The following is a 56,675-nucleotide window of genomic DNA, read 5'->3' as shown; positions in this document are numbered from 1 at the left end:
TCGGACGACCTTGTCGGAAAGGCAATGGCGACCGCCGAGGAATGCGAACTGCTTTCACTTTTGTGGCCCGCGGCCCTCGTCGCGGTCGATCTGCGCCCAGGACACGCCGAGGAGTATCGATTCAGAGCCGCCCAGGTGTTGCACGCAGTGTTACGAAGCGCAGATCCTTGCGGGAGGAGGATCGCGGGGGAATCCCCATGGGTGCCCGCCCCGGGTGGTTGAGCCGTCGGAATGGGGTGTTCCGGCATCCGGGCTAAGAAGTTTCAAAAAAAGCCACCGGATCGTGTCAAGGTTCGGGCTAAAGCGTCCGATAGGGGAAGTGGAATGTCACCCGGCTGCAGGAAGGAAACCCCGTGACGACGGTCTTGATCTGCGATGACCGACGCAGTGTCCGTGAAGGGCTCACCCGAGTGATGTCCGCGGTCCCTGGGGTCAGTCGCATCGACTGCGTAGCGCACGGTGACGAGCTGCTGGCCCGGTACTCCCGTCAGCCCGTCGACGTCGTGCTGGTCGGGACGCAACGCGCGGTCCCGACAGGTGTCGAAGCCACTCGACGGCTCGTCTCCGCGAACCCCCAGGCGAACGTCATCGTCTTCGGCGCCCCCGACGACGCCGGCAGCATCGCCGCCGCCATCGCCGGCGGCGCCCGTGGCTACCTCCGCTGGGACGCGTCCCGGCCGGAGCTGGTCGCCGCGCTGGCCCACACCCTCGCGAGCACCTCGGTGCCCGCGCCCCGTCAGCCGTCCGACCCGGGCGTCCAGCTGACCGAGCGCGAGCTTCAGGTGCTCCGCGGGATGAGCCAGGGCAAGAGCAACGGCCAGATCGGCCGCGAGCTGTACCTGTCCGAGGACACGGTCAAGACCCACGCCCGGCGGCTGTTCCGCAAGCTCGGCGTGCGCGACCGCGCGCAGGCCGTGGCGCACGGCTTCCGCCGCGGCCTGGTCAGCTGACCGGTTCCACGGCACTCTCCTCGATCCTGACACGGCCGGAATACAGGTGACACGGGCCAGGGCGCACCGCCCTGGCCCGTACCTGTGTGGTCCCCATCACACTCCGGCGCCCTTCGGGGCAGCCTCACGGCGGTTCTCAGCCCCGGCACCCGGCGGATCTCGTACCCGCGACGCCGCTCGCTCGTTGAACGACGAAGTCGACCGCGGGTCCGCAGGACAACCCGCATTTTTGTGGCTCCGGCAGCCGCGGCGCGCCGGGGAACACCGCGCGCGTCGCTCCGTTGCCGGCCGCAGGTACGGTAGCGGTCACCGGCGCGCGGTGCAGGGCAACCACGAACCGGACTCTTTGCACGCCTACACGTAACACTGGGACTGTTGTCTGCGATGGCCAATGTGGGGGATGGACTGGATGAACCGGTCGCCGCTGCTGTCGAGGGAGATCCCCAGGCAGTGGAGCGGCTGCTGGCTGCTATCCGTCCACTGGTAGTGCGGTATTGCCGCGCCCGGGTTGGCAGGCAGGAGCGATCCTTCGCTTCGGCGGACGACGTTGCGCAGGAGGTGTGTCTCGCGGTGCTAACGGCATTGCCCTCGTACCGCGACCAAGGCCGCCCGTTCCTGGCGTTCGTCTACGGGATCGCCCAGCACAAGGTGGCCGACGCGCATCGCGCGGCGGCGCGCAACCGAGCCGAACCGGTGGCCGAGATCCCCGACGAGGTCGAAGGCGGGGTCGGTCCCGAGCAGCGGGCGCTGCAAGGTGAGCTCAACGAGCGGATGTCCCAGTTGTTGCAGGTGCTGCCGGACAAGCAGCGGGAGATCGTGGTGTTGCGCGTGGTGGTCGGCCTGTCGGCGGAGGAGACCGCGGACGCGGTCGGCTCGACGCCCGGCGCGGTCCGCGTCGCCCAGCACCGTGCCCTCGCGCGGCTGAGAAAGGTCCTGGCCGCGGAGGAGGTGATCTGAGTGACCGGTCCTGAGAAGAGCTACGAGCCGGACGACATTTTCGGTAGTGGCTTGTCGTCGTCGGAGGCGGAGTTCGCCGCCGATCTGTCGGCGGTGCAAGCCGACGACGCCTTGCTCGACGCGCTCGGCGGGTCCGACCCGGCGCTGGCCGACGGTCTCGGAGACCAGGAGCTCAACGCGTTGCTGGTCGCGTGGCGAAGAGACATCGACAGTGAGCCCTTGGCCGAACTCGTCGACGTCGACACCGCCGTGCGGACCGTCAACACCGCCGCTCTCGCGAGGCGGCATTCTTCGAGCGGACGCCGCCGCAGGCTGCTCGTCCCCGTCGCCGTCGCCGCCGCCGTGCTGGCGATCGCGTTCACCGGGACCGGGCTGGCCGCGCGCTCCGCGCAACCCGGCGACACCCTCTGGGGTCTCGCGAAGGTCCTCTACTCCGATCACACGCGCTCGGTCGAAGCGGCCGCGAACGCGAAGCTCGACCTCGAGAAGGCCAACCTGGCCATCGCCGGCGGCAACCTTGACGCCGCCCGCGAAGCCCTCGACGCCGCGCAGGCCGCGCTGTCGCAGGTCAGCGACGAAGACAACCGCGACCAGCTGATGGAGCAGCACCGGCAGCTCGCCGCCCAGCTCCAGAACCCGGAAGCGCCGGTCCAGGGGCCGATCCAGACTTCTTCGCCGCAGGTGCCACCGAGCGGCGCCACGTCGACGCAGGTGCCGCCGGCCGGCTCGGCGACGTCCATCCCCGGCAGTGGCAGCGGCACGACCAGCCTGCCGGGCAGCGGGACGCCGACCCCGACGCCTCCGCCGCCGACCACCACGCTGCCGCCGCCGACCACCGAGCCGCCGCCGACCAGCACGGCCGCGAGTGGCAACGACCCCGGCACGAACACCGGCCGCAGCGAGTCCTCGGTCGGTGGCCAGAGCGTCGGCGAAGGCCAGTAAGAACCCACGAAAAAGCCCTGGTGAGCAAGCTCACCAGGGCTTTTTTGGTGGAGTCAGTAGGCGCTCTCGTTGGCCGTGACGCCGTCGGCGAAGCCGCGACAGTAGTCCCAGCTCACGTAGTCGCCGGGGTTCGGGTCGAAGGCCGGCTCGTGCGGCCGCATCCGCCCGTCGGCCAGCAGCTGCTCCAGGCTGGAACGCAGCAGGTGCCAGTCGTGGTAGTGCGGTTCGTCGCACTCACCGCAGTCGACGACGATCCCGCGGACCCCGCGGGGCTCGAGGAGCGCCTGGTAGACGGCCAGATCCGAGAGGTCGGCCAGCAGCTCGGTGCGTTCTTGGTCGCTGATCGGCTCGTCCAGCCGGTCCTCGTCGTCACCGAAGGCGCGGGCCGGGTCGTCCGGGTCGTCCGCGAACGGGTCTGGAGGCAATACATCATGCGCCACGGCCTGCACGGTACCGGGCGCTCCCGGCGCCTCGCCCACCGCCCGGGGCTGGGCGTGACGGCGGATATCATGAGGGGAAGGCTCCGAGTCGCCAGTTGATCTTGATCAGACACAGCGACCCCGCTCATCCCGCGCCAGGAAGGCCCTTCACCCGCTATGACCAGCGACGGCATCACCGCCCCCGTGCCGGCCAAGTTCGCCATGCTCGGCCTGACCTTCGACGACGTGCTGCTGCTGCCGGCCGAATCGGACGTCGTGCCCAGCGCGGTGGACACCGGCACGCGGCTGACCCGGAACATCACCCTCGGCATCCCGCTGGTCTCCGCCGCGATGGACACTGTCACCGAGGCGCGGATGGCCATCGCCATGGCCCGCCAGGGCGGCATCGGCGTGCTCCAGCGCAACCTCCCGATCGACGAGCAGGCCGCCGCGGTCGAGGTGGTGAAGCGGTCCGAGGCGGGCATGGTCACCGACCCGGTCACCTGCTCGCCCGACGCCACGCTGGCCGAGGTCGACGCCCTGTGCGCGAAGTTCCGCATCTCCGGCGTCCCGGTGGCCGACGCGTCCGGCGCGCTGGTGGGCATCATCACCAACCGCGACATGCGGTTCGAGGTCGACCACAGCCGCCCGGTGTCCGAGGTCATGACGAAGGCGCCGCTGGTCACCGCACAGGTCGGGGTGTCCGCGGACGCCGCGCTCGGCCTGCTGCGCCGGCACAAGATCGAGAAGCTGCCGATCGTCGACGGCGCGGGCAAGCTGCGCGGGCTGATCACGGTCAAGGACTTCGTGAAGACCGAGCAGTACCCGAAGGCGACGAAGGACCCGGACGGCCGCCTGATCGTCGGCGCCGCGGTCGGCGTCGGCCCGGACGGCCACAAGCGCGCGATGGCGCTGGCCGACGCGGGTGTCGACGTCCTGATGGTCGACACCGCGCACGGGCACTCCCGCGCGGTCGTCGAGACCGTCTCGCTGCTGAAGAAGGAGCTGGGCGACGCGGTCGACATCGTCGGTGGCAACGTCGCGACCCGGGCGGGCGCGCAGGCGCTGGTCGACGCGGGCGCGGACGGCGTCAAGGTCGGCGTGGGCCCGGGCTCGATCTGCACCACCCGGATCGTCGCGGGGGTCGGCGTCCCGCAGATCTCCGCGATCTTCGAGGCCGACCAGGCGTGCCGCCCGGCGGGTGTCCCGGTGATCGGCGACGGCGGCATCCAGTACTCCGGCGACATCGCGAAGGCGATCGCGTCCGGCGCGTCCACCGTGATGCTGGGCAGCCTGCTGGCCGGCACCGCGGAGTCGCCTGGTGACCTGATCCTGGTCAACGGCAAGCAGTTCAAGGTCTACCGCGGCATGGGCTCGCTCGGCGCGATGCAGTCGCGGGGCCAGGCGAAGTCGTACTCGAAGGACCGCTACGCCCAGGACGACGTGCTGAGCGAGGACAAGCTGGTTCCCGAAGGCATCGAAGGCCGGATCCCGTTCCGCGGGCCGCTGGCCAACGTCGTGCACCAGCTCGTCGGCGGCCTGCGCTCGGGCATGGGTTACGCGGGCGCGAACACGATCGCCGAGCTGCAGGACGCGCAGCTGGTCCGGATCACCGCGGCCGGGCTCAAGGAGAGCCACCCGCACGACATCACGATGACGGTCGAGGCCCCGAACTACACGACCCGCTAGGCCGCCCTTTCGGTCGTTCCGCCCCTGGTCATGGGTCGTGAGACTCGGCCCATGACCAGGATTTCACGACGGACACTGGTGGCCACGGCCGCCTCGGCGGCGCTGCTGGGAGTCGGCGGCGGGGCCGCGGCCTCGGCGTCGGACACCCCGGCGGCCCCGCAGGTCCAGCAGTCGCCGGGCGAGATCTGGAAGCGCACCGACCTCTACTTCGGCACCGGCAAGCCGGACGGCACCGAGGTGACCGACCGCGAGTTCGCCGCCTTCTCCGACCGGGAGATCACCCCGGCGTTCCCGGACGGCTTCACCCGCCTCGACGGCAGCGGCCAGTGGCGCGGCGGGTCCGGGACGATCGTCCGGGAACACACCCATGTGGTCGTACTGCTCTACCCGTTCGCCGACCGCGACGCCGAGCGGGAGATCGAAGGGCTGCGCGCCGACTACAAAAAGCAGTTCCAGCAGGAGTCCGTACTGCGTTCGGACTCAGTGGAGAAGGTCTCTTTCTGAGTTTTCGTGACCTAGAGTGCTTACGGTAATCGGCCTATCGCCTTGCGTGGCCACTTTGGTGTGCACTGAACGGCATGACGGTCAGCCGCTTCACGCGCGTGCTGCGCACGGTGTTCTTCACGGCCGTCGCGATCATTTCGCTCTTCCTCGGCGGCATCGTCTGCCTGATGTGCCAGGTGCTCGCCGGCCGTGACGCGCCCACCTACCGCGTCGAGGGGCACATCGTGTCCCACGAGCAGGGCGCGCTCCCGGTCGGCGGCGACGAGGACGCGGTCAGCCACACGATCGCGGTCGACGCCGGCAACCACCTCTACCGCGTCACGGCGGTCGGCCCCGACCTCGACCTGCCCACGGGGCAGCCGGTCGCGCTCGACGTCTCGACGGCCGACGGCAGCATCGCGTACCTCCGCGCCGGCGGCGGCGTGATCGACCTCCGGCCGGGAGTGATCCGGCCGGTGCTGCTGATCGTCGCGTCCCTGTTCGCGCTGGGCGCGGTGTACTTCGGCGCGGTCCGGCTGAACGTGTACCCACCCCTGGCCACCTGGCTGGCGCTCGCCCTCGGCGCGCTGCTGGCGCCCGTGGTCGTCTTCGTGCGGGTGTGAGGTGCCCGGCAGCCTGGTCGCACCCGCGGTGTGGGGCGTCGCCGCTGGCGCGGGGCTGGCCTTCGCCGTCTACGGGATCCTCGAGTCGGCCGGGCCGGTCGAGCACGCCGAAGCCACCGTCGAGGCGTACGAGGACTACCGGTCGGAGACGGGGACCTCCAGCTACGAACTCGTCGTGCGCACCGCGTCCGGCGAGCGCCTGGAGACGTCGGGAAGTGAGAAGCGCCTCGGCGTGCGACCCGGCGAGGCGGTCCAGGTCGAGATCTCCGACGTGGGCCGCGAGGTGCAGGCCGTGGTGGTCTATCAGCGCCGCGTCGCCACCGACGCCGGGGAAGGCCTGGCGTTCTGGGGCGTGGTCGTCGGCGGCGGATCGCTGTTCGGCGCGCTGGCGAGCGCGGCCGAGGCCCGGCGTCCGCTGCCGGCCGCGCTGAGCACGGCGGCCGGGCTCGGCGTGGGTGTGGCGCCCGTGTTGCTGCTGTTCTACTGAGCCGCTGGTTGCCAATCCGACCGCAGTGACGGCCGATGGCTTTGTGGCGACGGTTTCGTGCCGCTCGGAGGCCCGGCCTGCTTTTCGGTCGCATTGGCAACCCCCGTGCGCGGGTCACCCACGCGGACTAGCGACAATGGGGCACGGCAGATTGTCGTCGTCGGAGGAGGCTTCACGTGCGGGACCTGGTCGAGATCGGGATGGGCCGCACCGCGCGGCGGGCGTATGACCTCGACGACGTCGAGATCGTGCCGTCGCGGCGGACCCGGTCGTCTTCGGTGGTGTCCACCTCCTGGCAGATCGACGCCTACCGCTTCGACCTGCCGCTCGTCACGCACCCGACCGACGCGATCGTTTCGCCCGGCACCGCGGTCGCCGTCGGTGAGCTGGGCGGGCTGGGCGTGCTCAACGCCGAAGGGCTCTGGGCGCGGCACCCCAACGTCGAGGACGCCATCTTCCAGCTGGTCCGCGCGGCCGAGGACCTCGAGGACCCGACGGCGGTCGGGCGTGTGCTGCAGGAGCTGCACGCCGCGCCGATCCGGCTCGACCTGCTGACCGAAGCGATCAAGACCGTCCGCGAGTCCGGCGTCACGGTCGCCGCGCGCGTCAGCCCGCAGCACGCCGCCGAGCTGACCCCGGACCTGATCGCGGCCGGCGTCGAGATCCTGGTCGTGCAGGGCACGATCATCTCCGCCGAACACGTGGTGCGCGACGCCGAGCCGCTCAACCTCAAGGACTTCATCGGCCGCCTCGACGTCCCGGTGATCGCCGGCGGTGTGAGCGACTACCGCACGGCGATGCACCTGATGCGCACGGGCGCGGCCGGCGTCATCGTCGGCCACGGCTACACGCCGGGCGTGACGAGCACCGACCGCGTGCTCGGCATCGGCGTCCCGATGGCCACGGCGATCATCGACGCCGCGGCCGCCCGCCGCGACTACCTCGACGAGACCGGCGGCCGCTACGTGCACGTGCTGGCCGACGGCGGCATGACGACCTCGGGTGACATCGCGAAGGCCATCGCGTGCGGCGCGGACGCCGTGATGCTGGGCTCCCCGCTGGCCGCCGCGTCGGACGCGCCCGGCCAGGGCCTCTACTGGACGGCGGCGGCCGCGCACCCGTCCCTGCCGCGCTCGCGCGTGGCGGCCGGGCCGGACTACGCCGTCGACCTCAAGACCCTGCTGTTCGGGCCGTCGTCGGACGCGGAAGGCGTGGTGAACCTCTTCGGGGCGCTCCGCCGTGCGATGGCGAAGACGGGTTACTCGGACCTCAAGGAGTTCCAGCGAGTGGGGCTCACCGTCCGCCGCTAGTGTTCTACGACACAGAGTGTCTGACATAGAGCGCTGCGTGGCCGGGGAGGGCGACGATGGGTTCCGTGTACGACCCGAACGCGGATTGGTCGTTGCCGGGGCCGAACGGTGTTCCGGTGGCGGGTTCGTACGGTGCCGGGCCCGGCGGCGCCGGCTTCGCCTACGACGAAGCGACGCTCCGGGAGCTGGCCAAGGACTGGGACGACCTGGCCGACGAGTTCAGGGAAGACCGTAAGAAGGCCAACTACATCGCCAGCGCTCAGGGCCCGGGCCTTGAGTACGCCAGCCAGGGCAACGCCAAGCAGATCCGAGCTTCCGGTGAGACTCTGCTGAAAACATTGACTGCGCGTGAGGAGTACTGCCGGGCGATGGCGGAACGATTCCGGGCGGCGTTGGGTAAGTACGCTGCTGCCGAGGACGCTCATCGGACCGAGATCGATCAGGCCGGAGGCAGTCTGTGATGCGCCGCGTGATGGTTCCGCTGAGTGCCGCATTGCTGGTGCTCGGTGCTTGTGGCACCACAAACGGGGGCACGGCTGTTCCGGTTCCGTCGGCGCCCTCCTCTGGGACTGCAGACGAGGTTCCTGGGCCGGGCGTGCCGAAGGTGGCGAACCCGATCGACCTCACGAGGCTTGAACAGGCACCGTGTGACGCGTTGACGCCAGCTCAGGTCGCCGGATTGCTCGGCTCGGAAGTGGAGACAAAACCTGAGCCTGACGCGGACGTAGGGCCCGTGTGCAACTGGGAAGCGCCCGGCAGGGCCGGCGTCGGCATCATTTTCGGCAAGCTGGACAAGCGTGGCCTGACCAGGGTCTATGCCGCGAAGGGGAACGCCTATCCCTTTGTCGAGCCGCTGGAGCCGGTTGACGGGTACCCGCTCGCCGCTTATGACGGCGTCGGGGATCAGCGGGCCAGGGGAGAGTGCACCGTCGCCGTGGGGACCAGTGACACCCAGGCCATCGACATCAGCGTTGATCAGTCGGAGAAGAACGTCGGCAAGAGTGATCCCTGCGAGGCCGCGCGTCAGGTCACGGCGATGGTGCTGGGCAACGCGAAGGCCGGGAGCTGACGGGTCAACTCCCGGCCGAGTGGACTACTGCCCGGTGACGTGCGCGAGGAACGCGCCGAAGGCCGCTTCCGAATAGACGAGGATCGGGCGGGGCGCCGGCTGCTTGGTGTCCCGCACCCCGACCACGCCGGGGGCGGCGCCGATCTCGACGCAGGCGTTCTCCTCGAAGTGGCTGTGGCTCGACTTGCGCCAACCGGTGAGCTGCTGCTGCGGGCTCATCGTGGTGCCTCCTGGATTCGTGTCCCGCTCAGCGGTGAATCGCCGACGTGGACATCGAGCACTTCGATAGATACCCACTTCCGGGCGCCGTGAAAGCGTCCAGAAGGGTGACTGGCCAGTAACTTACCTCTGGTCAGGACGGGAACCCCGGGTTACGCTCAAGGTGTGACTGCCAGTAACACCACCACCGGCGCAGGCGAACCCGACTACGACGTCGTCGTGGTGGGGTCGGGGTTCGGCGGCAGCGTCGCGGCGCTGCGGCTCACGGAGAAGGGCTACCGGGTAGCCGTCGTCGAGGCCGGGCGGAGGTTCGCCGACGACGAGTTCGCGAAGACGTCCTGGGACCTCAAGCGCTACCTCTGGGCGCCGCAGGTCGGCTGTTACGGCATCCAGCGCATCCACATGCTCAACGACGTCATGGTGCTGGCGGGCGCGGGCGTCGGCGGCGGGTCGCTCGTCTACGCGAACACGCTGTACCGGCCGCTGAAGCCGTTCTACGCCGACCGGCAGTGGTCGCACATCACGGACTGGGAGTCCGAGCTCGCGCCGCACTACGACCAGGCCAGCCGGATGCTCGGCGTCGTCACGAACCCGACCATCACGCCGTCCGACGTCGTGATGCGCGACGTCGCGAAGGACATGGGCGTCGCCGACTCCTTCCACGCGACGCCCGTCGGCGTTTACTTCGGCAAGCCCGGCGAGCGAGAGAAAGACCCGTACTTCGGCGGCGCGGGCCCCGCGCGGACCGGCTGCACCGAGTGCGGCTCGTGCATGACCGGCTGCCGCGTCGGCGCGAAGAACACGCTGGTCAAGAACTACCTCTACCTCGCGGAGCAGGACGGCGCGAAGGTCATCCCGCTGACGACGGTCACCTCGGTCCGGCCGGTCGAGGGCGGGTACGAAGTCGACCTGAAGAAGACGGGGACGACGTCCCGGCGCTTCCGGACGACGATCACCGCCGGGAAGGTCGTCTTCGCCGCCGGCACCTGGGGCACCCAGAACCTGCTGCACAAGCTGAAGGACACCGGCACGCTGCCGAAGCTGTCGCGCCGGCTCGGCGAGCTGACCCGCACGAACTCCGAGGCGATCATCGGCGCGGCCAGGACCGACGTCGACGAGAGCCGGAACTTCAGCCGCGGGGTCGCGATCACGTCGTCGATCCACCCGGACGAGAACACCCACATCGAGCCGGTCCGCTACGGCAAGGGCAGCAACGCGATGAGCCTGCTGCAGACGATCGCCACGGACGGCGCGTCGCCGGTGCCGCGCTGGCGGCAAGCGGTCAGCTTCATGGTCAAGCACCCGGTCCAGACGGCGAAGCTGCTCAACGGCTACCGCTGGAGCGAGCGCACGGTGATCCTGCTGGTGATGCAGAGCCTGGACAACTCGATCACGACGTACACGCGGCGCGGGCTGTTCGGCCGGCGCAAGTACACGTCGAAGCAGGGCCACGGCGAGCCGAACCCGAGCTTCATCCCGGCGGGCCACGAGGCCAACGAGCGCACGGCCGAGCGCATCGGCGGCCTCGCGGGCGGCACGTGGGGCGAGATCTTCGACATCCCCCTGACGGCCCACTTCATCGGCGGCGTCCCGATCGGCGCGACGGCCGAGGAGGGCGTGATCGACCCGTACCACCGGGTGTTCGGCTACCCGGGCCTGTCGGTGGTCGACGGCGCGGCGATCACGGCCAACCTGGGCGTGAACCCGTCGTTGACGATCACGGCCCAGGCCGAGCGGGCGTTCTCGTTCTGGCCGAACAAGGGCGAGGCGGACGCGCGGCCGGCGCAGGACGCGTCGTATGTCCGGTTGGCGTCGATCGCCCCGAAGAACCCGGCGGTTCCGGCCGACGCGCCCGCCGCCCTGCGCCGGACTTCGTGACGCCGCGCGGTACCGCATCGGACGACACGCGTGCCTGGACGGACGACACGGCACCCGGCTCGGCCGCGGAAGTGTCGTCCACCTGCGTGCGCGTGTCGTCCGGCTGGGTACGCGTGTCGTCCGAAGCGGGTCGCGTGGGCGGCCCGGCGGAGCCCCGGACCTCCTAGACTCGAGGTCGTGACGGCATTCGAGAAGGCGCAGGCGCTGCTCGGCGGGGTACGGAAGCTCGACGACGAATGGGCCCGGGCCATCGGTGGCCTCGGGGAACCCGAGCTGCGCGCGCCCTGTGCGTTGCCGGACTGGACGCGGGCGCATGTTCTCGCCCACGTCGCCCGGAACGCCGATGGCCTGCGGAACCTGCTCGTTTGGGCGAACACCGGGGTCGAGACGCAGATGTACGCCAGCGCCGAAGCGCGCGAAACCGACATCGAGGCCTCCTCCCGGCATGGGGCCGCCGATCTTCTCGCCGACTTCGTCTCCTCGGCCGCGCGGTTCGAGAAGTACGCCGCCGCGATGCCGGACGACGGCTGGGCGCGGGAGGCCCGCAACCGGCAGGGTGCGCCCGTCACCGGGGCCGTCGTCGCGCGGATGCGGCTGTCCGAGCTGACCATCCACCTCGCCGACCTCGATCGCGGGTACGACCTCGACCGCGTGCTCGGCCTGCTCGGCCCGCTCGCCGAGGACGTCGTCCAGCACGCCATCACCTCCCGGAGCGCGCACCTGCCCGCGCTTCGCCTGGTCGCCGAGGGCACCGGGGAGTGGACGATGGGCGCCGCGCCGGGGGCGACCGTCTCCGGGACCGCCGGCCAGCTGCTGGCCTGGCTCAGCGGCCGCACCGACGGGTCCGCGTTGGACGGTGCCGTGCCGCGGATCCCCGCCTGGTCCTGAACGCCGCGCGCGCCGCCGCCGTGTAGGTCGTAGGGTCGGTCGAGATGGTGACGGCGGCCCGCCGACCTAGACTGGGCGTCCCCGGCAGCGAGGAGTCCGATGTGGACAACCTGAGCAGGCCGGCCCGATGACCGGGCAACCCGCCGGACGGCCGCGCGTCCCCCACCGTATGGACCTGGACCGGAGGACGTTCCTGCGTGTCGCGGGGGTGTCGGCCGCCGGCGCCGTCGCGGCCGCGTGCGGGCCGGGTGGCCCCACCTCGCCCGTGGCCTCGAGCGCGACGTCCGCGCCGACCACGTCCGCGCCGCCCTCGACGCGGCTGCCCACCGGCCCGCCGAACTGGGACGACCTGCGCGGCAAGCTGACCGGCAACCTGCTGCGGCCGGGCGACGACACCTACGACACGGCCAAGCGCGCGTTCAACCCGCTCTTCGACGGCAACAACCCGGTCGCCGTGGTGACGGCGTCGACACCGCAGGACGTCCAGGCGGCCGTCCAGGCCGCCGCGGGCCGCGTGACCATCGCCGCGCGCAGCGGCGGCCACAGCTACGCCGGTTACTCGGCGCCCGAGGGCGGGCTGGTCGTCGACCTGGCCGCGCTGAACAAAGTGGACATCCAGGGCACCAAGGCCGTGATCGGCGCCGGCGCGAAGCTCAAGGACGTCTACGCCGCGCTCGGCGGGGCCGGGCGCGCGCTGCCCGCCGGCTCCTGCCCGACGGTCGGCATCGCCGGGCTGACCCTCGGCGGCGGCATCGGCGTGCTCGCCCGCAAGTACGGCCTGACCTGCGACCACCTGAGCTCGGCGCAGGTCGTCACGGCCGACGGCAAGCTGCTGACGGCGTCCGCGACGTCCGAGCCGGACCTGTTCTGGGCGCTGCGCGGCGGGGGCGGCGGCAACTTCGGCATCGTCACCGAGTTCACCTTCGACACCGATCCGGCGCCGAACCTCACGGTGTTCTCGCTGCGCTTCCCGGCCGGCTCCGCGGCCGACGTGCTCGCCGCGTGGCAGCAGTGGCTCCCGGCGATGCCGCCGGAGCTCTGGGCGAACCTGGTGCTGTCGGGCGGCTCGCCGGTGCAGTGCCGCGTCGGCGGCTGTTACGTCGGCAACGCATCCGGGCTGAACACGCTGTTGAACAACCTGACCACCAACTCCGGCGCGCGCCCGACCCAGCGCACGGTGAAGAGCCTCGACTACCTCGGCGCGATGAAGTACTTCGAGGGCAGCTCGGCCCGCCAGACCTTCCTCGGGTCGTCGCGGATCATCACGGCCCCGGTCGACGCCGCGAAGATCGTCGCGGTCGCCGACGGGCGCGCCGGCACCGACCTGCTCATCGACGGCCTCGGCGGGAAGGTCGGCGAACCGGCGAAGGACGCGACGGCGTTCTGGCACCGCGACGCCCTCGCGAGCGTGCAGGTCTACACGCAGGCGACGGCGCAGACGCGGGCGAAGGCGGCCCAGTCGGTCGCCGACGTCGTCGCGGGCCTCGACGCGGCCGGCGCGGGCGGCGGGTACGTCAACTACATCGACCCGGCTCTGCCCGACTGGAAGACCGCCTACTACGGCGACAACGTGAAGCGGCTCGGGGACGTCGGCAAGAAGTACGACCCCCTGAACGTCTTCCGGTTCGGGCAGAGCGTCCAGATCTAGAGGTCGATGCCGGTGAACACCGTGACGCGCTCCTCGGTGAGGTCGTGCATCGCGGCGAGCACCCCTTCGCGGCCGACGCCGGAACCCTTGACGCCGCCGTAGGGCATCTGGTCGGCGCGGTAGGACGGGACGTCGCCGATGATCACGCCGCCGACCTCCAGCTCGGCCGAGGCGTGGAACGCCAGCTGGACGTCGGCGGTGAACACGCCGGCCTGCAGCCCGTACGCGGATTCGTTGACCGACCGGAAGGCCGCGTCCACACCGTCCACAACGGACACCGCGAGCACCGGCCCGAAGATCTCTTCGTCCCAGGCCTTCGTGCCCGCCGGGACGTCGGTGAGCAGGGTCGGCGCGACGGTCGCGCCGTCGCGGGTGCCGCCGGTGAGCACCTTCGCGCCCGCCTCGACGGCTTCGTCGACCCACGCGATGATCCGCTCGGCGGCGGCTTCGTCGACCACCGGGCCGACGTCGGTGGCGCGGTCGTACGGGTCACCGGTCCGCTGCGCCTCCACGGCTTCCAGCAGCGCGGGCACGAACTCGTCCGCGACGGCGGCGTCGACGATCACCCGCTGCACGGCGATGCAGGACTGCCCGGCCTGGTAGTTGCCGAAGGTCGCGATGCGGTGCGCGGCGCCCTCGGGGTCCGGCCAGTCCCGCAGGACGACGGCGGCCGCGTTGCCGCCGAGCTCGAGCACGACGTGCTTGCGCGGCGCGGCGTCCTTCAGCGACCAGCCGACCGGGCCGGACCCGGTGAAGGACACCACCGGCAGCCGCGGGTCGGCGACGAGCGCCTGCGTCTCCTCGTTTCCCAGCGGCAGCACGGAGAACGCGCCTTCCGGCAGGTCCGTCTCGGCCAGGATCTCGCCGAGGATCAGCGCCGAGAGCGGGGTCCGCGGCGCCGGCTTGACGATGATCGGCGCGCCGATCGCCAGTGACGGCGCGACCTTGTGCGCCACCAGGTTGAGCGGGAAGTTGAACGGCGCGATGCCGAGCACCGGCCCGCGCGGGACCCGCCGGGTCAGCGCCAGCCGCGCCTCGCCCGCGGGGTCGGTGTCCAGCCGCTGGACGTCGCCAGTGAACCGTCGGGCCTCCTCGGCGGCGATGCGGAACACCGACACCGCGCGGCTGACCTCGGCCTCGGCCCACTTGAGCGGCTTGCCGTTCTCCGCCGTGATCACCTCGGCGATCTCCTCGGCCCGCGCGGCGAGCGTGCGCGAGACGTGGTCGAGCGCGCCCGCGCGGACGTGCGCGGGAGTGCCGCGGAGCTCACGGGCGACGGCGACCGCGGCGGCCACCGCGCGCTCGACCTGCTCCGGCCCGGGCACGGCGACCGTGGCGACCTCGCTGCCGTCGTACGGGTGGTGCACAACGAGGGTGGTGGCGCCCGGCTCGGGGCGGCCGGCGATCCAGGCGGGGCGCGGCTCGGGGGTGATCATGTCCATGTGTACCAACGTAATCCGGGTGGTGGTCTCGCCGCCGGACCCCCACCCGGACGGGTCACGGCTTGATGAGCACCTTCAGCGCCTCGCGGTCCGCCATCGCGCGGTAGCCGTCCGGCACGCCTTCGACGTCGATGGTCCGGTCGAACACCCGGCCGGGCTGGAACTTGCCCTCCAGGACGTCCGGCAGCAGCTCGGGGATGTAGTGCCGCGCGGGCGCGACCCCACCGGTGACGGTGACGTTGCGCCGGAACACGGACACGCCGATCGGGCCCTCTTCGTACTGCGGCAGCCCGACCCGGCTGACCGCGCCGCCCGGGCGCACGACCCCGACGCCCATCTCGAAGGCGCCCTTCGTGCCGACACATTCGAGGACGGCGTGCGTGCCCTGGCCGCCGGTCAGCTCGCGGACCTTCTCGATGCCTTCGTCCCCGCGCTCGGCGACGACGTCGGTCGCGCCGAACTCGCGGCCGAGGTCGGTGCGCGCCTGGTGGCGTCCCATCAGGACGATCCGGTCGGCGCCGAGGCGCTTCGCGGCGAGCACGGCGGAGAGGCCGACGGCGCCATCGCCGATGACCGTGACGTTCTGGCCCTCGCTCACCCGCGCCTTCGTGGCGGCGTGGTGCCCGGTCGAGAAGACGTCCGACAGCGTGAGCATCGACGCGAGCAGGTCGTCGTCCTCGGTGTGCGGGAGCTTGACGAGGGTGCCGTCGGCCTGCGGGACGCGCACGGCCTCACCCTGGCCGCCGTCGACGCCCTTCGCGCCCCAGCCGCCGCCGTGCAGGCACGACGTCTGGAGGCCTTCGCGGCAGAACTCGCAGGTGTTGTCGGACCAGACGAACGGCGCGACGGCGAGGTCGCCCTTCTTCACCGTGGTGACGTCGGCGCCGGTCTCCTCGACGATCCCGAGGAACTCGTGTCCGATGCGGCGGCCGTGCTCGCGGGGCGGCATGTCGGCGTACGGCCAGAGGTCGCTGCCGCAGATGCAGGACCGCACGACCCGCAGGACGACGTCGGTCGGCTCCGCCAGCTTCGGGTCCGGGACGGTCTCGACCCGTACGTCGCCGGCGCCGTAGATGACTGTCGCTCGCATGGCTGGGCCTTTCTTCGTGACAAACGTCGGGGGTGCGACGCCGGTGGCGCGCCTAGATTTTCGTCCATGACGACGCGCACCGCACCCCGCGACCTGTTCACCGGGACCCGGGCCCCGCTCCTGACGGCGGTGGTTTTCGCGGTCACGCTGGCGTGCGGCATCGCGCAGCTGGTCCACCGGCCGCTCTACGACGCCGTTGTCCGTGACGCGGCCCGCATCAACGACGGCCAGTGGTACCGCCTGGTCACGGGCATGTTCTTCCAGGACGGCCGGGCGTCCGGCCTGGTCTTCAACCTGGTCGCGCTCGCGGTGGCCGGCTTCTTCGCGGAGCGCGTCTTCGGCCGGGTCGCATGGCTGGCGCTCTACTTCGGCTGCGGCCTGTTCGGCCAGGTCATGAGCTACGTCTGGCTCAACCCGGTCGGCGCGGGCAACTCGATGTGCGTGGCCGGGCTCGTCGGCGGCCTGACGACGGTGCTCCTGACCGCGGGCCGCCGCGGGATCGTGCTGCCGACGCGGCTGCGGGTGTGGGCGTGGGCCGTGCCGGTGCTGGCCGTCGTCGACACGGTGCTGCACGACAACCACGGCCTGCCCTGCCTGCTCGGCATGGCCCTCGGCTTCCTGTTCCTGCCGCGGCCGGTCGTGAGTGGCGATTAGGGTTCTAACCCGAATTGCCACTCACGACGGCGTCAGCCCGCCGAGGCGGTGCCAGTGCTCGACCAGGTGGGTCTGCACCGGCACCGCGAGCAGCTCGGCGAGGTCCTCCTCGGCCGCGCGGGCCGCCGCCTCGGTGCGTTCCCAGGCCCGGAGGTCCGCCTCGACGGCCACCCGCGCGCCGGCGCCCGTCCGGGCGTGGCCGGCCGCGATCAGGTCGCAGCGCAGCTCGTCGGCGCGGCCCAGGTCCACGGTGTGCCGGGCGTCGAGGACGATCCCGCGGTCCGACCGCACGCCGTAGCGCACGGCGATCCGCAGCAGGTCGTTGCTGAACGCACGCGCTTCGGCGGGCAGCCAGGACAGCCGTTCCCAGTCCGGCAGCGGCTGGTCGTCGGCGCGGCAGACCGCGTACCCGGGCACGTCGCACCAGGTCACGCGGCCGGGAGGGCAGAGTCGGTAGAGCATCCACGGTCCCCTCGGCGGCAGTCGGCCTCGGTCAGGCCTCACCCGGTGAGTCGGACCGATCGTGACTCGGTGTTACACCGCCTTGGCGCGGTAGAGGTCGCGCAGCAGGAGCAGCTCGGCGCAGTGGTGGATCATCTCGCGGGTGATGTGCAGGACCAGCGTCGCCATCGGCTCCTTCGCGTACGGGCCCTCCGCCGGTCCGCACGCCCGCGCGAGGCTTTCGTCGTCCAGTGAGCGCACGCCTTCGAGCCATCGGGCGTAGTACTCGTCCAGCAGGGCCATCGCCTCCGCCGCCGTGCCCGGGTACGGGTAGTCGTCGTAGCTCATCGGCGGGCCGCCGAAGTGCGACGCCGTCCGCATGCCGAGGACGCCGACCAGGATGTGGCTGAGCCGCCACGCGATCGTCGTGACCGGCGGCGGGACCGGCTCCGGGAAGGCGAAGTCGATGGTGAACGGGCCGGTGCCGAACTCGTCGTCCGACTTCCGGGGCCGCACGGTCCAGCAGTCCGGGACCGGCTCCCAGAAGTACTCGTCGTCGGTGAGCCCCTCGAGCTTCGGGCGCGTGTGCACCGTCCAGTGGAAGTCGAGCTGGTCGGTCAGTTCCTTCGTCCAGTTCACAGCCATACCGGGACCGTAGGACTCGTCGCGGACACCCGCTGTCCTCGTTCGCAACCGGGGCCGGGACCCGGGTGACCCGGCCCACCTGGGACGATGGAGCGGAATCCCGCCGCTGCCAGGAGGTCCTCAGGTGCCCAACCCCACCGGTCCGGTTCTCGTCGTGGACTTCGGGGCGCAGTACGCGCAGCTGATCGCCCGGCGCGTCCGGGAGGCGCAGATCTACTCGGAGGTCGTCCCGCACAGCGCGTCCGTCGAGGAGCTGCTCGCGAAGAACCCCGCGGCGATCATCCTTTCCGGCGGCCCCTCGAGCGTGTACGCCGAAGGCGCCCCGGGCATGGACCCGAAGCTCACCGAAGCGGGTGTCCCGATCTTCGGCATCTGCTACGGCCACCAGCTGCTCGCCAGCGCGCTCGGCGGAGTCGTCGAGCCGACCGGTGTCCGCGAGTTCGGCCGCACCGAGGTCCGCGTGACCGGTGACGGCGGCGTCCTGCACGCCGGCCTGCCCGCGCACCAGCCCGCGTGGATGAGCCACAACGACAGCGTCACCAAGGCCCCGGAGGGTTCGGTCGTCACCGCGTCCTCCGACGGCGCCGAGGTCGCCGGTTTCGAAGACGTCGAGCGCCGCTTCGCCGGTGTCCAGTACCACCCGGAGGTCGCGCACTCGCCGCACGGCCAGGAGGTGCTGCGCCGGTTCCTGCACGACATCGCGGGCATCAAGCCGCAGTGGACGACGTCGTCGATCGTCGAGGAGCAGGTCCGGCGGATCAGCGACCAGATCGGCGACGGCCGCGCGATCTGCGGCCTCTCCGGCGGCGTCGACTCCGCCGTCGCGGCCGCGCTCGTCCAGCGCGCCATCGGCGACCGGCTGACCTGCGTGTTCGTCGACCACGGCCTGCTGCGGGCGGGGGAGCGCACCCAGGTCGAGCGCGACTTCGTCGCCGCCACCGGGGTCAACCTCGTCACGATCGACGCGCGCGAGCGGTTCCTCGACGCGCTCGCCGGCGTCACCGACCCGGAGCAGAAGCGCAAGATCATCGGCCGCGAGTTCATCCGCGTCTTCGAGCAGGCCGAGCGCGACCTCAAGGCGAAGGGCGACTACCGCTTCCTCGTCCAGGGCACGCTGTACCCGGACGTCGTCGAGTCCGGCGGCGGCGAGGGCACGGCCAACATCAAGAGCCACCACAACGTCGGCGGCCTGCCGGACGACCTGCAGTTCGAGCTGGTCGAGCCGCTGCGGCTGCTGTTCAAGGACGAGGTCCGGCGCGTCGGCCTGGAGCTGGGGCTGCCGGAGACGATCGTGCAGCGCCAGCCGTTCCCCGGCCCCGGCCTGGGCATCCGCATCATCGGCGCGGTCGACCAGGAGCGCCTCGACACCCTGCGCGCGGCCGACCTGATCGCCCGCGAGGAGCTGACCGCGGCGGGGCTGGACCGCAGCATCTGGCAGTGCCCGGTGGTCCTGCTCGCCGACGTCCGCAGTGTCGGCGTCCAGGGCGACGGCCGCACGTACGGCCACCCGGTCGTGCTGCGCCCGGTGTCGTCGGAAGACGCGATGACCGCGGACTGGACGCGCTTGCCCTACGACGTCCTCGAGCGGATCTCCACCCGCATCACCAACGAGGTGGCGGAGGTCAACCGGGTGGTCCTGGACGTGACGTCCAAGCCGCCGGGCACCATCGAGTGGGAGTAAGGGCTCAGACAGGACTCGAGGCCCTGGCGTGGGATCCAGGGCCTCGAGAGAGTGGTGGTTTTCGGTTCTAGCGCCGGCGTTTGCCGAACGACGCGCCGAGGAGCAGCAGCCCCACGAACACCGCGCCGCCCGCGATCACCCAGCGGAAGTCGAAGTGCGGCAGCCAGCTCGCGCCGTCCGAGAGGACGTAGGCGGAGATCAGCAGCGTCGCGACCCCGACGATCAGGGTGAAGACGTCCAGGCCGCCGCGCTTGGCGGGCCGGCTCTCGGCCGGGTTGTCGTAGGCGTAAGGGCTCTGGTCAGTCACGCCGCACCTCCACGTTGCCCACACTGTTCGACACGTGCAGGGTGATCTTCTGGCCGCCGACGCCGTCGGTGCCGTTGTCGGTCCCGGACAGCGTCTCCTGGCTGATGCCGTCGGTCGAGCGGCCGAAGCACTCGGTCTTGCCCGCGCCGGTGTGGCAGTCGTAGGTGACGTCCGCCGTCGCCGGCACGGTGATCGTGGTGTCGCCCGCGCCGTTGACCACGTTGGTGGTGATCGGCAGCCCGGCCGGCAGCTTGGTCAGGTCGAGGTCGATGTCGCCCGCCGCGTGCTGGTAGAGCGGCTTCAGCTCGGTCACCGCGCGCGGCGTCTCGTTGAGGTCGCCGACCCCGCCGCGGACGTCGAAGTTCTGGAACGGCGCGGTCGTCAGGATCATCCCGGCGATCGCCAGCGGCACCGCGAGCCCGATCAGGCCGCGGCCGCCCCGGACGAAGGCCCCGGTGACCAGGCCGATCCCGACCACCCCGAGGACCAGGCCGATGACGTGCTGCGCGGAGAACCAGCTCGCGCCGTTGAGGTTCGCCAGCACGCCGCCGCCGGCGGTCAACACGGCGAGCGCGAAGGTCACCGAGCCCACCTTCGAGTTCCGGCGCCGCTCCGGGCGCTGGTAGGACGACGGCGGTACGGGCGGCGGCGGTTCGTGCGCCGCCGGCGCCTCGGGCAGGTCCCAGCCGGCCGGGTCGGCGGCGAGGGGGTCCCAGCCCTGCGCCGGCGACTTCGCCTCGGCGGTCGAAGTGTCGGACATGGTGAAGGCTCCGTTCCCGGTGAAGGCCCCGGACCGCGACCGCGCGACGACCGGCGCGGGCCGGTTCAGGTGGCCGCGGTTGCGGTGCAGCAGATAGAGAGCGGTGGCGATGAGCGCGAACCCGATCAGCCCGCCGCCGTCGAACCAGGTGGAGCTGAACGTGCCCCCGGCGCTGGCGACGGTGAGGATCGCCAGCACCACGGCGAACGCCGGCGACACCGACGAGCGGCCCCGGCCGATCAGGCCTTCGAAGCCGGACACGTCGTCGCTCTCGCCCGGCAGGAACAGCCAGGCCAGCAGGTAGAAGGTCAGCCCGAAACCGCCGAAGATCGTCGCGACCACCAGCGCGATCCGCACCACGACCGGGTCGATGCCGTACCGGTGGCCGATCCCCGCGGCGACACCGGCGACCTTGCGCCCGGCGTGCGGCCGCCGCGGCCGGCTGGCCCAGAAGTCCTTGACGGTCTCTTCGAAGCCGTTCAAGGCGTTCGACGACCGCGTTTCGCTCGCACCACTCATGCCGAAAAGTCTGCTGGACGGCGTCCGCGGGGACATCCGGGATGGTCCCTGAGGTTTCCCGGAGCCGGGTTACCGGGGTCGGTGGCGGTTCAGGGGTTTCCCCGATGGAACCCCTCGTGCCCGCGTGTGACGATGGGTCACGTGCAGGAGTCCCTCGAGAAGGTCACCGCCGAACAGCCGGTGGTCCCGGCCGACCAGGCCGCGCCCAAGATGTTCCGGCGCCGGTCCGGCCGCGCGATCGCCGGGGTCGCCGGTGGTCTCGCCGACCACCTCGGCGTGCCGGTCCTCTGGGTGCGCACGGCGTTCGCGCTGCTGGCCGCGCTCAACGGCGCCGGCCTACTCGCCTACGGCCTGCTCTGGGTGTTCGTCCAGCAGCAGTCCGAAGAAGCCGCGGAAGAGCCCAAGCCGAAGGAGCGCCAGCAGGCGTTCGGCCTGATCGCGCTGGGCGTCGGTCTCGCCGTCGCCAGCGGGACGCTCACCGGGTTCATCAGCGGCTGGGTCGCCGTGCCGCTGGCCGTCGCGATGCTCGGTCTCGCCGTCGTCTGGCGGGAGGCCGACGAATCGCAGCGCCGCCGCTGGCGGGTCGGCGCGAAGGACGGCTTCGCGGGCGCGTTCCTCGGGGGCGGCGGCTGGTCGGCGGCGATCCGGATCGTCGCCGGGGTCGCGCTGGTGATCACCGGCATCACCGTCGTCGTGCTGCGCAGCGGCACCCTCGACCAGGTCCAGTTCGCGCTCATCGCCGTCATCGCGACGCTCATCGGGGTCGCCGTGCTGACCGTGCCGTTCTGGCTGCGGCTGGTCCGGGACCTCTCCGACGAGCGCAAGGCCCGCATCCGCACCGACGAACGCGCCGAGATCGCCGCCCACCTGCACGACTCCGTGCTGCAGACGCTCGCGCTGATCCAGAAGCAGAGCGAGCAGCCGCGCGAGGTCGCGCGGCTGGCCCGCAGCCAGGAACGCGAGCTGCGCGGCTGGCTCTACGGCCCCAACGGCTACGGCAAGCCCGTCGAGAAGGCCGAGGAGACCCAGGCCGCCGGGCAGCTGTCCGAAGCGCTCGCGACGGCGTGCGGCGAGGTCGAAGACACCTTCGCGATCTCGGTCGGCCAGGTGGTCGTCGGCGACGCCGAGCTGGACGAGTCCCTGGTCGCGCTGGTCCAGGCCGCGCGGGAGGCGATCGTCAACGCCGCCAAGCACGCCGGGGTCGAGGAGGTCAGCGTCTTCGCCGAGGTCGAGCCGACGTCGGTCACGGTGTTCGTCCGCGACCGCGGCAAGGGCTTCGACCCCGACCTGGTCCCGGACGACCGCCACGGCCTCGCCGACTCGATCCGCGGCCGGATGACCCGCCACGGCGGCACGTGCAAGGTGCGCACCGCGCCGGGGGAGGGCACCGAAGTGCAGCTCGCCATGCCGGTGAAAGCGGGCAAGGGGGCAGCGTGAGGCGGCTATGCTCGAAGTCGTGACTGACACCCAGCGCGAACCGGTGAAGGTGTTCCTCGTCGACGACCACGCGCTGTTCCGCGCCGGGGTCCGCACCGAGCTCGACTCGATCACCGACGAGGTCCGCGTGGTCGGCGAGGCCGGTTCGGTCGCCGAGGCGGTCGCCGGGATCGCGCGCACGAAGCCCCAGGTGGTGCTGCTCGACGTCCACATGCCCGACGGCGGCGGCGCCGAGGTGCTGCGCCGCGTCCGCCCCGAGCTGCCGGACGTCGTGTTCCTGGCGCTCTCGGTGTCCGACGCGGCGGAGGACGTCATCGCGGTCATCCGCGCCGGCGCGCGCGGCTACGTGACGAAGACGATCTCGTCGAAGGAGCTGGTCCGCGCGGTGGTCCGCGTCTCGGACGGCGACGCGGTGTTCTCCCCGCGGCTGGCCGGGTTCGTGCTGGACGCGTTCGCCGACCGCCCGGGCTCGGCCCCGATCAACGACCCGGAGCTCGACCTGCTGACACCCCGCGAGCGCGACGTCCTGCGCCTGCTGGCGCGCGGGTACGCGTACAAGGAGATCGCGTCGGAGCTGTTCATCTCGGTGAAGACGGTCGAGACGCACGTGTCGAGCGTGCTGCGGAAGACCCAGCTTTCGAACCGCTACGAGCTCTCCCGCTGGGCCTCCGACCGCCGTCTCGTCTAGACGCGTTCCAGCACCGGCTCCACCGGTGCTCGTTTGGGCAGCCGGGTCAGCGCGACCCCGCCGAGCACGACCACCATGCCCGCGATCACCCGCGCGTTCAGCTGCTCACCGAGGAACACCGCGCCCAGCAGCACCGAGACCACCGGCAGCAGGTACCCGACGACCGAAGCCGCGACCGCGCCTTCGCTTGCCAGCAGCTGGTAGTTCAGCGCGAACGCGATGCCCGTCGAGCCGATGCCGAGCACCAGGATCGCCAGCAGCGGCCCGAGCTGGAAGTGCACCGGCGTGAACCCGCCCGCCGGCAGCGCCAGCAGCAGGAACCCGCTGGCCAGCAGCATCTGGCCGGCCGAGAGCGCGTAGGGCGACGTCGACGTCCCCGACAGGTACTTGCCTTCGTAGACGAACGCGAAGCCGTAGCTCGCCGCCGCCGCGAGGCACGCCAGCGCGCCCCAGCTCAGCAGGCCCGACGCCTGCCACGGTGCGAAGATCAGCAGGATCCCGCCGAGGCCCACCAGGAGCCCCGCCAGCCGCGTCCCGGTCATCCGCGACGACGTCCCCATCATCGGCGCCGCGAGCAGCACCCACAGCGGGGTGGTCGAGTTCAGCACGCCGGTGATCCCGGAGTCGACCGTCGTCTCGCCGATCGCGAACAGCAGGAACGGCAGCGCGTTGTGGAAGAACGCCGCGACCGTCAGGTGCCCCCACAACCGCCGGTCACGCGGGAGGCGCGCCCGCTGCAGGCGGCACAGCACCAGCAGCATCGCCGCGCCGAGCACGAGCCGCGCCAGCACGAGCTGCACCGGCGAGAACATCCCCAGCCCCAGCTTGATCCAAAAGAAGCTCGAACCCCACATCAGCGCCAGCGCGGCGATCCTGAGCAGGGTCTTCGTCTCGCCCACCCCATGTCCTCCTTCGACGATCGACCCGAGCTTCGTCGCGGAAAGACGTAAGGACAAGCGAAAATAACTGCAGGAACCCTTAAGCTCAGCTGTACGATCTGGGCATGCTCGACGTCCGCCGCATGCAGGTCCTCCGCGCCGTGATCACCAGCGGGTCGATCACCGCCGCGGCCCGCAACCTGGGGTACACGCCGTCCGCGATCAGCCAGCAGCTTTCCGCGCTGGAACGCGAAGCGGGCACCGAACTGCTCGAACGGGTCGGCCGCGGCGTCCGGCCGACCCCGGCGGGCGCCCTGCTGTCCGAACACGCCGAGACGCTGAGCGCCGAGCTGGCCAAGGCCGAAGCCGCGCTGACCGAGCTCAAGGAGGGCCGCATCGGCCGCGTCGCCGTCCGCTACTTCGCGACGGCGGGCGCGTCGCTGGTCCCGCCCGCCATCGCCGCGGTCCGCCGCGAACACCCCGGCATCCACCTCGACCTCAAGCTCGTCGAGCCGCTCGACCCGCTGGCCGACGTCGAATCGGGGGACGCGGACGTCGCGATCACCGTGTTCCCGCGCCGGACGCCGCCCAGCAAGGGTGTCGAGCTGGTGCACCTGCTCGACGACCCGTACCGCGCGGTGCTGCCGCGGGCGCACCCGCTGGCCCGCAAGCGGGTGCTCGACCTGACCGAGTTCGCCGACGAGCCGTGGGTCGGCGTCGACGGCCTGCCCGGCATCTGCCGCGACATCCTGCTCGGCGCCTGCGCGCAGGCCGGCTTCGCGCCGAACGTCGTCGTCGAGTCCGAGGACTACCAGACGGCGCAGGGGTTCGTGGCCGCCGGCATCGGCGTCGCCCTGATCCCCGAGCTGGGCCTCGGCTCGCAGAACTCCGGGATCGTCGTGCGCCGGATCCGCAACCCGGAGCCGATCCGGTCGATCCACGCCGCCGTCGCGTCACGCGCGTGGGGGCAGCCGGCCGTCCGCACCCTGCTCGAAGCAATGCGTGAGGCGACGGCGAAGGTCGCTTAGACGAAGAACAGCTCCGAGACGAGTATGCCGACCAGCACCGCCGCCAGGATCGCGGCCACGGTGATCAGCGTCTTCTTCGACACCGGCAGGTTCCACTCGTCCCCGCCCGCCTGCTGCGGCTGGGGGACCGGCGGCGGCGCGTACTGCGTCGCCTGCGGCCGCGCCACCGGCTGCATCCGCTGCGTCTCCTCCGCCGCGGAAACCCCGGACGGCGGCAGCGGCATCTGCTGCTGGAACTGCGGCCCCGACGGTGGCGCCGGGGTGTGTGCCGGGTTGAACGGAGGGGTTGGCGGGGGCGGCAGCCCGGGCGCGGTCGGCGGGATGAACGCCGTCTCACGGCCTTCGGTGATCGCGCTCAGCGAACGGACCGTGTCGGACATCGTCGGCCGGGTGGTCGGGTCCATCCGCAGCATCTTGCGCAGCGCCTCGGTGAGGACCCCCGCGTTCTGCGGCGGCCGCTCGGACGACTGCCCGTCGTCCCCGAACGGCGGCACGCCTTCGACCGCGGTGTAGAGCGTCGCGCCGAGGGAGAAGACGTCCGCGGCCGGCGTCGGCGGCAGCCCGCGCGAGACCTCCGGCGCCACGTACGCCGCGTGCGGCCCGCCGCCGCTGATGCCGATGTCGGTGAGCTTCACCCCGCCGTCGTCGGCCAGCAGCACCGTGCCCGGCTCGAGCGTGCGGTGCACGAACCCGGCCGCGTGGATCGCGGCGAGCGCGTTGCCGAGCTGGATGCCCAGCGCCGCCGCCTGGTCGGGGGTGAGCCGGCCGTGCTCGGCGAGGAACGTCGCCATGCTGCGCGACGGGATGTACTCCATCACCAGCCAGACGTCCTGGCCGTCGGGCAGCACGTCGAACACCTTGATCGCGGACGGGTGCTCGATCCGCGCCGCGTCCTTGCCCTCCTGCATGGCGGCCGCGCGCGCCTGCTCGGCGCGGTCACCGCCGCCGACCGGCAGGTACATCCGCTTCATCGCGACGGTGCGGAACAGCCGCGTGTCGAACGCCAGCCACACGATGCCCGCGCGGCCACGGCCGATCGGCTGGTCCAGCCGGAACCGGCCGCCGACGATGGTGCCTTCAGAACTCAAGTCGGGTCCTCGATCATCAGCCAGCCTGCGCTGTGCTCGACGTGGTCGGGGGAGTCGTCGACGGAGGAGGTTCCTCGCTGGTCGGCTGGGACGTCGTCGTCTTCGGCGTGGTCTTCGGAGTCGTCTGCGGCTCGGTCTGCCGCGACGTCGTCCGCTTCGACGACGAGGTCGTCTCCTCGACCGGCGGCGGCACCTCCGCGGTGCTGGTCGGCTCCTCCGTCGTCGACGGCAGCGACTCCGACGTCGCGGCCGGCGTCGGCCTGGAGCTCGACACCGGGGACGCCGGCGCCTCCGGGTTGTTCGGGCTCAGCAGCCAGACGGCCAGCGCGACCAGGCCCACGACGACAACGCCGCCGATGATCGCGGGGCGCTTCCAGGCGCCGGGCTTCCCGTCGTCGTCCTCGTCGACCGGGCTGGTCTGCGGACGCCGCGGCGGGGGCGGCGGGACCGGCTCGTCGTCGTAGTCGTCGTAATCGTCGTCGGCGTACCGGGCCTGGTCGGGCCCCGGCACCGGGACGGCGCGGGTCGCGGCGAGGCCGGGCGGCACGCCGTCGGGGTAGTGCTCGTCGTCGTCCGCGTACCGGCGGTAGCCGTCGTAGTCGTCTTCCGGGTAGCCGGTGCCTTCCGGGTAGTCGTCCTCGTCGTAGTACGGCACGGCCTGGGTCGGCGCGGCCTCGCCCAGCAGCGTGCCCGAGTGGCCGACGGGGACCTCGTCGAACATCTGGGTCGCGTTCGGGTCGGCGATGGCGGCCGCGCCGAGGACACCGGCGGACGGCGCCAGCATCGTCTCCTCCGCGGGCGCGCCGAGCGGCGTCTCACCTCGCGCGACGGCGGCGAGCAGCTCTTCGCACTCCTCGGCGGTCGGCCGGTGCTGCGTGTCCGGGTGCAGCAGCACGGCCAAGACGCTCGCCAGCGGCCCGGACTGGCGCGGCGGGATGATCTGCCCGGCCGCGACCGCGTGCAGCAGGCTCAGCGTGTTCTCGGACAGCCCGAACGGCGGCTGGCCCTCGCACGCCGCGTAGAGCGTCGAGCCGAGCGAGAAGACGTCCGACTCCGGGCCCGGGTCGCCGCCGATGGCGACCTCGGGGGCCAGGTAGGCGGGGGTGCCGGCGATCATCCCGGTCTTGGTGACCGTGACGTCGTCCTTGGCGCGGGAGATGCCGAAGTCGGTGATCTTCACCGTGCCGTTGCCGGCGAGCAGGATGTTGCCCGGCTTGATGTCCCGGTGCACGATCCCGACCGCGTGCGCCTCGCGCAGCGCCGCGGCGACCTGGGCGCCGATGCGGGCGACCTCGGTCGGCGGCAGCGTGCGGCGTTCCTGCAGCACGGCGGCCAGGCTGGTGGAGTTCAGGTACTCCATGATCAGGCACGGCTGGCCGTTGTCGTCGGTGACGACGTCGAAGACGGAGATCGCGTTCGGGTGGTGCAGCCGGGCCGCGATCCGCCCTTCGCGCATCGTCCGCTGCCGGGCGTCTTCCTTGTCGTGCTCGTCCAGGTGCGGCTGGAGCAGGAGCTGCTTGATGGCCACGGTGCGGCCCAGGACCTCGTCGTGCGCCTGCCAGACGGCCCCCATCGCGCCCGTGCCGATCCGGCCGTCGATGCGATATCGACCGGCGACCAGACGACCCTCGTCGCTCACGCGACCTCCCTTTGGGCTCCGACTTCACCAGGGCGTGAGGATCGGTGCCTGGTGAGGCGGCCACACACACGCCGCTTGGCTGGAGCGTATGCACATGTCGTGGGCAGTGCGCCGGCTTTTCCGGGACCGACGCGTGACAAGGCTAGGCGCTCACTCTGCGCACACGAATCCGGTACGGGCACTTGAACCACGGGTGAAGGCGTGATCGCAATGGGCTACATGTACTGGGCCGAGACGAGCTCGGCCTCGGTGATCAACCCGCCGCTGTCCGCGACCCGGAACAGCTGAGTGACGCGCACCAGGCCGCCGTCCGGCCGGCGCAGCGTCGCGACCGCGAGGATCGAGCCGTCCGGGTTGACCTGCGTGTCGCCCTCCTGGACGTCGATGGCGTCCATCGAGCTCCAGGTGCGGACCAGCTCACCGGCGGCGCCGTCGGCCAGCGACGGGGCCAGCTGAGCCAGCGCGCCGGACGGGTTCTCGGCGATGGCGGCGTAGAACTCCTTGACGGCCTGGATCTTCCGGGCCGCGCTGCGCGCGTCGGCCGCCTGGTCCGGCACCGCGTGCGCCGTGCTGGGCGCCGCCTGCGGCTGCGGGCTGCCGGCCGAGCGCTCCTCGCTCGAGGACGGCGTGCCGCCGGAGTGCGTCTCCGGGGTGGTGGTCCCGTGCTGCTCCGGGGCGCCGCCGCCGGCCTGGTGCTGCGGGACGGCGAGGCCGCCGAGCTCCGCGGCCCCGCTGAAGCCCGCGGGCGTGGACCGGCCGTCGGCGGAGGCGGCGCGGTGGGCCTGGGTCAGCATCGGGGCGAAGACCACGACGCCGGCGACGAGCGCGCCCGCGCCGAGGAGCCCGGCCAGCTTGGCGCGGCGGACGAAGCGGCTCTCGGGCTCGCCGTCGTCCTCGGCCTGCTCCGGCTCGCGGACCGGCTCCGGCCGCGGCGGCAGGAACTTCTGCGGGTCGCGAAAGACCTGCTCGAGATAGTCGCGGTCGGCGTCGCCGACACCGTCGAGAATCTCGGCCGGGATCACGTCCTCGACGCGGACGGCGTGCTGTGCCTCACGCCGTGTGCGCTGCCGATCAAGCACGAAAGTCCTCGCTCTGGGGTTCCGGGGACGGTCACTCGGCCGTTCGGCCGAGCTTCCGGTTGGTCCGGACGGCCGACTCGTGGCCGGTTCCGGATCCGCTGTCGTCAGGTAACCCTGTGCGGGCGGCCATCACCAGGCTCCGTCGCTGGAATGCCGTCGCGATACGACGAGCGGCAGCTTATGTCACCCACCCGGACCAGGCATAACCGCTCGGCGCACCGCACGTGCATCGGAACGGGCGAACCGCACGTGCAGGCTTGGTTACCGGCCGTCAGAAGTGATCTTGTCGCCGTCCCCGAACGTCAGCGTGCGCTGCTCCGTCGTCTTGGTCCCGTCGGTGTGGGTGACCTCGACGGTGTTGACCGTGACGCCGCGCTGCTGGTCGATGCTGACCTTCTTGACCTCGAAGTACGCGATGCCCGCGTACCGCTCGGAGAGGGCCTGCGGCCCCCGGTCGTGCAGGTCGCCGGTGGTCACCGAGGACGCCGTGCCGGGGTCGGTGGTGACGGTGTTGAAGAACTTCTCGGAGTTGTCCCCCATGGTCTGGGCGTCCGGCGGGAAGGAGTACCACCACGGCGCCGGGGCCGGGGTCTCCCGCTGGGCGGGCGTGACCGGTGGCTTCCGCGGCGCGCGGTCCGGCGTGGTCGGGCCGGTGGTCGAAGAGTCGGTGGTGGTGCTGCTGCTCGCGCGGGCGGTGGGCGGCGGGACGACCCCGTCGACCGGCCCGGCGCCCCCACCGCCGGTGGTCGTCCCCGAGGCGTCGTCGGCCGGGCGGGACGTGCCGGTGTCCGGCCCCGCGGCGCCCCAGTCTTCCGACGACGGCTGCGGCTCGCCGGTCGGGTCGACGACGGTCGGGACGCCCTGGTAGCCCGGCCACGAGCCCTGCACGGACTGGTCCATCGCCGGCTTCCCGACCAGGAACGAGCCCGCGCACAGCAGGCCGACGACCACGGCGCCGGACGCGCCGGTGGCGAACCAGGCGGCCTTCCGCCACGTCTTCGGCGGGGTCACCGACGCCGGCACCGAGCCGATGGTGAAGCCACCGAGCCCGTCGAGCGGGGGCACCGCGTAGACGCGGACGTCGTCGTCCTCCTGGTCGGCGTCGCGCGGCCGCGAGGTGGCCAGCGTGACCCGGGTGCGCCGGGCGGCCTGCTCTTCACGGGACTCGCCGGTGTCCGGGCCCGTCTCAGGGGTGTTGTCGAGGGGGAGGCTGCCGTGGGCGGCGGGGAACAGCGGCGGCGCGGGCCGCCGGTCGCGGGGCTGGGGCAGCAACGGGTGGCCGTCCTGCCACGGCGAAGCGGGCTGGGGGAGCGGGAGCGAGCCGGACACCGGCGGGTCGACCGGCCCGGCGGCGTGGTGCCGCGGCGGGCGGTGCTGCGGCAGGGGCGGCGTCCAGCTCTCCGCGCTCCCCGGCCGGTGCCGTCCGGGGTGCGCGGGCGCGCTGCCGTGCCCGTGGAACTCCGTGCCGTTGCTCATGTGGGATCGACCACCACGCTGTCCGGTCCTGACGCCGTCCGGCGCCGGAGCAACCCGATCGGAGCACCATCCTCACGAGCGAAATCCTGTTCGGAATCCTGCGCAGATGCACGCGCATGCGAGACCGGACGCGCAGGGCTGGTGCCCCCGCGCGTCTTCGGGGCTGGGCCCGACCCAGACGCAAGGGTCCTCACGGCCTCAACCCTAGGAGCATCCGGCGTAGAAAGTCGCCCCCGAAGCTGCAAGTTGCAGAGGTTTCACTCGGTCGGGCGCGACCGATCGGGCGAAAGCGGCGCCGCGCGATTTCACGCAGCGCCATCAGCCCAGTTCAGGCGGGGTTCACCCGCCGGTGCGATAACGGTCACGCGTGGACTGCAGCGCCTTCGTCGCCACCGCGCCGCTACCCGCCGCGAGGATGATCGCCAGGATGTCCAGCGTCGTTCCCCCGGTCGTGAGCAACCAGGCGAACAGCGACGCCGCGGTGGTACCGCCGGCAACGGCCCAGCGGCTCCGGACGTACTGCGCCACGGGAGCGCCGCCGGCCCGCTTACCCGCTGCATTGTTCAACAGCGCCAGATACCCCACATGGCCCAGCGCGGCCAGCACGCTCACGAGCGCGACGATGACGGCGATGAGGTTCACGAGCCACTCCATGCCCCCAGTCTGCCCGCACCGGGGGCGCCGGTGCCTCGGGGAAGACCCCGAATTCGGCCAACCGTTACCGGCCGAGCCGCCCGCGGCCCAGGTTCAGCAGCGCCATGGCCAGCTGGCGGCCCTCGGGGCCGAGCTCGCGGTAGCGCGCGAGCACGTCCATCTCGCGGTTGTAGACGATCCGCGTGCCGCCGGCGGCCATCCGCGCGGCCCCGATCGTCTTGGACACCTCGACCCGGCGTTTCACCAGCCGCAGGATCTCCTTGTCCAGCCAGTCGATCTCCTGACGCAGCGACGCGATGTCGTCGCCCGCGGGGGTGTGCTCGGCGGGCTGGCCGTCGGCGTTCGTCGCTTGTGCGTTCATCGGGACCTCTTCCTCGAGGCCCGGACCCGGCCCCAGGGACGGCGACAGCCCCGGGTCCGTGGACTCCGGGGCTGGCGTGATGGCGGTCTGGGCACTACGCGATCACGGGAGCCGGAGTCCGGGTCCCGTAGAAAAATCGCTCTGCGTGGTGCCGCATGGAATCAGTATGGCACAGCGGTCCGCGCGTTCTCACGGAACGAGCGCGCCCGCGCGTGCAGCACCAGGCTGACCGCGAGCCAGAACACCGGGAACGCCGGCCAGAAGAACCCGGCGCCCAGCACCGCCCACCGGACGATCAGCAGCACCGCGACCGCGACCACCACGGCGAGGTGGACGCGCAGCGCGGGGTGACGCCGCAAAGCCGTGCGCGTAAGCGGGAAGCCGGGCCGCGGCGGCGCCGGGCGCGGCAGGTCGGTGGTGAGCTCGGCGAGCTCGTCGGTGAACCGCGCGGCGTAGACGCGGGTGAGGCGCTCTTCGACCTCTTCGAGGGTGAGTCGGCCTTCGGCGCCGGCGGACTGGACGGTGGTGGCGACGCGTTCGCGATCGGCGTCGGCGGCCCGGATGCGGGCGGGGCTGGTGTCTTCCATGTCCGTCGATGCTCCGCGCGCCGCGGCCGCCGCGCGTCGGGCGCCAGGCGACATCTCCCGCTACGCCTGCCGCGGTAGCCCACCCGCCCGGGGTAGCGTGGACAGACGATGGACACCCTCTTCGATCTCCCCGCCGAGACCCCCGCGCGCAAGCCCGCTTCCGGCGGGCAGGCCGATCTGCTCGACGACCTGAACCCCGCCCAGCGCGAAGCCGTCACCCACGCCGGTGGCCCTCTGCTGGTCGTCGCGGGCGCGGGATCGGGCAAGACCCGGGTGCTGACCCGCCGGATCGCCTACCTGCTCGGGCAACGGCGCGTGCACCCGGGCGAGATCATGGCCATCACGTTCACCAACAAGGCCGCCGCCGAAATGCGCGAACGTGTCGCCGCGCTCGTCGGGCGCCGCGCGAACGCGATGTGGGTGTCGACGTTCCACTCGATGTGCGTGCGGATCCTGCGTCGTGAGGCCAAGACGCTGGACATGTCGTCGAGCTTCTCCATCTACGACTCCGACGACACCAAGCGGCTGATCACCTTGGTGGCGCGGGACCTCGACATCGACCCGAAGCGCTACGCCGCGCGCACGCTGGCCATCCACATCTCGAACCTGAAGAACGAGCTCGTCGACGCCGAAGAGGCGGCGGCGAACGCGAGCAACGACCTCGAGCGCCGCGTCGCCGAGGTCTACGTCGAGTACCAGCGGCGGCTGAACCAGGCCAACGCCTTCGACTTCGACGACCTCATCATGCGCACGGTCTCGCTGCTGCAGGCGTTCCCGGCCGTCGCCGAGTACTACCGGCGGCGGTTCCGCCACGTGCTGGTCGACGAGTACCAGGACACGAACCACGCGCAGTACACGCTGGTGCGCGAGCTGGCCGGGACCGCGCCGAACGAGGCCGGCGTCGACCCGGCCGAGCTCGTCGTCGTCGGTGACGCGGACCAGTCCATCTACGCGTTCCGCGGCGCGACGATCCGCAACATCGAGGAGTTCGAGCGGGACTTCCCGAACGCGCACACCATCCTGCTGGAGCAGAACTACCGCTCCACGCAGACGATCCTGTCCGCGGCGAACGCCGTCATCGAGCGCAACCCGAACCGGCGCGCGAAGCGGCTGTGGACGGATTCGGGCGACGGCGAGAAGATCGTCGGCTACGTCTCGGACAACGACCACGACGAAGCCGCGTTCGTCGCGAACGAGATCGACGCGCTGGCGGAGAAGGGCGAGGCGGACTACTCCGACGTCGCCGTCTTCTACCGCACCAACAACCAGTCCCGCGTCTTCGAAGAGATCTTCATCCGGCTCGGCCTGCCGTACAAGGTCGTCGGCGGCGTGCGGTTCTACGAGCGGCGCGAAGTCCGCGACATGATCGCGTACCTGCGCGTGCTGGCGAACCCGGAGGACACGGTCAGCCTGCGGCGCGTGCTGAACGTGCCCAAGCGCGGCATCGGCGACCGCGCGGAAGCCGTCGTGGCGACGCACGCCGAGCGTGAGCGGATCTCGTTCGCGGCGGCGCTGCGGGACGCCGTCGAGGGCAAGGTGGCGCTGCTGAACCCGCGCTCGGTCAAGGCGATCAGCGGGTTCGTCGGGCTGCTCGACGAGCTGGGCGACCTGATCACGGCCGGCGCCGAGGTGCACGACGTCCTCGAAGCCGTGCTGGAGAAGACCGGCTACCGCGTCGAGCTCGAGGAGTCGGACGACCCGCAGGACCACACGCGCGTGGAGAACCTGGACGAGCTCGTCACGGTGGCGCGGGAGTTCACCGAGATCACCGCCGAGATCGTCGCGGACGAGAACGCCGAGCTGGTCGTGGACGAAGGCGTCCCGGCGCCGGGTTCGCTGCCCGCGTTCCTCGAGCGCGTGTCGCTGGTCGCGGACGCCGACTCGGTGCCTTCGCCGGACGGCGGCGAGGACGGCGACGGCGGCGCGGGCGTGGTCACGCTGATGACCGTGCACACCGCGAAGGGCCTGGAGTACCCGGTGGTGTTCTGCACCGGCTGGGAGGACGGCGTCTTCCCGCACATGCGGGCTTTGGGCGACCCGACGGAACTGGCGGAGGAACGGCGGCTCGCGTACGTCGCGATCACGCGGGCCCGCAAGCGGTTGTACGTCTCGCGCGCGATCACGCGGTCGGCGTGGGGCCAGCCGTCGATGAACCCGGCTTCGCGGTTCCTGGACGAGCTGCCGCCGGACCTCGTCGACTGGCGGCGCCTGGAGCCGTCCAGCCGCGGCTTCGGTTCGTTCGGCAGCGGTTCGCGGGGCACCCCGCGGGCGGCGACCACCTGGGGCGGCCGCTCTTCGTCGTCGTCTTCGTCCCCGGGCGTCAGCTCGTTCGGCAAGGGCTGGAAGGACACGGTGGCGCTGAAGCTGGACGTCGGCGACCGCGTCAGCCACGACAAGTACGGCCTGGGCACGGTGGTTTCGTGCGACGGCGTCGGCCCGCGCGCGACGGCGACCATCGACTTCGGCGCGGCCGGCAAGGTCCGCCTGATGCTGATCGGCAGCGTGCCGATGGTGAAGCTCTAACACCCGTCCGAGTGAACCCGGCGGCGATCGGCCCGATCGCCGCCGGAATCGTCGTACCCCACCGGTAGAACTGACCCTGCAATCGAACACAGGTTCGACGAAGGGGGTAGTGTGGTGTGGACGCGGTGCTGTTTCACCTGGTGGCCGACGGGGTACAAAAATACTTGCGAGGAGTCCTGGGGACGACGGTTGCGGATCGGGGTCCGGAGCCTTCGGGGGCCTCAGGAATTCCTTCGCGTGCGGGAGCGGAGGCGTGCCGGCTGGCCGCCGCCTGGCGAGCGCTGCTCAAGCAGCACGAGCTCGGCGCGGACGGGCGTTGTGTCACCTGCGGCCGGGGACGCCGCTGGACGACCAGGGCCCGGAGTGCCGCGCGTGTCCGCTCCGCGGGGGGCGCCGGGGCCCGCGTCCCGTGGGGCTGGCTGCCGACGCGCCGCTCCGCGGAGTTCTGCACGGTGTGGCAGGTCGCCGTGGCGTACTTCATCCGGCGGTTGCCCGGCGGGCAGCGTTAGCCGTTTCCGGGCGCTGAGGGGCTTTCAGGCGGCTTTGGCGAGGCTCGGTGCGGTCTCGGGTGTCCGCGCGTGGTGGCGGCGGCCTGAGGAGTTCTCGGCGTCAGATGATCGCGCCGCGCGGTCACCGGGTGTTCTCATCGCCGAGGAGCGTCATCGGTCCTCGGCGGCGGATCATGCTGCTACGGCCGGGTTTCCCGCGTTGGCGCGCGGTCGCGGTTCCGGCTCAGGTGGTCTGGACGACCTAGTGTGGTGTTCGGACGGCTCAGATGACGATGCCGCGCGCGGCCAGCCAGGGCCGGGGGTCGATCTTCTTCGTGCCGTTCTGCCAGACCTCGAAGTGCAGGTGCGGGCCGGTGCTCTGACCACGGTTGCCGATCTCGGCGATCTGCTGACCGCACTTGACCTTCTGGCCCTCCTTGACGGAGAAGCTGTTCATGTGGCCGTAGACCTGGATCGTGCCGTCGTCGAGCTGCACGCGGACCCAGAGGCCGAAGCCGCTGGCCGGGCCGGCGTCGATCACGGTGCCGTCGGAGGCGGCGTAGATCGGGGTGCCGATCGCGTTGGCGATGTCGATGCCGAGGTGGCTCGTGCCCCACCGGGCGCCGAAGCCCGAGGTGAAGGTGCCGTGCGCCGGCAGGCAGGTCTTCGGGCGAGCGGCTTCTTCGGCGGCCTTCTTGGCGGCGTCGGCTTCGCGCTGCTCGCGGGCCTGGGTGATCGAAGCGCTGTCGGAAAGCTTCGCGGCCTCGGCGGAGGCGTCGACGGCGTGGCCGGTCGGCAGGAGCTCCGGGGCGCCCCCGGTGCCCGCACCCCCCGCGGTCAGGGAAGCGCTGGCGTCCTGGCTGTTGGCCAGCGGCGTCACGGCGGCGTCGGAGTCGGTGACTGTCTTGAGGGTCGAGCCCGCAGCAGCGGCAGCGAACGCACCGGCCGCAACAGCGGCAACCACAACCCGGCCACGAAGGGCCGAAGAGGGCGGGGCGATGCGGTGCGCACCCCGGACACGAACGACCGCACCTTCCAGTGCGTCCTTCAGTGCCGGGGAAGGAGCTTGGCCGCCGGGGGAGCGGTGTGAAGCCAAGACAGGGCCTTCCATCGTCGGGGAGCCGGGTCTGAGGACTGCGGGCGGGGGAACCCGGTGAGCCAACCTCGGGGGTGGTTCGCTCGTCGTCCTACTTCGTGACCTGACTGTAATGGGGACCGGGGGACAGTAACGAAGGGGCACCGCTGTAAGCAAGATCTGGCCCTCGCGTCGGCTGAACGGGTGGCTCCGATCCGGCGCTCACCTGTGCCAATTACCCAAAGTTAGAGGGGGTTTACCGCGTTCGGTGTGACTTGGCTTACAGGGTCCAAGGCCGGTGAAGGACCGCCAGAGGCTCTTCGAGGCATGTTTGAGGCCAAAAGTCGCGGAATAAGGGTTTGCGAGCCGATGTTGATGCTCCTTCGACGCCCTGATCGCCCCCCGGCAGTCCCGAAAAAGGCCCACAACGCCCATTTCGGACCCCCGCCGACGCGCAAGAGCCGATCCGTTCGTCGACAAGAACCCGCCACTCACCGACTAGCCCCCTGTCGGCGGCGGTCGTCGAATCGGGCACCTCGGGGACTCAACGCAGCCTCCGCATCCAGCACCAGCCCCATTTCCACACCCACTGCGGCCCGCGCCCCGGCCTTCGGCGCTGTAACTGCAGCTGCCGAGGGCGTCCCCGCCGCTTGTCGACCGGTCGACAGCCGCGCGCTCGCTTCACCGCCCCACCCCTGCGCGACCGACTACGGCCCCGCTCAGCGACCGGGCGACAGCCGCACGTTCGCCTCACCGCCCGGCGCGCACGCAACTGCCGAGGGGCGCCCCCACCGCTTGCCGTCAGGGCGACAGCCGCGCACTCGCCCGGCGGCCCGCACGGATCGCCGCGAACCAGCTCGATCTGCCTCCGCCTCGGGCTACCGCGCCAATCGGCAACCCGCACCAACCGCCGCGGCCGACCTCAACCCATACCCGCCGCCGCACCCGCCGACCGCCACCCGCCGCTCAGCGACTCGGGCCACGGTGGCGGGCTCCGAACGGCCGGGCTTGCTAGCGTCGCGGGCAATGCCCCCACGCTCAGAGCACCCCACCGGGAGCGCCCCCGGCTCTCCCCGCGACCCCGAGCCCGACCCGGACCCCCGTCCCTCCGGGCCCGCCTCGCGCTCCGCGACCTCCCGTCCCACCGGCAAGCGGAAGCCCGCGGCGCAACCCACCAAGTCCGCGCTGAAAGCCGACGAAAAGCGGGAACCCGCCTACGACCCGCGTGAACTCTGGGCCGACGACACCGACCGCGGCCCCCTCCGCGTCGCCCTCGTGCTCGCCGCCCTGGCCGCTGTCGCTCTTGCCGTCGCCGCCTTTGTTCCCGTCTCGCCGGCCGCCGGGCCCGGGTTCGCCAGCTGGCCTTGGCTGGCCGTCCTCGCTCTCGCCTCCGCCGTCGCCGCGATCTGGGCCGCCGGCGCGGGGAAGACCGGGCTGGCCGGCGGGATCGTTCTGGGCCTCGCCGCCCTCGCGCCCGGCCGGCTAGTGCTCGACCTGCAGTTCGCCGTCAACGGCCCCCTCACCATCCGGCCCGAGCTCTACCTGCCCGTCCGGTTCGTCGGCGGCTCGGCCGTCGGGGCCGGGTTCTGGCTGCTCCTCATCGCGGACGTGCTCTCCGTGGCCGCGGGTGTCGCCGCCTGGCGGGCGAACCGGAGGGACGACGAACCCGAACGCCGCCGGTGGCGCCTGCTGGTCCCGCTGCTCGCCGTCACGGCCTCGGTCGGACTGCTGACCGCGCCCGTCGGCTCCGACAACGGCTTCCTCCTCGCGCGTTCGGCTTTCGAAGGACCCTGGCCCGCCCTTGGCGGCTACCTGCTGCTCGCCGCCGCGCTTCCGCTGGCCGCCTCGCTCGCCCTCGCCGCGCCGGACGAACGTGTCGCCCGGGGCGCGCTGGCCGGCCTGACCGCCGCCGCTTTCGGGGTCGCCGCGCCGCCCGTGCTGGCCGGCCTCTACCGCGACGACCTGCACGTCGCCTGGGGCCCCGTCCTCGTCCTCGTCACGACGGCGATCATCGGCGGCCTCGCCTTCACCCGGCTCACCGAGAAGACCGCCGACACCGAAGCCGACCTGAAGCTCCCCGGCCTCTTCTGGTGGCGGCTCACCACCGGACTGCTCGGCCTCGCCACCGCGCTCGCGGCCGTGATCGGCACGTTCGCGCCGCAGGTCGCGGTCAGCGCGCTGAACCCCGGCGCCACCGCGCCGGTCAGCGCGGCCGCCGAGAGTCCGGCCCGGTGGTTCCTGCTCGTCGCCGCGGTGGTGCTCGCCGTCGTCGCACTCGGGACGCTCGTGCCGAAGACGGCCGCCCTCGCGCGACCGGTCCTCGGGGTCGCCTGGGCCGGAATCGTCCTGGCCGGCACGGCCGTCCTCAACACCGCGCTCACCGCCACCCAGGCCGGCAACCTCGCCGGTTTCGGCGGCGCCGGCCCGACCGGCGCGGCGCCCGCGTTCACGTATGACCTCGGCGCCGGCGCCGCCTGGACGTTCGCCGCCCTCGTCCTCGCAGTCCTGGCCGCCCTTGCCGCCGCCGGGACCGGAGTAGTCGAGCGCGAGGACGCAGGTGACGGCACAACGGCAGCCGCCGGCGTACTCACCCCGGTGGTGGCCGGCGGGGTACTGGCGGTCGCCGGGTTCGGGCTGCCGGTCTTCAGCGTGCCGGGTTACGTGGCGCCTGGGCTCTGGTCGAACCTCGACACCCCGTCGTGGGGACTGTTCACGGCGGCGGCGGTGGTGCTGGGCGCGGCGGGGCTGGCCCTGCGCTCACGCCCGAAGCCCGCAGCGGCACTGCTGACCGGCGCGGCGCTGCTGGCGGCGCTCCACGCGGCGGAGCTGCCCCTGGTCGGCGGCACCCTCGGCAACGCAAGCCCGGCAACCGGCTTCTGGGTAACGCTCGCCGCAGCGACCGCCCTGCTCATCGCGGCCGGAATGTCGGCTGCGGGCACCCGACGTGCCACATGAAGCCCGGCCGATGAGCACCGCGCCGCCAGTCGACGCGGTATGGAGTGATGCGCCGCCGCCGAGTGATTCCCCGGCCCCGGCTGCCGTGCCGCTGGCCCGCGCGATGCCGAGTGCAGCGCAGCCAGTGAGCACCGCGTCGCCGGTTGGCGCGGTGCCGGGTGGCAGCCCGCGACCAGGCGCCGTGCCGAGTGCCGCCGCAGCCCCGGCTGCCGGACCGCTGGCCTGCGCGGTGCCGAACGCAGCGCCGGTCGGCGCGGTGCCGGGTGCCACCCCGCGACCAAGCGCCGTGCCGAACGCAGCGCCAGTTGGCGGGGTGCCGGGTGCCACCCCGCGACCAGGCGCCGTGCCGAGTGCCGCCGCAGCCCCGACTGCGCCGCTGGCCCGGGCGATGCCGAGCGCACCCCGACCAATGAGCGCCGCCCACCCGAACCTCACCCGGAACGACCCCACCCCATGACCCGCAACCGCCTCCGAGTCCTCCTGGTCGAGTTCACCCGCCCCGACCCCACGGCCGTCCCCCTCGCTCGCACCCTCCGCGACGAAGGCATGGAGGTCATCCACGCCGGGCCCCTCGACACCGTCGAACAGATCGTCCGCACCACCGAACAGGAGGACCCCGACGCCGTCGGCGTGCTCGGCGAGCCCCCGCCCCACCACCTCAAGGACACCTTCCACGACCTCCACCTCTTCACGGCCGGAGACTTCGAGACCCCCTCCGAAGCCGCGAAATGGTTGTCCGGTGGGCGGTCTCACACCTCGGGAACACCGTCTGACCGCACACGGTGACCGACTTCACCGGATGCGGAGTCCCCGCCGTTCGCGCAGGTCGCTAACCTCGACTGGTCCGACAGCGCGGTCCGGTCGCGGACCACCTGCAGTGGCGTGTCGTCAGGAGACTGGAGTAGTGGACCTCTACGAGTACCAGGCGAGGGATCTCTTCGCCGCCCACGGAGTACCGGTTCTGCCGGGCTCGGTGGCTAGCACCCCCGAAGAAGCCAAGGCCGCCGCGGAGCAGATCGGCAACCAGGTCGTCGTCAAGGCGCAGGTGAAGGTCGGCGGCCGCGGGAAGGCGGGCGGCGTCAAGCTGGCCCAGACGCCGGACGAGGCGAAGGAGAAGGCGGAAGCCATTCTCGGCCTCGACATCAAGGGCCACATCACGCGTCGCGTGCTCGTGGCCGAAGCCTCGGACATCGCGTCCGAGTACTACTTCTCCTTCCTGCTGGACCGGGCGAACCGCACCTTCCTGGCGATGGCCTCGTCCGAAGGCGGCATGGAGATCGAGCAGCTCGCGGTCGAGCGGCCCGACGCGCTCGCGAAGATCCCCGTCGACGCGATCGCGGGTGTCGACAAGGCGAAGGCCCTCGAGATCCTGAAGGCCGGCAACTTCCCGGCCGACATCATCGACGAGGCCGCCGACGTCGTCGTGAAGCTCTGGGAGACCTTCGTCTCCGAGGACGCCACCCTGGTCGAGGTCAACCCGCTGGTCCGTGACCCGCAGGACAAGATCATCGCCCTCGACGGCAAGGTCACCCTCGACGAGAACGCGGACTTCCGCCAGCCGGGCCACGAGGCCCTGGTGGACAAGGAAGCGGAGAACCCGCTCGAGGCGAAGGCCAAGGCCAAGAACCTCAACTACGTCAAGCTCGACGGCCAGGTCGGCATCATCGGCAACGGCGCGGGCCTCGTCATGTCCACTTTGGACGTCGTGGCGTACGCGGGTGAGAAGCACGGCGGCGTGAAGCCGGCGAACTTCCTCGACATCGGCGGCGGCGCGTCGGCCGAGGTCATGGCGGCCGGGCTGGACGTCATCCTCAACGACACCGACGTGAAGAGCGTCTTCGTCAACGTCTTCGGCGGCATCACCGCCTGCGACGCGGTGGCGAACGGCATCGTCGAGGCCCTGAAGATCCTGGGCGACGAGGCCGCCAAGCCGCTGGTCGTCCGCCTGGACGGCAACAACGTCGTCGAGGGTCGCCAGATCCTGGCCGACGCGAACCACCCGCTGGTCACCGTGGTGGACACAATGGACAACGCGGCCGACAAGGCTGCCGAGCTCGCCGCGGCAGGTGCGTGAAGATGTCGATCTTCCTGAACGAGAACAGCAAGGTCATCGTGCAGGGGCTCACCGGCTCCGAGGGCATGAAGCACGCGACCAAGATGCTGAAGTCCGGCACGAACATCGTGGGTGGCGTCAACGCCCGCAAGGCCGGCCAGACCGTCACCATCGAGGGCAAGGACCTCAAGGTCTTCGGCACCGTCGAAGAGGCCATCAAGGAGACCGGCGCCGACGTGTCGGTCATCTTCGTGCCGCCGAAGTTCGCGAAGGACGCGGTCGTCGAGGCGATCGACGCCGAGATCCCGCTGGCCGTCGTCATCACCGAGGGCATCCCGGTGCACGACTCGGCCTACTTCTGGGCGCACGCGGTCGCGAAGGGCAACACGACCCGGATCATCGGGCCGAACTGCCCCGGCGTGATCAGCCCCGGCAAGTCGAACGCCGGCATCATCCCGGCCGACATCTCCGGCCCGGGCCAGATCGGCCTCGTGTCGAAGTCCGGCACGCTGACCTACCAGATGATGTACGAGCTGCGGGACATCGGCTTCTCCACCGCGGTCGGCATCGGCGGTGACCCCATCATCGGCACCACGCACATCGACGCCCTCGAGGCGTTCGAGGCGGACCCCGAGACCAAGGTCATCGTGATGATCGGCGAGATCGGTGGCGACGCCGAAGAGCGCGCCGCGGCCTACATCAAGGAGAACGTGACGAAGCCGGTCGTCGGTTACGTCGCGGGCTTCACCGCGCCCGAGGGCAAGACCATGGGCCACGCGGGCGCCATCGTGTCGGGCTCCTCCGGCACGGCGGCCGCGAAGAAGGAGGCCCTCGAGGCCGCCGGCGTCAAGGTCGGCAAGACCCCGAGCGAGACCGCCGTCCTCGCGCGTGAGCTGTACAACAGCCTCGGCTGACGACAGCGCGTAACCGCAGGTAGGGCCGGGCACTCACCAAGGTGTCCGGCCCTCCTCCGTTCGGGGAGGAAACCTCCCGGGGTATTCACGCGTCTGGTGGGCTGAGGGCTCGTCAGTGCGCTAGCGTTCTGCGCACACAAGCCGCCTCGTCTTCCCCCGGGTGTCCTCGCACCCCGGAGTGCCGGTCGAACCGACAGGAGTGCATCCGATGACCTTCCCCAGCGGCGGGCCTGGCTACCCCCAGCAGGGTGGCGGCCAGCAGCCCCCCGGACCGCCGCCCACCGGTGGCCTCCCGCAGCAGCACCACTCGCACCAGGCGCCGTCGGGTCCGGCGGGCCTGCCGCAGAACCTGCCGATGCTGCTCTCCCTGGTCGTCGCCGCCCTCAGCCTCGTGCAGTACTTCCTCGGCTTCGCCGACGCCGGTGAAGTCGGCCTCGGTGGGGTCTTCCTGCTCGGCGGCGGTCTGCTCGCCGGGCTCCACGTGCTGCCGAGGGGCCCGAAGACGCTGCCGTTCGCGGCGCTGTTCAGCGTCCTCGGCGCGCTCGACGTCCTCGACACGCTGATCAGCCTGCAGACGACGCCCGGCATCGTCACCGTCATCCTGATCCTGGGTTTCCTGCAGATGGCCGCCGCGGTCGCCGCGCTGCTGATCGAGCACGACGTCATCAAGCCGCCGGCGCCGAAGCCGGCCGCCGCCCCGCAGTACGGCGCCCAGTTCGGCCAGCCGGGCCAGGGCGGCCAGCCCGGCCAGCAGCAGTACGGCCAGCCGGGCCAGCAGTACGGCCAGCAGCAGCCGGGCCCGGTGGCCCAGACCGGCGAGCCGTCGGCGCCGTTCTCGCAGGGCCAGTACGGCTCGCCGAACCCGCCGTCGACCACGCCGCCGCCGGGGCAGCAGGCCACGACGTACGCCCCGCAGCAGGGCTCGTTCTTCCAGCAGCCGCCGTCGGACAACCCGGGCACACCGCCCGGAGGCTTCGGCAAGTCGAACTGACGCCGGCCCGAAACACCCGCTGTGACGCTCTGTGTCACGGCGGGTGTTTTGCACTCCGGGCGTTACTCGACCGGGTGGGTTAGCTTCCCCACGCCGGCCGACGGCGGCGTGGCTCACCCGGTCGGAGCAGCGCGGATGTCAGGGTGCGGATCATGGACGTGCTCACCGACTCCCGCGAAGAGCCGGTGGGCGACCTCGAACCCGACGTCGAACTTTCCCGGGCGGCGCGGGTGCGGGTGTTGCTCGCCGCCGCGCTCGGCCCGCTGGTCACGGGTTACGCCGCCGTCGCGACGCTGCTGACGCTGGTCACCCTGACCGCCGGCCGCGGCGCCTTCACCGGCACGGGCGTGCTGCTCGCGGCCGGGCCCGGCTGGCTCGCCGCGCACCAGGTGCGCCTCGGCCTCGGCGGCCACCCGCTCGGCGTCCTGCCGCTGCTGCCGACGCTGGGGGCGCTCGCGCTGGCCGCGCGGACGGCGTCCGGCGCCGCCCAGCGCCTCGGCTGCCGGTCGCCCCGCGAGGCGCTGCCGGTGTTCGTCACGATCACCGGCGCGCACGCGCTGTTCGGGCTGGTCATCGCGTTCTGCGCCCAAGGCTCCCCGGTGGCGGCGAACCCGGTGACGGCCTTCGCCGTGCCGGGACTGCTCGCCGGAGCGGCCTCGGCCGTGGGCGTCTTCCGGAGCTGCGGGCTGCCCGACGTCGTCGCCGACCGGCTCGACCCGCTGGCGCTGCGCGGGGTCCGCGCGGGCGCGGCGGGCCTCGCGGTGCTGGTGGCCTGCGGCGCCGCGGTGTTCACGGTCGCGACGGCGCTGTCGTGGTCGACGGTGGCCGACATGTACGAGCCCGCGTTCGGCAGCAGCTTCGGGCTCTTCCTGCTCTCGCTGCTCTACCTGCCCAACGCCGTGACGGCCGGGCTGTCGTTCGTCACCGGGCCCGGCTTCTCGATCGGCGACCTGAACGTCGGGATGTTCGGGTACCGCGGCGGCGCCGTGCCGGGCGTTCCGCTGCTCGGCGGCCTGCCCGAGCACCACAGTGCCTGGTGGCCGGCGCTGCTCCTGCTGCCCGCGGCGACCGGTGTGCTCGTCGGCTGGTCGCTGCGCCGGGCCGACGCCGACCCGGCGCAGCGCATCCGGACGGTCGCGGTCGCCGGGGTGGTGGTCGCGCTGGGCTGCGTCGTGCTGGGCACGCTGGCCGGCGGCCGGCTCGGCGACGGCCCGTTCGACCCGGTGAGCGTGCCGGTCGGGGTCGCGTCGGTCGTCGCGTTCTGCTGGATCGTCATCCCGGGCTCGTTCGTCGCGTTCTTCGCGGGTGAGCACGAGCCGCCCGCGCCGCCGCCCGAAGCGCTCGAAGACAACGAAGCCTTCGAAGACGCCGACGACGTCGACGCCGAAGAAGCAGCCGAAGCCGTCGAGGACATCGAAGCAGCGGAAGCGTCCGAAGAGGACGAAGCCGTCGAAGAAATCGAAGACGAGGACGCCGAGTTCGAAGCCGAGGCCGACGCCGAACTCGGCCTCGAAGACCCGAAGCTTTCCCGGGAAAGCTCCGCCGAGGACGACGAAGCTGTGACCGGAGGCACCGAGACCTGCGGCGACGTCGAGCCGGACGAGGCCGACCGTTAGGGTTGTCGTGACCTGGTGAAGCGCCGTGCGCACCGGCTGCGCACCGCCCGCGGCAAGGAGCCCGCTCTGTCTCAACGGTTGGAGCTGCCCACTCCGGTGAAGCTCGTCGTGCTCGCGTCGGGCTCCGGCACCCTCCTGCAGGCGGTGCTGGACGCCACCGGCCGGTCCGGCTTCCCGGCCAAGGTCCTCGCCGTCGGCGCCGACCGCACCGGCATCGAGGCCCTCACCCGCGCCGAACGCGTGAACGTCCCGGCGTTCACCGTCCGCGTCGCCGACCACCCCGACCGCGCCGCCTGGGACAAGGCGCTGACCGAGGCCGTCGCGGTGTACCAGCCCGACCTCGTCGTGTCCGCCGGGTTCATGAAGATCCTGGGCGAGCAGTTCCTCAGCCGGTTCACGGTGGTCAACACGCACCCGGCGCTGCTCCCGTCGTTCCCCGGGATGCACGCGGTCCGCGACGCGCTCGAGGCCGGCGTCAAGGTCACCGGCTCGACCGTGCACTTCGCGGACGCCGGGGTCGACACCGGGCCGATCATCGCCCAGGAAGCCGTCGTCGTGGAGCACGACGACACCGAAGACGTCCTGCACGAACGGATCAAGGCCGTCGAGCGCAGGCTTTTGGTGGAAACGATCGAGCGACTCGGCCGCGGTGGCTGCACCGTGGACGGACGAAAGGTGACATTTCGTGAGCACTGACCTGGGACGGCGCCCGGTCCGCCGGGCGCTGATCGGCGTCTCGGACAAGGCGGGCCTCCTGGACCTCGCGATCGGCCTGCACGCGGCCGGCGTCGAGATCGTCTCCACCGGCGGCACCGCGAAGGTCATCGCCGACGCGGGGGTCCCGGTCACGCCGGTCGAAGAGGTCACGGGCTTCCCGGAGTCGCTGGACGGCCGCGTCAAGACGCTGCACCCGCGCGTCCACGCCGGGCTGCTGGCCGACCAGGGCAACGCCGACCACGTCGAGCAGCTGCGGAAGCTGGACATCGCGGCGTTCGACCTGCTGGTGGTCAACCTGTACCCGTTCGAGCAGACCGTCGCGTCCGGCGCGAGCCCCGAGGACTGCGTCGAGAACATCGACATCGGCGGCCCGGCGATGGTGCGCGGCGCGGCGAAGAACCACGGCAGCGTCGCTGTTGTCGTCGACCCGGCCCGCTACGCCTGGGTGCTGGAGCGCGTCGCCGACGGCGGCTTCGACCTCGACGACCGCAAGCGCCTCGCCGCGCAGGCGTACGCGCACACGGCGTCCTACGACATCGCCGTCGCTTCGTGGTTCTCGAACGTCTACGCCCCCGATGAGGACGCTGTCGACTCCGGCTTCCCCGAGTTCTCCGGCGTCAGCTGGGAGCGCGGCGAGGTGCTGCGCTACGGCGAGAACCCGCACCAGAAGGCCGCGCTCTACAAGGGACACCGGGCCGGCCTGGCGCACGCCGAGCAACTGCACGGCAAGGCCATGTCCTACAACAACTACGTCGACACCGACGCCGCCCGCCGCGCCGCGTTCGACTTCGACGGGCCCGCCGTCGCGATCATCAAGCACGCCAACCCGTGCGGCATCGCGGTCGGCGTGGACATCGCCGAGGCGCACCGCAAGGCGCACGCGTGCGACCCGGTTTCGGCCTACGGCGGCGTCATCGCCACGAACCGGCCGGTCAGCCGCGAGGCCGCGGAGCAGATCGCCGAGGTCTTCACCGAGGTCGTGCTCGCGCCGGACTTCGATGCGGAAGCGCTGGAAATCCTGCAGCGCAAGAAGAACATCCGGCTGCTGAAGCTCCCCGAGATCGCGCCGTCGCCGATCGAGTTCCGCCAGATCTCCGGCGGCGTCCTCGTGCAGACGGTCGACGCGATCAACGCCCCCGGCGACGACCCGGCCAACTGGCAGCTCGCGACCGGCGCCCCGGCCGACGAGCAGACCCTGCGCGACCTCGAGTTCGCGTGGCGCTCGCTGCGCGCGGTGAAGTCGAACGCGATCCTGCTGGCGGCTGACGGCGCGACCGTCGGCGTCGGCATGGGCCAGGTCAACCGCGTCGACTCGTCCCGGCTCGCGGTGTCGCGGGCGGGCGACCGCGCGAAGGGCTCGGTCGGCGCGTCCGACGCGTTCTTCCCGTTCCCCGACGGCCTGGAAGTGCTGGTCGAGGCCGGTGTGCGCGCGGTCGTGCAGCCCGGTGGCTCGGTCCGCGACCCCGAGGTGATCGCGGCCGCGGAGAAGGCGGGCGTCACGATGTACCTGACGGGGACGCGCCACTTCGCGCACTGACCCCGCGCTTCGAGAGGGAGGGCTCGATGCAGCAACCACCGCCGTACGGGCAGGGTCAGCCGGGTTACGGGCAGCAGGGGCCGTATCCCCCGCAGCCCGGCTACCCGCCGCCCGGATATCCGCCGCAGCAGGGATATCCGCCGCCCGGGTACCCGCCGCCGGGGTACGGCGGGCCGATGCCGCCGCCGAAGAAGAAGCGGACGGGCCTGATCCTCGGCATCGTCCTCGGCGTGGTGGTGCTGCTCGGCGCGGGCATCCCGCTGGGGATCTTCGCGAGCGACTACTTCGCGAGCACCGGCGCGGCGCCGTCGTCGTCGCCGGTGCCCGCCGAGTGCCAGGTCCCGGGCCCCACGCTCGGGAAAGCGGGCTTCCCGAGCTTTGCCCTGAGCGGCCCGGGCTCCGCGAACGTGCCGGGCCTCAAGCAGGTCAACTGCAGCTGGAAGCCCGGGCCGGACGAGAACGTCCGCGACGCCACGCTGAGCGTGCGCATCACGACGTACTCGGGCGAGGGCGCGCGCGAATCGGCCAACCGCTCCTACGAGCCGATCGCCCCGGCGGTCCCGCCGACGGACGTCAAGGGCGTCGGCGACAAGGCGGCGCTGGTCCGGCTGGTCACGAACAGCGCGTTCAGCGGTTCCGAACTGCACGTCCTGAAGGGCACGACGGTCGTCATCGTCGAGGTGTCCGGCTGGGACAAGGGGTTCTTCTCGAAATCGGCGATGCCCCAGCAGGAGACGGACGATGCCGTGAAGGCCGTCGGCGCCGAGGTCGTCAAGAAGCTGCGCTAGCAGCCTCGGTCACGCGGGAGCGGGCAGCTCCTTGCAGAGGGCGACCGGGAACTTCGGGTCGGCCGCCCGGATCTCCGGGCAGCCGGCCGCCTTGGCCTGCGCGAACGGCGTCCAGCCCGCGTCACTCCAGCGGAAGGCGCTGCGCGACGGCGGTTCGGTCTGGCGCACCAGCAGGTCGAGGACCAGCCAGTTCGGGTCGCACGCACGGGTGGTGCCGGCGCTTTCGGCGCCCGTCGCGGACACCGCGGCGCCGATCCACGCCGGGTCGCAGTGGTCGGCCGGCGGGGCGCAGGCGCCCTGCGGCGAGCAGTGGCCCCAGCCGGCGCCGAGCTTGTGCCAGGCGTTGCCCGCGTCGGCGTTGAGGATCACGGTCCGGTCCGCGATCGGCGCGTTCGTCGTCAGCCGCAGCTCGGCCGACACCTTGTCCTGGCAGCCGCCGGAGGCGGGCCGCGTCGAGTAGACGACGTCCGCGCGGATGTCGGTTTTCGACTCCACGACCTGCTCGATCCGCGGCTCCCGGACGCAGCCCGGGTCCTTGCCGGGCAGCGCGACCTGCACGAACAGGCCGGTGTCCCCGCCGGGCCGGATCCCGGTGACCTCGGCGCGGAACGAGCGCCACTCCGCGCCCATCGTCGTCGGCCCCGGCGCCTCGGCCTTGGCGCCGGGCACCCCGCCGCCGGTGGTGAGCACGACGGCGAGCACGGCGCCCGCCGCGACCAGCGCCCCGGCGATCCACAGGATCGGCCGTTTCCGCCCTTCGGTCATCGTCATCCCCCTGAAGTCCACCGGGCAATCTAGCCGACCCCGCAGCGTCAGGCGGGCGGACCGGGGTTCTTGCGCTGCGTGACGTCCTTCTCGAGGTAAACGGCGCCGGCGATGTGGCCGGTGGCGGCCGGGGCGTCGACGAGCCGGTAGCCGGCCCGCTGGTACATCGTGATGTTGCGCGTGCTGCGGGCCCCGGTGAACAGGGCGAACCGGCGCACGTCGGCGGGCGCCTGCGCCTCGATGTGCGCGAGCAGCCGGCGGCCCAGCCCGCGCCCGGCGAAGTCCGGCGCGACCATCAGCCTGCCGACCTCCCAGCAGTCCCGGTCGAGCCGGCCGCGCACGGCGCCGACCAGCCGGTGCTCGTGCCGCAGCACCCACACCGACCAGGTCTTCGTCCAGTCGCGGACGTCGTCGAGGGTCTCGTGCAGCGCGGGGATGTCGAGGGTGGCGTTGAGGATGGCCTCCTGGACCCAGCAGCAGCGTTGCAGGACCAGCAGTTCCGGGCAGTCTTCGGGCCGGACTTCGGTGAGCTCCACGCCGGACTGTCTAGTGACGGCCCGGGCCCGCGGGCAACTTCATTACCTTGGTGGGGTGACCGATCTCCTGCGCCACGCTCTCGACGCTCCGGGTTTCGCGCCGCTCCCACCGCGGGCGCGGGCGTTGCTGGAGACGCTGGGCGCGCCGCCGAGGCTGGGCGCGCACCTGCGCGTGGTGCACGACGTCGCCGTCACGCTGACCGGCTGGGCGCGTCCCCGGACGGAGTTCGACGGCACGGCGGTGCTGTTCGGCGCGGCCACGCACGACATCGGGAAGATCCTGCATCCCGCGGAGCTGTCCGGTCCGGGGTCGCTGCACGAGGTGGCGGGGTACCGGTTGCTGGTGGAACACGGCGTCGAAGAGGCTTCGGCGCGCTTCGCACGGACGCACGCGTCTTGGGACGCGCCCGACGTCACGCTCGAGGATCTGCTCGTCAGCTTGGCGGACAAGGTGTGGAAGGCGAAGCGGGTCCCTGACCTGGAGGAACGGGCGGCCGCGTGCTTCGGCGGGGAGCCGTGGGAGGCCTTCATGGCGCTGGACGACGAGCTCGAGCGCCTCACCGCGGACGCCGACGCGCGGCTGGCCTTCCAGGCGTCGTACCCCACTACCGGGTGACTTGACACCCCGGGCGGTTCACGGTTGACTGGACTACGTCGAACAGGTGTTCGACATCAACCGCCGCCTTCCCCGCGGCGAACGAGTGCCGTCGGTCGAGTTTTGGGAGAGGCCCGACCGTCGGCCTGGTCCGTGGTGGGGAGGTGCGTGCGGTGACCGCTGTGGTGGAGCCGCCGGTGGCCCGGCTGGCGGCCCTGCCCGGGGTGAGCACGGCGAGCCGGGTGGCGGCTCAGGCTGACCAGGCGCGGGTGACGGGAAGAGTGCTCCCGGTCGCCCCCGCCCTGGCTGAGCTGCTGCCCGCGGCCGGGCTCCGCCGGGGAAGCACCGTGGCGGTCCACGGTTCGACGTCGCTGCTGCTCGCCCTCCTCGCGGAACCGACCGCAGCGGGGGCATGGGCGGCGGTGGTCGGCATGCCATCGCTGGGGCTGGCGGCGGCGGCCGAGTACGGCGCGGACCTCGCCCGGCTGGCGCTGGTCCCGCGTCCGGGAGCGGAGCTGCCCGCGGTGGTGGCGGCGCTGCTCGACGGCGTGGACGTGGTGGCGGTCCATTCGGAGACGGTCCAGGCAGCCGTGGCGCGGCGGCTGTCGGCCCGAGCCCGCCACCGCGGAGCGGTCCTGCTGACGTTCGGCGCCTGGCCGGGCGCGGATGTCGAGCTGTCGTGCAGCCCGTCGTCGTGGGCGGGTCCCGCGGACGGTTACGGGCACCTGGAGGAGCGCCGGGTCGAGGTCCGGGCCCGCGGCCGCGGCGCGGCGGCCCGCCCGGTCTCGGCACAGCTGTGCCTCCCCGGCTCCGGAGGAAAGGTCACCTCCGCCCCGCCGGCCGCGGTCACCTCCGGCTTGGCCCTCGCCGAGGAGGCCACGGCATGACCCCCGCGCGCCCTTTCCCGCCCACCCACCGACCCAATTCCCCGCACCCTCGGCCAGCGCACACGTGTCGTCCGCCGGGGTACGCGTGTCGGCCAGCGCAGGCGTGTCGTCCGCCGGGGTACGCGTGTCGTCCATCGGGGTACGCGTGTCGTCCAGCTGGGCACCTGTGTCGTCCGCCGGAGTACGTGTGTCGTCCGTTCAATCACGCGAGTCGGCTGCTCAATCACGCGAGTCGACCCTCCGCGCACGGGCGCCGGCCCGATGGGGCCGCGAGCGGACCGCGCGGGTGCGCGTGTCGACCCTCCAATCACGCGTGTCAACCTCTCAATCACGCGAGTCGTCCCTCCAACCACGCGTGCCGACCCCTCAACACCCCTCCACCGCGGGAGGCGCCATGACCGTCCCCGCCCAACGCGGCTCCTCCTCCACCACCCCCACCCGAATGCTCGTCCTCTGGTGCCCGGACTGGCCCGCGGTCGCCGCCTCGGCGGTTGCCGGGGTCGCCGTTACCCAACCTGCCGCCGTCTTAAGTGCCAACCGTGTCGTCGCCTGCAATGCCGGGGCTCGGCGGGATGGCGTCCGGCGAAACATGCGGCGGCGGGAGGCGCAGTCGCGTTGTCCGGACCTTGCCGTTTTCGCCGCTGATGACGGCCGGGATGCTCGGCTCTTCGAAGCCGTTGCTCGGGCCGTTGAGGCTCTGGTTGTCGGCGTTGAAGTCGTGCGGCCCGGGCTGGTCGCGGTGCCCGTCGCCGGGGCCGCCGCCTACTTCGGTGGTGAACACGCCCTCGTCGAACGGCTTGTCGACGAAGTGTCGGCCGCCGCCGGGGTCGAGTGTCAGGTCGGTGTGGCCGAAGGGCTCTTCGCCGCGACGCTCGCCGCGCGGCTGGGGGAGTTCGTCGAACCCGGGCGGGTCGCCGAATTCCTCGCGCCGCTGCCCGTCACCGAACTCGACCAGCCCGGGGCCGACCGCGCGGAGCTCGTCGACCTGCTGCGCCGACTCGGCCTGAAGACGCTCGGCGCCTTCGCCGCGCTGCCCGAACGGGACGTCGTCAACCGCTTCGGCGCCGATGGCGTTCTGGCCCACCGGCTCGCCCGGGGTCGCTCCGAACGTCCTCCACTGCGTCGGCGACCGCCGCCGGAACTGACGCTGACCGAGGAGTTCGACCCCGTTGTCGAACGCGTCGACGTCGCCGCCTTCCTGGCCAAGAACCTCGCGACGCGCTTCTGCGCGGACCTCGCCGGCCACGGCCTGGCCTGCACCCGCCTCGGCATCTACGCCGTCACCGAAGAAGGCGAGCACCTCGGCCGGGTCTGGCGCTGCGCGGAGCCGCTGACGCCCGCCGGCGTCGCCGACCGCGTGCGCTGGCAGTTCGAAGGCTGGCTGCGCGCGGCGCCCGGTGCGCGCCCGACCTCCGGTGTCGTGCGGCTGCGGCTGGAGCCGGACGAAGTTGTCGAGGGACGCTCGCTGCAGCTCGACCTCCTGCAGAACGGCCGCTCCGAGGAAGACGACGAACGCGCGGCGCGGGCGTTCGTGCGGGTCCAGGGCCTGCTCGGCCCGGAAGGCGTGCTCACCCCGCTGCTCGACGGCGGCCGCGACCCCGCCGGCCGCGTCCGCCTGGTGCCGTGGGGCGACCCGCGCGAGCGGACGACGCCGTCGGACGCGACCTGGCCGGGACGGCTGCCCGCGCCGTCCCCCGCGACCGTCCTCGATCGCCCGGTGCCGGCCCAGGTCTTCGACGCCGACGGCCGCGCGGTCGGGATCACGGTCCGCGAGCAGGTCACGGGCGCTCCGCGACGGCTGAGCATCGGCGGCCGGCACCGGGAGGTCGTCGGCTGGGCCGGGCCGTGGCCGCTGGCCGGGGACCGCCGCCGGTCCGGTCCCCGGCGCGCGCGGCTGCAGCTCGTGCTCGCCGGAGAAGGAGACGAGCCACCCGACGCGGTGCTGGTGCACTGCGCGGGCACGGAAAATCCACTGTGGACGGTCGAGGGAGTGTACGACTGAGCATGGACGAGCACTACGCACGACGGATGCGAGCCTGGCTGCGCGCCGGCTTCGACCCGGCCCGCCACCCCGGGGCCGAAACCGCGGAAGCGGTGGAAGAGAAACCCGGCGAAGAGTGGACGGTTCACCGGGGCGAGCTGATCTTCCCCGGCGAGGGCATCCCCGTTCCCCGCTCCTCGCGGGAGAACGGCTGCCGCATGAGCCGCGGCGAACCGCGCCCCATGAGCGAAGCCGAGAAACGCAGCCGCCGGAACCACCCGTCGAACTGGCATCGGCTGCGCCGGGAGGCCGAGCAGCGCGGCGACGAACCCGGGGGCTGGTGAATGGGCTGGAACAACCCGCCCGTCCGGTGGAAGGACCTCGCCCGCACCCTCGCAGGCGGCCTTCCCCCGGGCGACCACGGGGACAGCCCCGCCTGGGGACGTCACCGCGAGGAGTACCGGCGCCCCGAGGACATCCCCGCGCGCGGGTCCGACGACGGCGGTGAAGCCGTCCGCGTGCCCTACGCCGAGCTGCACTGTCACTCCAACTTCAGCTTCCTCGACGGCGCCAGTCACCCCGAGGAGCTGGTCGAGGAGGCTGCGCGGCTCAAGCTGGACGCCATCGCCCTCACCGACCACGACGGCATGTACGGCGTCGTCCGCTTCGCCGAGGCGGCCAGGGAGCTCGGCGTCAACACCGTGTTCGGCACCGAACTGAGCTTCGGGCTGAGCGCCCCGCAGAACGGCGTCGCCGACCCCGAGGGCGAGCACCTCCTGCTGCTCGCCCGCGGTGACCAGGGTTATCGCGCCCTCTGCCGCGCCATCACCGCCGGGCAGATCCACCACGACGCCGAGAAGGGCCGGCCGAGGTACGACCTCGGCGCGGTCGCCGAGGAGGTCGCGGGGCAGTGCGTGGTGCTGACCGGGTGCCGCAAGGGCGCGGTGCGCTCGGCGCTCGTCACGCACGGCCCGGCGGCCGCCAGGGAACAGCTGAAGATCCTGGTCGAGCGCTTCGGCCGTGACCACGTCTACGTCGAGCTCACCGACCACCGCCAGCCGCTCGACAGCACCCACAACGACGTCCTGACACAGCTCGCCCGCGAACTGGACCTCCCGACCGTCGCCACCACCGCCGCGCACTACGCGCGGCCCGAACGCGCCCGGCTGGCCGACGCGCTCGCCGCGATCCGCGCCCGCCGCGGCATCGACGACCTGGAAGGCTGGCTGCCCGCGGCCGGCACGGCGTTCCTGCGCAGCGGCGCCGAAATGGACGTCCTGTTCCGGCGTTACCCCGGCGCCGTGCGAAGAAGTGCCCTCCTCGGCATGGAATGCGCGTTCCCGCTCAAGCTGATCGCCCCGAAGCTGCCGCCCTTCGACGTCCCCGGCGGGGAAAGCGAAGCGGTCTACCTCAGACGGCTGACCGAGGAAGGCGCGCAGGAACGCTTCGGCGGCAAGGAACACGAAGAAAAGGCAAGGGCCCAGATCGAGCACGAGCTGGCGATCATCGAGAAGCTCGGGTTCCCCGGGTACTTCCTGATCGTGTGGGACATCGTCAGGTTCTGCAACGACCACAAGATCCTCTGCCAGGGCCGCGGCTCGGCCGCGAACTCCGCCGTCTGTTACGCGCTGGGCATCACGAAGGTCGACTCGGTCGCCAACAAGCTGCTCTTCGAGCGCTTCCTCGCCCCGGACCGCGACGGGTACCCCGACATCGACCTCGACATCGAGTCCGACCGCCGTGAGGAAGCCATCCAGTACGTCTTCAGGAAGCACGGCCGCCTGAGAACCGCGCAGGTCGCGAACGTGATCACCTACCGCGCCCGGTCCGCAGTCCGCGACGCCGCGCGCGCACTCGGCTACTCGCCGGGCCAGCAGGACGCCTGGAGCAAGCAGATCGACCGCTGGGGATCGTTGCGCAGCACCGAAAAGGACCACGACCACGACATCCCGGACGACGTCGTGCAGCTCGCGTTCGCCCTCGAGGACTTTCCGCGCCACCTCGGCATCCACTCCGGCGGCATGGTCATGTGCCAGGAGCCGGTGAGCCAGGTCGTCCCGGTCGAATGGGCGCGGATGGAGAACCGCAGCGTCATCCAGTGGGAGAAGGAGGACTGCGCGGCCGCCGGGCTCGTCAAGTTCGACCTGCTCGGCCTCGGCATGCTCTCGGCGCTGCACTACATGCTCGACCTCGTCGAGGAGCACAAGGGTGAGAAGGTCGACCTCGCCGAGCTGGACCTCACCGACCAGAACGTCTACGGCATGCTCTGCCGCGCCGACGCGATCGGCGTGTTCCAGGTGGAGAGCCGCGCGCAGCTGGCCACCCTGCCGCGGCTGCGGCCCACCGAGTTCTACGACCTCGCGGTCGAGGTCGCGCTGATCCGGCCCGGCCCGATCCAGGGCGGTTCGGTGCACCCGTACATCCGTCGCAAGCAGGGCATCGAGGAGTGGGACTACGACCACCCGCTGCTGGAGAACGCGTTGCGCAAGACCAAAGGCGTGCCGCTGTTCCAGGAGCAGATGATGCAGATCGCCCTGGACGTCGCGAACTTCACCGCGGCGGAGGCCGACCAGCTGCGGCACGCGATGGGCTCGAAGCGCTCGGACCGGAAGATGGACCGGCTGCGGCAGCGGTTCCTCGAAGGCGCCGCCGCGAACGGCGTCGAGGAAGAGCTCGCGAAGAAGATCTTCCTGAAGCTCAAGGCGTTCGCGAACTTCGGCTTCCCGGAGAGCCACGCGCTGAGCTTCGCCCACCTGGTGTTTTCCAGCGCCTACTTCAAGTTCTACCACCCGGACGCGTTCCTGGCGGGCCTCCTGCGCGCGCAGCCGATGGGGTTTTACTCACCGCAGTCGCTGGTCGCGGACGCGCGGCGCCACGGCGTCACCGTGCACGGCCCGGACATCAACCGCAGCCTGCCGCACGCCACCTTGGAGGCCGGTGCCGGGAAATTCCACGACGTGCGCACCGGGTTGAGCACCGTCCGGATGATCGGGGAGGACCTCGCGAAGCGGATCGTCGCCGAGCGGGAGGCGAACGGCCGCTACACCGACATGGCCGACGTCGCCCGCCGCGTGCGGCTGAAGACACCGCAGATCGAGGCGCTGGCCACGGCCGGCGCGTTCGCCGGCTTCGGCGGTGACCGCCGGCAGGCGCTGTGGACGGCGGGCGCGGTCGCCGGGGAACGGCCGGAGAAGCTGCCGGGCCTCAGTCTCGCGGAGGCGCCGGTGCTGCCCGGGATGGACGGCCTCGACCTCGCGTCGGCGGACGTCTGGGCGACCGGGGTGTCGCCGGACAGCTACCCGACCGAGTTCATCCGCGACCGCCTCGACGCGCTCGGTGTCGTCCCGGCGAGCGGGCTGGTCGACCTCGAAGACGGCGTGCGGGTGCTGATCGGCGGCGCCGTCACGCACCGGCAGCGCCCGGCGACCGCGGGCGGGATCACCTTCCTCAACATCGAAGACGAGACGGGGATGGTCAACGTGATCTGCACGCTCGGCCTGTGGCAGCGCTACCACCGCGTCGCGCGCGCGAGCCCGGCGCTGCTGATCCGCGGGGTGGTGGAGAAGTACGACGGCGTGGTGAGCGTGCTCGCCGACCGCGTCGAGGCCCTGCCGATGCGGATCAGGACGAAGTCGCGGGACTTCCAGTGAGCGGCCGGCGCACGATCGTGACGATCTCCGGGCTCGCGTCCGTCACAGGGGTGCGGTCCCAGTAGCCGTACTGCTCGTCGACGACCAGGCCGGCTTCTGCGATGAACCCGTTCAGGGAAGGGACATCGAGGAACCGCAGGGTGCTCTCGCTGAACCGGGGTGCGTCCCAGTCCGGGCTTTCGTACGTGGTCCTGAAGGTGACGTACCCGTTCTCGAACGGCCCGGCGTTGTTCCACGACCGGACGTTGCCGGCTTCTCCCACGTTCTCCGGTGTCCAGCGTTCCCAGCCGCGGGCCGCGGGATTGCGGGTGTCGAAGCCGAACCGGCCGCCGGGCCGCAGGGCGCGGTGGAGGGCCGAGAACGCCGTCCGCAGCTCGTCGTCGGTCAGCAGCACCTGGAACGCATGCCCGGTCATCACCGCGAAGTCGAACTCGCCGTCCCAGGTGGCGGTCGACAAATCGCCGTGCACCCACTCGACGTCGTCGCGGCGGCGGGCCTGGACGAGCATGCCCTCGGCCGGGTCGAGCCCGACGAGCCGTCCTGTGTGGCCGGATTCGCGCGCCCAGTGCAGCAGGGACCCGGTGCCGC

General features: G+C 72.0%; 54 protein-coding genes (2 of these 54 running past the window's edge). 34 read left to right on the top strand and 20 right to left on the bottom strand.

The window, feature by feature from the left end:
- From ACZ63E_RS11445 to ACZ63E_RS11430, 4 genes are all read left to right on the top strand, one after another.
- Positions 1–222, top strand: partial view of a hypothetical protein gene (locus ACZ63E_RS11445; protein WP_465335909.1) — the end only. Its footprint begins 639 nt before the window's first position; 222 of the gene's 861 nt are visible here — the last part of the coding sequence; the start codon falls outside the window, past its left edge; it ends in the stop codon at positions 220–222.
- A 131-nt stretch (positions 223–353) separates the two neighbouring features.
- A complete protein-coding gene (locus ACZ63E_RS11440) occupies positions 354–950 on the top strand; it encodes a response regulator transcription factor (protein ID WP_003073605.1) in 597 nt (198 codons plus the stop codon).
- Between the two features lie 384 nt (positions 951–1,334).
- Complete coding sequence (locus tag ACZ63E_RS11435) at positions 1,335–1,907, top strand: sigma-70 family RNA polymerase sigma factor (RefSeq protein ID WP_026468912.1); 573 nt, start codon at positions 1,335–1,337, stop codon at positions 1,905–1,907.
- Complete coding sequence (locus ACZ63E_RS11430; RefSeq protein ID WP_465335908.1) at positions 1,908–2,849, top strand: anti-sigma-D factor RsdA; 942 nt, start codon at positions 1,908–1,910, stop codon at positions 2,847–2,849.
- A gap of 53 nt (positions 2,850–2,902) precedes the next feature.
- Here the strand turns inward: ACZ63E_RS11430 and ACZ63E_RS11425 are convergent, their stop codons facing one another.
- Positions 2,903–3,298 (bottom strand): DUF5319 domain-containing protein, encoded by a 396-nt coding sequence (locus ACZ63E_RS11425; protein ID WP_465335907.1) that lies wholly within the window; start codon positions 3,296–3,298, stop codon positions 2,903–2,905.
- Between the two features lie 147 nt (positions 3,299–3,445).
- On the opposite strand from ACZ63E_RS11425, the gene guaB reads away from it, so the two are divergent.
- The 7 genes from guaB (at position 3,446) to ACZ63E_RS11390 (ending at position 8,929) form a co-directional block, all read left to right on the top strand.
- Complete coding sequence (gene guaB / locus ACZ63E_RS11420) at positions 3,446–4,957, top strand: IMP dehydrogenase (RefSeq protein ID WP_465335906.1); 1,512 nt, start codon at positions 3,446–3,448, stop codon at positions 4,955–4,957.
- Between the two features lie 51 nt (positions 4,958–5,008).
- The gene (locus tag ACZ63E_RS11415; protein WP_465335905.1) at positions 5,009–5,461 is read left to right on the top strand and encodes a DUF3574 domain-containing protein; all 453 of its coding nucleotides are present in this window, start codon (positions 5,009–5,011) and stop codon (positions 5,459–5,461) included.
- Between the two features lie 74 nt (positions 5,462–5,535).
- The gene (locus ACZ63E_RS11410) at positions 5,536–6,063 is read left to right on the top strand and encodes a hypothetical protein (RefSeq protein WP_465308787.1); all 528 of its coding nucleotides are present in this window, start codon (positions 5,536–5,538) and stop codon (positions 6,061–6,063) included.
- A gap of 1 nt (position 6,064) precedes the next feature.
- Positions 6,065–6,550, top strand: coding sequence for a hypothetical protein (locus tag ACZ63E_RS11405; protein ID WP_465335904.1), 486 nt, complete (start codon positions 6,065–6,067; stop codon positions 6,548–6,550).
- A 176-nt stretch (positions 6,551–6,726) separates the two neighbouring features.
- Entirely contained in the window at positions 6,727–7,860 is a 1,134-nt protein-coding gene (locus tag ACZ63E_RS11400; protein ID WP_465308791.1) for a GuaB3 family IMP dehydrogenase-related protein, read from the top strand.
- 56 nt (positions 7,861–7,916) lie between these two features.
- The gene (locus ACZ63E_RS11395; RefSeq protein ID WP_465335903.1) at positions 7,917–8,321 is read left to right on the top strand and encodes a hypothetical protein; all 405 of its coding nucleotides are present in this window, start codon (positions 7,917–7,919) and stop codon (positions 8,319–8,321) included.
- A complete protein-coding gene (locus ACZ63E_RS11390) occupies positions 8,321–8,929 on the top strand; it encodes a DUF3558 domain-containing protein (protein ID WP_465335902.1) in 609 nt (202 codons plus the stop codon). The genes ACZ63E_RS11395 and ACZ63E_RS11390 overlap by 1 nt, the downstream gene beginning before the upstream one ends.
- Positions 8,930–8,953: 24 nt before the next feature.
- On the opposite strand, the gene ACZ63E_RS11385 is transcribed toward ACZ63E_RS11390, so the two are convergent.
- On the bottom strand, positions 8,954–9,148 hold the full coding sequence (locus ACZ63E_RS11385) for a DUF397 domain-containing protein (RefSeq protein ID WP_465335901.1): 195 nt from the start codon (positions 9,146–9,148) through the stop codon (positions 8,954–8,956).
- A 165-nt stretch (positions 9,149–9,313) separates the two neighbouring features.
- Here ACZ63E_RS11385 and ACZ63E_RS11380 point away from each other — a divergent pair, with 165 nt between their 5' ends.
- The 3 genes from ACZ63E_RS11380 to ACZ63E_RS11370 all read left to right on the top strand — a co-directional run bounded on the left by ACZ63E_RS11380 (position 9,314) and on the right by ACZ63E_RS11370 (position 13,562).
- A complete protein-coding gene (locus tag ACZ63E_RS11380; RefSeq protein ID WP_465335900.1) occupies positions 9,314–11,026 on the top strand; it encodes an FAD-dependent oxidoreductase in 1,713 nt (570 codons plus the stop codon).
- Positions 11,027–11,203: 177 nt separating this feature from the next.
- The gene (locus tag ACZ63E_RS11375; RefSeq protein WP_465335899.1) at positions 11,204–11,914 is read left to right on the top strand and encodes a maleylpyruvate isomerase N-terminal domain-containing protein; all 711 of its coding nucleotides are present in this window, start codon (positions 11,204–11,206) and stop codon (positions 11,912–11,914) included.
- A 127-nt stretch (positions 11,915–12,041) separates the two neighbouring features.
- Positions 12,042–13,562 (top strand): FAD-binding oxidoreductase, encoded by a 1,521-nt coding sequence (locus ACZ63E_RS11370; RefSeq protein WP_465335898.1) that lies wholly within the window; start codon positions 12,042–12,044, stop codon positions 13,560–13,562.
- Here the strand turns inward: ACZ63E_RS11370 and ACZ63E_RS11365 are convergent.
- Complete coding sequence (locus tag ACZ63E_RS11365; RefSeq protein WP_465335897.1) at positions 13,559–15,004, bottom strand: aldehyde dehydrogenase family protein; 1,446 nt, start codon at positions 15,002–15,004, stop codon at positions 13,559–13,561. The genes ACZ63E_RS11370 and ACZ63E_RS11365 overlap by 4 nt on opposite strands.
- A 55-nt stretch (positions 15,005–15,059) precedes the next feature.
- Positions 15,060–16,094 carry a zinc-dependent alcohol dehydrogenase family protein gene (locus ACZ63E_RS11360; RefSeq protein WP_465335896.1) on the bottom strand — a complete coding sequence of 345 codons (1,035 nt, stop codon included), beginning with the start codon at positions 16,092–16,094 and terminating at the stop codon, positions 15,060–15,062.
- A gap of 66 nt (positions 16,095–16,160) precedes the next feature.
- On the opposite strand from ACZ63E_RS11360, the gene ACZ63E_RS11355 reads away from it, so the two are divergent.
- Positions 16,161–16,748, top strand: a complete 588-nt coding sequence (locus ACZ63E_RS11355; protein WP_465335894.1) for a rhomboid family intramembrane serine protease — start codon at positions 16,161–16,163, stop codon at positions 16,746–16,748.
- A 21-nt stretch (positions 16,749–16,769) separates the two neighbouring features.
- On the opposite strand, the gene ACZ63E_RS11350 is transcribed toward ACZ63E_RS11355, so the two are convergent.
- Entirely contained in the window at positions 16,770–17,210 is a 441-nt protein-coding gene (locus ACZ63E_RS11350) for a hypothetical protein (RefSeq protein WP_465335893.1), read from the bottom strand.
- A 72-nt stretch (positions 17,211–17,282) separates the two neighbouring features.
- On the bottom strand, positions 17,283–17,834 hold the full coding sequence (locus tag ACZ63E_RS11345) for a DinB family protein (RefSeq protein ID WP_465335892.1): 552 nt from the start codon (positions 17,832–17,834) through the stop codon (positions 17,283–17,285).
- Positions 17,835–17,958: 124 nt separating this feature from the next.
- Here ACZ63E_RS11345 and guaA point away from each other — a divergent pair, with 124 nt between their 5' ends.
- The gene (gene guaA, locus ACZ63E_RS11340) at positions 17,959–19,515 is read left to right on the top strand and encodes a glutamine-hydrolyzing GMP synthase (protein ID WP_465335891.1); all 1,557 of its coding nucleotides are present in this window, start codon (positions 17,959–17,961) and stop codon (positions 19,513–19,515) included.
- A 67-nt stretch (positions 19,516–19,582) separates the two neighbouring features.
- Here the strand turns inward: guaA and ACZ63E_RS11335 are convergent, their stop codons facing one another.
- Together ACZ63E_RS11335 and ACZ63E_RS11330 are read right to left on the bottom strand one after the other, a co-directional pair.
- A complete protein-coding gene (locus ACZ63E_RS11335) occupies positions 19,583–19,822 on the bottom strand; it encodes a hypothetical protein (protein WP_465335890.1) in 240 nt (79 codons plus the stop codon).
- Positions 19,815–21,101, bottom strand: coding sequence for a PspC domain-containing protein (locus ACZ63E_RS11330; RefSeq protein ID WP_465335889.1), 1,287 nt, complete (start codon positions 21,099–21,101; stop codon positions 19,815–19,817). The genes ACZ63E_RS11335 and ACZ63E_RS11330 overlap by 8 nt, the downstream gene beginning before the upstream one ends.
- A gap of 132 nt (positions 21,102–21,233) precedes the next feature.
- On the opposite strand from ACZ63E_RS11330, the gene ACZ63E_RS11325 reads away from it, so the two are divergent.
- Together ACZ63E_RS11325 and ACZ63E_RS11320 are read left to right on the top strand one after the other, a co-directional pair.
- Positions 21,234–22,538 (top strand): PspC domain-containing protein, encoded by a 1,305-nt coding sequence (locus ACZ63E_RS11325; RefSeq protein ID WP_465335888.1) that lies wholly within the window; start codon positions 21,234–21,236, stop codon positions 22,536–22,538.
- 7 nt (positions 22,539–22,545) lie between these two features.
- Positions 22,546–23,226 carry a response regulator gene (locus tag ACZ63E_RS11320; RefSeq protein ID WP_465308823.1) on the top strand — a complete coding sequence of 227 codons (681 nt, stop codon included), beginning with the start codon at positions 22,546–22,548 and terminating at the stop codon, positions 23,224–23,226.
- Here the strand turns inward: ACZ63E_RS11320 and ACZ63E_RS11315 are convergent.
- Positions 23,223–24,125, bottom strand: coding sequence for a DMT family transporter (locus tag ACZ63E_RS11315; RefSeq protein WP_465335887.1), 903 nt, complete (start codon positions 24,123–24,125; stop codon positions 23,223–23,225). The genes ACZ63E_RS11320 and ACZ63E_RS11315 overlap by 4 nt on opposite strands.
- A gap of 104 nt (positions 24,126–24,229) precedes the next feature.
- On the opposite strand from ACZ63E_RS11315, the gene ACZ63E_RS11310 reads away from it, so the two are divergent.
- On the top strand, positions 24,230–25,132 hold the full coding sequence (locus ACZ63E_RS11310; protein WP_465308827.1) for a LysR family transcriptional regulator: 903 nt from the start codon (positions 24,230–24,232) through the stop codon (positions 25,130–25,132).
- Here ACZ63E_RS11310 and ACZ63E_RS11305 read toward each other — a convergent pair.
- From ACZ63E_RS11305 to ACZ63E_RS11275, 7 genes are all read right to left on the bottom strand, one after another.
- On the bottom strand, positions 25,129–26,220 hold the full coding sequence (locus ACZ63E_RS11305; protein WP_465335886.1) for a serine/threonine-protein kinase: 1,092 nt from the start codon (positions 26,218–26,220) through the stop codon (positions 25,129–25,131). The genes ACZ63E_RS11310 and ACZ63E_RS11305 overlap by 4 nt on opposite strands.
- Before the next feature lie 16 nt (positions 26,221–26,236).
- The gene (locus ACZ63E_RS11300; RefSeq protein ID WP_465335885.1) at positions 26,237–27,859 is read right to left on the bottom strand and encodes a serine/threonine-protein kinase; all 1,623 of its coding nucleotides are present in this window, start codon (positions 27,857–27,859) and stop codon (positions 26,237–26,239) included.
- Positions 27,860–28,074: 215 nt separating this feature from the next.
- Complete coding sequence (locus ACZ63E_RS11295) at positions 28,075–28,938, bottom strand: hypothetical protein (RefSeq protein WP_465335884.1); 864 nt, start codon at positions 28,936–28,938, stop codon at positions 28,075–28,077.
- Positions 28,939–29,199: 261 nt separating this feature from the next.
- Positions 29,200–30,414 carry a hypothetical protein gene (locus ACZ63E_RS11290; RefSeq protein ID WP_465335883.1) on the bottom strand — a complete coding sequence of 405 codons (1,215 nt, stop codon included), beginning with the start codon at positions 30,412–30,414 and terminating at the stop codon, positions 29,200–29,202.
- A gap of 339 nt (positions 30,415–30,753) precedes the next feature.
- The gene (locus ACZ63E_RS11285; protein WP_465335882.1) at positions 30,754–31,068 is read right to left on the bottom strand and encodes a hypothetical protein; all 315 of its coding nucleotides are present in this window, start codon (positions 31,066–31,068) and stop codon (positions 30,754–30,756) included.
- A gap of 64 nt (positions 31,069–31,132) precedes the next feature.
- On the bottom strand, positions 31,133–31,429 hold the full coding sequence (locus ACZ63E_RS11280) for a chorismate mutase (RefSeq protein ID WP_328445366.1): 297 nt from the start codon (positions 31,427–31,429) through the stop codon (positions 31,133–31,135).
- 161 nt (positions 31,430–31,590) lie between these two features.
- Complete coding sequence (locus tag ACZ63E_RS11275; protein ID WP_465335881.1) at positions 31,591–32,016, bottom strand: DUF1707 SHOCT-like domain-containing protein; 426 nt, start codon at positions 32,014–32,016, stop codon at positions 31,591–31,593.
- Between the two features lie 108 nt (positions 32,017–32,124).
- Between ACZ63E_RS11275 and pcrA the strand changes: the two genes are divergently transcribed.
- On the top strand, positions 32,125–34,539 hold the full coding sequence (gene pcrA / locus ACZ63E_RS11270) for a DNA helicase PcrA (protein ID WP_465335880.1): 2,415 nt from the start codon (positions 32,125–32,127) through the stop codon (positions 34,537–34,539).
- Between the two features lie 771 nt (positions 34,540–35,310).
- On the opposite strand, the gene ACZ63E_RS11265 is transcribed toward pcrA, so the two are convergent.
- Positions 35,311–35,991, bottom strand: a complete 681-nt coding sequence (locus tag ACZ63E_RS11265; protein WP_465335879.1) for a M23 family metallopeptidase — start codon at positions 35,989–35,991, stop codon at positions 35,311–35,313.
- 1,137 nt (positions 35,992–37,128) lie between these two features.
- Between ACZ63E_RS11265 and ACZ63E_RS11260 the strand changes: the two genes are divergently transcribed.
- The 9 genes from ACZ63E_RS11260 (at position 37,129) to ACZ63E_RS11220 (ending at position 47,673) form a co-directional block, all read left to right on the top strand.
- The gene (locus tag ACZ63E_RS11260) at positions 37,129–39,057 is read left to right on the top strand and encodes a hypothetical protein (protein ID WP_465335878.1); all 1,929 of its coding nucleotides are present in this window, start codon (positions 37,129–37,131) and stop codon (positions 39,055–39,057) included.
- Positions 39,058–39,510: 453 nt separating this feature from the next.
- Positions 39,511–39,843: a hypothetical protein gene (locus tag ACZ63E_RS11255; RefSeq protein ID WP_465335877.1), complete on the top strand. Its 333-nt coding sequence runs from the start codon at positions 39,511–39,513 to the stop codon at positions 39,841–39,843.
- A gap of 118 nt (positions 39,844–39,961) precedes the next feature.
- Positions 39,962–41,131, top strand: coding sequence for an ADP-forming succinate--CoA ligase subunit beta (gene sucC / locus ACZ63E_RS11250; protein WP_465335876.1), 1,170 nt, complete (start codon positions 39,962–39,964; stop codon positions 41,129–41,131).
- A gap of 2 nt (positions 41,132–41,133) precedes the next feature.
- Positions 41,134–42,024, top strand: a complete 891-nt coding sequence (gene sucD, locus ACZ63E_RS11245) for a succinate--CoA ligase subunit alpha (protein ID WP_465335875.1) — start codon at positions 41,134–41,136, stop codon at positions 42,022–42,024.
- Positions 42,025–42,232: 208 nt separating this feature from the next.
- Positions 42,233–43,015: a DUF5336 domain-containing protein gene (locus ACZ63E_RS11240; protein WP_465335874.1), complete on the top strand. Its 783-nt coding sequence runs from the start codon at positions 42,233–42,235 to the stop codon at positions 43,013–43,015.
- 143 nt (positions 43,016–43,158) lie between these two features.
- Positions 43,159–44,631: a cell division protein PerM gene (locus ACZ63E_RS11235; protein WP_465335873.1), complete on the top strand. Its 1,473-nt coding sequence runs from the start codon at positions 43,159–43,161 to the stop codon at positions 44,629–44,631.
- A 78-nt stretch (positions 44,632–44,709) separates the two neighbouring features.
- Positions 44,710–45,327 carry a phosphoribosylglycinamide formyltransferase gene (gene purN / locus ACZ63E_RS11230; RefSeq protein ID WP_465309423.1) on the top strand — a complete coding sequence of 206 codons (618 nt, stop codon included), beginning with the start codon at positions 44,710–44,712 and terminating at the stop codon, positions 45,325–45,327.
- The gene (gene purH / locus ACZ63E_RS11225; protein ID WP_465335872.1) at positions 45,317–46,885 is read left to right on the top strand and encodes a bifunctional phosphoribosylaminoimidazolecarboxamide formyltransferase/IMP cyclohydrolase; all 1,569 of its coding nucleotides are present in this window, start codon (positions 45,317–45,319) and stop codon (positions 46,883–46,885) included. The genes purN and purH overlap by 11 nt, the downstream gene beginning before the upstream one ends.
- Positions 46,886–46,911: 26 nt before the next feature.
- On the top strand, positions 46,912–47,673 hold the full coding sequence (locus ACZ63E_RS11220; RefSeq protein WP_465335871.1) for a hypothetical protein: 762 nt from the start codon (positions 46,912–46,914) through the stop codon (positions 47,671–47,673).
- 9 nt (positions 47,674–47,682) lie between these two features.
- Here ACZ63E_RS11220 and ACZ63E_RS11215 read toward each other — a convergent pair whose 3' ends face one another.
- Complete coding sequence (locus tag ACZ63E_RS11215) at positions 47,683–48,438, bottom strand: hypothetical protein (RefSeq protein ID WP_465335870.1); 756 nt, start codon at positions 48,436–48,438, stop codon at positions 47,683–47,685.
- A 47-nt stretch (positions 48,439–48,485) separates the two neighbouring features.
- Positions 48,486–48,974 (bottom strand): GNAT family N-acetyltransferase, encoded by a 489-nt coding sequence (locus tag ACZ63E_RS11210; protein WP_465335869.1) that lies wholly within the window; start codon positions 48,972–48,974, stop codon positions 48,486–48,488.
- A 55-nt stretch (positions 48,975–49,029) separates the two neighbouring features.
- Here ACZ63E_RS11210 and ACZ63E_RS11205 point away from each other — a divergent pair, with 55 nt between their 5' ends.
- The 5 genes from ACZ63E_RS11205 (at position 49,030) to ACZ63E_RS11185 (ending at position 56,087) form a co-directional block, all read left to right on the top strand.
- Entirely contained in the window at positions 49,030–49,590 is a 561-nt protein-coding gene (locus tag ACZ63E_RS11205) for an HD domain-containing protein (RefSeq protein ID WP_465335868.1), read from the top strand.
- A gap of 152 nt (positions 49,591–49,742) precedes the next feature.
- Positions 49,743–50,456, top strand: a complete 714-nt coding sequence (locus tag ACZ63E_RS11200) for a hypothetical protein (protein ID WP_465335867.1) — start codon at positions 49,743–49,745, stop codon at positions 50,454–50,456.
- 442 nt (positions 50,457–50,898) lie between these two features.
- Positions 50,899–52,458: a DNA polymerase Y family protein gene (locus ACZ63E_RS11195; protein WP_465336102.1), complete on the top strand. Its 1,560-nt coding sequence runs from the start codon at positions 50,899–50,901 to the stop codon at positions 52,456–52,458.
- Between the two features lie 2 nt (positions 52,459–52,460).
- Positions 52,461–52,781, top strand: coding sequence for a hypothetical protein (locus ACZ63E_RS11190; protein ID WP_465335866.1), 321 nt, complete (start codon positions 52,461–52,463; stop codon positions 52,779–52,781).
- Complete coding sequence (locus ACZ63E_RS11185) at positions 52,782–56,087, top strand: error-prone DNA polymerase (protein WP_465335865.1); 3,306 nt, start codon at positions 52,782–52,784, stop codon at positions 56,085–56,087.
- Here the strand turns inward: ACZ63E_RS11185 and ACZ63E_RS11180 are convergent.
- Positions 56,059–56,675, bottom strand: partial view of a class I SAM-dependent methyltransferase gene (locus ACZ63E_RS11180; RefSeq protein ID WP_465335864.1) — the 3' portion only. It continues 133 nt past the right edge of the window; 617 of the gene's 750 nt are visible here — the last part of the coding sequence; its start codon lies off the right edge, out of view; it ends in the stop codon at positions 56,059–56,061. The two genes, ACZ63E_RS11185 and ACZ63E_RS11180, sit on opposite strands and share 29 nt — an antisense overlap.

This window comes from Amycolatopsis sp. NPDC104819 (assembly GCF_055583145.1).
The sequence above is the reverse complement of the archived record's forward strand: the minus strand, read 5'-3'. Positions and strand labels throughout refer to the sequence as shown.

Excerpts from the sequence above, each read along its gene's own strand:
- ACZ63E_RS11435 (WP_026468912.1), top strand. The coding sequence starts at position 1,335 with ATGGCCAATGTGGGGGATGGACTGGATGAACCGGTCGCCGCTGCTGTC.
- guaB (WP_465335906.1), top strand. The coding sequence starts at position 3,446 with ATGACCAGCGACGGCATCACCGCCCCCGTGCCGGCCAAGTTCGCCATG.
- ACZ63E_RS11415 (WP_465335905.1), top strand. The coding sequence starts at position 5,009 with ATGACCAGGATTTCACGACGGACACTGGTGGCCACGGCCGCCTCGGCG.
- ACZ63E_RS11410 (WP_465308787.1), top strand. The coding sequence starts at position 5,536 with ATGACGGTCAGCCGCTTCACGCGCGTGCTGCGCACGGTGTTCTTCACG.
- ACZ63E_RS11395 (WP_465335903.1), top strand. The coding sequence starts at position 7,917 with ATGGGTTCCGTGTACGACCCGAACGCGGATTGGTCGTTGCCGGGGCCG.
- ACZ63E_RS11390 (WP_465335902.1), top strand. The coding sequence starts at position 8,321 with ATGCGCCGCGTGATGGTTCCGCTGAGTGCCGCATTGCTGGTGCTCGGT.
- ACZ63E_RS11385 (WP_465335901.1), bottom strand. The coding sequence starts at position 9,148 with ATGAGCCCGCAGCAGCAGCTCACCGGTTGGCGCAAGTCGAGCCACAGC.
- ACZ63E_RS11370 (WP_465335898.1), top strand. The coding sequence starts at position 12,042 with ATGACCGGGCAACCCGCCGGACGGCCGCGCGTCCCCCACCGTATGGAC.
- ACZ63E_RS11365 (WP_465335897.1), bottom strand. The coding sequence starts at position 15,004 with ATGGACATGATCACCCCCGAGCCGCGCCCCGCCTGGATCGCCGGCCGC.
- ACZ63E_RS11360 (WP_465335896.1), bottom strand. The coding sequence starts at position 16,094 with ATGCGAGCGACAGTCATCTACGGCGCCGGCGACGTACGGGTCGAGACC.
- ACZ63E_RS11355 (WP_465335894.1), top strand. The coding sequence starts at position 16,161 with ATGACGACGCGCACCGCACCCCGCGACCTGTTCACCGGGACCCGGGCC.
- ACZ63E_RS11350 (WP_465335893.1), bottom strand. The coding sequence starts at position 17,210 with ATGCTCTACCGACTCTGCCCTCCCGGCCGCGTGACCTGGTGCGACGTG.
- ACZ63E_RS11345 (WP_465335892.1), bottom strand. The coding sequence starts at position 17,834 with ATGGCTGTGAACTGGACGAAGGAACTGACCGACCAGCTCGACTTCCAC.
- ACZ63E_RS11330 (WP_465335889.1), bottom strand. The coding sequence starts at position 21,101 with ATGAGTGGTGCGAGCGAAACGCGGTCGTCGAACGCCTTGAACGGCTTC.
- ACZ63E_RS11325 (WP_465335888.1), top strand. The coding sequence starts at position 21,234 with ATGGGTCACGTGCAGGAGTCCCTCGAGAAGGTCACCGCCGAACAGCCG.
- ACZ63E_RS11320 (WP_465308823.1), top strand. The coding sequence starts at position 22,546 with ATGCTCGAAGTCGTGACTGACACCCAGCGCGAACCGGTGAAGGTGTTC.
- ACZ63E_RS11310 (WP_465308827.1), top strand. The coding sequence starts at position 24,230 with ATGCTCGACGTCCGCCGCATGCAGGTCCTCCGCGCCGTGATCACCAGC.
- ACZ63E_RS11290 (WP_465335883.1), bottom strand. The coding sequence starts at position 30,414 with ATGAGCAACGGCACGGAGTTCCACGGGCACGGCAGCGCGCCCGCGCAC.
- ACZ63E_RS11285 (WP_465335882.1), bottom strand. The coding sequence starts at position 31,068 with ATGGAGTGGCTCGTGAACCTCATCGCCGTCATCGTCGCGCTCGTGAGC.
- ACZ63E_RS11280 (WP_328445366.1), bottom strand. The coding sequence starts at position 31,429 with ATGAACGCACAAGCGACGAACGCCGACGGCCAGCCCGCCGAGCACACC.
- ACZ63E_RS11275 (WP_465335881.1), bottom strand. The coding sequence starts at position 32,016 with ATGGAAGACACCAGCCCCGCCCGCATCCGGGCCGCCGACGCCGATCGC.
- pcrA (WP_465335880.1), top strand. The coding sequence starts at position 32,125 with ATGGACACCCTCTTCGATCTCCCCGCCGAGACCCCCGCGCGCAAGCCC.
- ACZ63E_RS11260 (WP_465335878.1), top strand. The coding sequence starts at position 37,129 with ATGCCCCCACGCTCAGAGCACCCCACCGGGAGCGCCCCCGGCTCTCCC.
- ACZ63E_RS11255 (WP_465335877.1), top strand. The coding sequence starts at position 39,511 with ATGACCCGCAACCGCCTCCGAGTCCTCCTGGTCGAGTTCACCCGCCCC.
- sucD (WP_465335875.1), top strand. The coding sequence starts at position 41,134 with ATGTCGATCTTCCTGAACGAGAACAGCAAGGTCATCGTGCAGGGGCTC.
- ACZ63E_RS11240 (WP_465335874.1), top strand. The coding sequence starts at position 42,233 with ATGACCTTCCCCAGCGGCGGGCCTGGCTACCCCCAGCAGGGTGGCGGC.
- ACZ63E_RS11220 (WP_465335871.1), top strand. The coding sequence starts at position 46,912 with ATGCAGCAACCACCGCCGTACGGGCAGGGTCAGCCGGGTTACGGGCAG.
- ACZ63E_RS11215 (WP_465335870.1), bottom strand. The coding sequence starts at position 48,438 with ATGACCGAAGGGCGGAAACGGCCGATCCTGTGGATCGCCGGGGCGCTG.
- ACZ63E_RS11195 (WP_465336102.1), top strand. The coding sequence starts at position 50,899 with ATGCTCGTCCTCTGGTGCCCGGACTGGCCCGCGGTCGCCGCCTCGGCG.
- ACZ63E_RS11190 (WP_465335866.1), top strand. The coding sequence starts at position 52,461 with ATGGACGAGCACTACGCACGACGGATGCGAGCCTGGCTGCGCGCCGGC.
- ACZ63E_RS11185 (WP_465335865.1), top strand. The coding sequence starts at position 52,782 with ATGGGCTGGAACAACCCGCCCGTCCGGTGGAAGGACCTCGCCCGCACC.